At 69.7% G+C, this 57,671-nt stretch carries 45 protein-coding genes and 1 pseudogene (1 of these 46 only partly in view); 26 read left to right on the forward strand and 20 right to left on the reverse strand.

Annotated features, from left to right (window positions below):
• The first annotated feature begins 164 nt into the window (after positions 1-164).
• From TY25_RS19620 to TY25_RS19645, 6 genes are all read left to right on the forward strand, one after another.
• On the forward strand, positions 165-1,121 hold the full coding sequence (locus TY25_RS19620) for a zinc-dependent alcohol dehydrogenase (protein WP_201773683.1): 957 nt from the start codon (positions 165-167) through the stop codon (positions 1,119-1,121).
• A gap of 73 nt (positions 1,122-1,194) precedes the next feature.
• Positions 1,195-4,281 (forward strand): type I polyketide synthase, encoded by a 3,087-nt coding sequence (locus TY25_RS19625; RefSeq protein ID WP_042258234.1) that lies wholly within the window; start codon positions 1,195-1,197, stop codon positions 4,279-4,281.
• Positions 4,278-10,733 (forward strand): type I polyketide synthase, encoded by a 6,456-nt coding sequence (locus tag TY25_RS19630; protein ID WP_042258235.1) that lies wholly within the window; start codon positions 4,278-4,280, stop codon positions 10,731-10,733. Before TY25_RS19625 ends, TY25_RS19630 begins: the two co-directional genes overlap by 4 nt.
• The gene (locus TY25_RS19635; protein ID WP_042258236.1) at positions 10,730-11,173 is read left to right on the forward strand and encodes a DUF3291 domain-containing protein; all 444 of its coding nucleotides are present in this window, start codon (positions 10,730-10,732) and stop codon (positions 11,171-11,173) included. Before TY25_RS19630 ends, TY25_RS19635 begins: the two co-directional genes overlap by 4 nt.
• Positions 11,174-11,176: 3 nt before the next feature.
• Positions 11,177-12,364: an acyl-CoA dehydrogenase family protein gene (locus TY25_RS19640; RefSeq protein WP_081868968.1), complete on the forward strand. Its 1,188-nt coding sequence runs from the start codon at positions 11,177-11,179 to the stop codon at positions 12,362-12,364.
• A 10-nt stretch (positions 12,365-12,374) separates the two neighbouring features.
• The gene (locus TY25_RS19645) at positions 12,375-13,154 is read left to right on the forward strand and encodes a thioesterase II family protein (protein WP_042258238.1); all 780 of its coding nucleotides are present in this window, start codon (positions 12,375-12,377) and stop codon (positions 13,152-13,154) included.
• Positions 13,155-13,275: 121 nt separating this feature from the next.
• Here TY25_RS19645 and TY25_RS19650 read toward each other — a convergent pair whose 3' ends face one another.
• From TY25_RS19650 to TY25_RS19665, 4 genes are all read right to left on the reverse strand, one after another.
• Positions 13,276-14,517, reverse strand: coding sequence for an MFS transporter (locus TY25_RS19650; RefSeq protein ID WP_042258240.1), 1,242 nt, complete (start codon positions 14,515-14,517; stop codon positions 13,276-13,278).
• Positions 14,514-15,104, reverse strand: coding sequence for an ArsR/SmtB family transcription factor (locus TY25_RS19655; protein ID WP_042258241.1), 591 nt, complete (start codon positions 15,102-15,104; stop codon positions 14,514-14,516). Before TY25_RS19655 ends, TY25_RS19650 begins: the two co-directional genes overlap by 4 nt.
• 63 nt (positions 15,105-15,167) lie before the next feature.
• Positions 15,168-15,665 carry a hypothetical protein gene (locus TY25_RS19660; protein WP_042258242.1) on the reverse strand — a complete coding sequence of 166 codons (498 nt, stop codon included), beginning with the start codon at positions 15,663-15,665 and terminating at the stop codon, positions 15,168-15,170.
• A gap of 73 nt (positions 15,666-15,738) precedes the next feature.
• Complete coding sequence (locus TY25_RS19665; RefSeq protein ID WP_042258243.1) at positions 15,739-16,668, reverse strand: LysR family transcriptional regulator; 930 nt, start codon at positions 16,666-16,668, stop codon at positions 15,739-15,741.
• Positions 16,669-16,788: 120 nt separating this feature from the next.
• Between TY25_RS19665 and TY25_RS19670 the strand changes: the two genes are divergently transcribed.
• The gene (locus tag TY25_RS19670) at positions 16,789-18,069 is read left to right on the forward strand and encodes an MFS transporter (protein WP_042258244.1); all 1,281 of its coding nucleotides are present in this window, start codon (positions 16,789-16,791) and stop codon (positions 18,067-18,069) included.
• On the opposite strand, the gene TY25_RS19675 is transcribed toward TY25_RS19670, so the two are convergent.
• On the reverse strand, positions 17,985-19,490 hold the full coding sequence (locus tag TY25_RS19675) for a YfcC family protein (protein ID WP_081868969.1): 1,506 nt from the start codon (positions 19,488-19,490) through the stop codon (positions 17,985-17,987). The two genes, TY25_RS19670 and TY25_RS19675, sit on opposite strands and share 85 nt — an antisense overlap.
• Before the next feature lie 250 nt (positions 19,491-19,740).
• Between TY25_RS19675 and TY25_RS19680 the strand changes: the two genes are divergently transcribed.
• A complete protein-coding gene (locus TY25_RS19680) occupies positions 19,741-21,330 on the forward strand; it encodes an ABC-F family ATP-binding cassette domain-containing protein (protein ID WP_042258246.1) in 1,590 nt (529 codons plus the stop codon).
• 48 nt (positions 21,331-21,378) lie between these two features.
• Here TY25_RS19680 and TY25_RS19685 read toward each other — a convergent pair whose 3' ends face one another.
• Together TY25_RS19685 and TY25_RS19690 are read right to left on the reverse strand one after the other, a co-directional pair.
• On the reverse strand, positions 21,379-22,425 hold the full coding sequence (locus TY25_RS19685; protein WP_042258247.1) for an alpha/beta fold hydrolase: 1,047 nt from the start codon (positions 22,423-22,425) through the stop codon (positions 21,379-21,381).
• Between the two features lie 134 nt (positions 22,426-22,559).
• Positions 22,560-25,265: an AAA family ATPase gene (locus TY25_RS19690; protein ID WP_042258248.1), complete on the reverse strand. Its 2,706-nt coding sequence runs from the start codon at positions 25,263-25,265 to the stop codon at positions 22,560-22,562.
• A gap of 132 nt (positions 25,266-25,397) precedes the next feature.
• Here TY25_RS19690 and TY25_RS19695 point away from each other — a divergent pair, with 132 nt between their 5' ends.
• From TY25_RS19695 to TY25_RS19755, 15 genes and pseudogenes are all read left to right on the forward strand, one after another.
• Positions 25,398-25,829, forward strand: a complete 432-nt coding sequence (locus TY25_RS19695; RefSeq protein WP_042258249.1) for an SRPBCC family protein — start codon at positions 25,398-25,400, stop codon at positions 25,827-25,829.
• Between the two features lie 50 nt (positions 25,830-25,879).
• Positions 25,880-26,020 carry a hypothetical protein gene (locus TY25_RS44160; protein WP_193125447.1) on the forward strand — a complete coding sequence of 47 codons (141 nt, stop codon included), beginning with the start codon at positions 25,880-25,882 and terminating at the stop codon, positions 26,018-26,020.
• 55 nt (positions 26,021-26,075) lie between these two features.
• A complete protein-coding gene (locus TY25_RS19700) occupies positions 26,076-27,272 on the forward strand; it encodes a PucR family transcriptional regulator (protein ID WP_052383076.1) in 1,197 nt (398 codons plus the stop codon).
• A 156-nt stretch (positions 27,273-27,428) separates the two neighbouring features.
• A complete protein-coding gene (lpdA, locus tag TY25_RS19705) occupies positions 27,429-28,877 on the forward strand; it encodes a dihydrolipoyl dehydrogenase (RefSeq protein WP_042258250.1) in 1,449 nt (482 codons plus the stop codon).
• A 9-nt stretch (positions 28,878-28,886) separates the two neighbouring features.
• On the forward strand, positions 28,887-29,978 hold the full coding sequence (pdhA, locus tag TY25_RS19710; protein ID WP_081868970.1) for a pyruvate dehydrogenase (acetyl-transferring) E1 component subunit alpha: 1,092 nt from the start codon (positions 28,887-28,889) through the stop codon (positions 29,976-29,978).
• A gap of 69 nt (positions 29,979-30,047) precedes the next feature.
• Positions 30,048-31,031, forward strand: coding sequence for an alpha-ketoacid dehydrogenase subunit beta (locus TY25_RS19715; RefSeq protein ID WP_014984653.1), 984 nt, complete (start codon positions 30,048-30,050; stop codon positions 31,029-31,031).
• A 2-nt stretch (positions 31,032-31,033) separates the two neighbouring features.
• Positions 31,034-32,365: a dihydrolipoamide acetyltransferase family protein gene (locus TY25_RS19720; protein ID WP_172595836.1), complete on the forward strand. Its 1,332-nt coding sequence runs from the start codon at positions 31,034-31,036 to the stop codon at positions 32,363-32,365.
• 330 nt (positions 32,366-32,695) lie between these two features.
• On the forward strand, positions 32,696-34,036 hold the full coding sequence (locus TY25_RS19725; protein WP_088606855.1) for a DegT/DnrJ/EryC1/StrS family aminotransferase: 1,341 nt from the start codon (positions 32,696-32,698) through the stop codon (positions 34,034-34,036).
• The gene (locus tag TY25_RS19730; protein WP_042258251.1) at positions 34,033-35,193 is read left to right on the forward strand and encodes an MFS transporter; all 1,161 of its coding nucleotides are present in this window, start codon (positions 34,033-34,035) and stop codon (positions 35,191-35,193) included. Before TY25_RS19725 ends, TY25_RS19730 begins: the two co-directional genes overlap by 4 nt.
• Positions 35,190-36,125: a sulfotransferase gene (locus TY25_RS19735; protein ID WP_042258252.1), complete on the forward strand. Its 936-nt coding sequence runs from the start codon at positions 35,190-35,192 to the stop codon at positions 36,123-36,125. The genes TY25_RS19730 and TY25_RS19735 overlap by 4 nt, the downstream gene beginning before the upstream one ends.
• Positions 36,126-36,127: 2 nt before the next feature.
• A complete protein-coding gene (locus TY25_RS19740) occupies positions 36,128-36,934 on the forward strand; it encodes an SDR family NAD(P)-dependent oxidoreductase (RefSeq protein ID WP_042258253.1) in 807 nt (268 codons plus the stop codon).
• A 37-nt stretch (positions 36,935-36,971) separates the two neighbouring features.
• The gene (locus TY25_RS19745; protein ID WP_042258254.1) at positions 36,972-37,847 is read left to right on the forward strand and encodes a family 3 encapsulin nanocompartment shell protein; all 876 of its coding nucleotides are present in this window, start codon (positions 36,972-36,974) and stop codon (positions 37,845-37,847) included.
• A 54-nt stretch (positions 37,848-37,901) separates the two neighbouring features.
• Positions 37,902-38,267, forward strand: a pseudogene (locus tag TY25_RS44690) (FAD-dependent oxidoreductase); the annotation flags it as partial.
• Positions 38,268-38,367: 100 nt separating this feature from the next.
• On the forward strand, positions 38,368-39,159 hold the full coding sequence (locus TY25_RS44480; protein ID WP_269082732.1) for an NAD(P)/FAD-dependent oxidoreductase: 792 nt from the start codon (positions 38,368-38,370) through the stop codon (positions 39,157-39,159).
• Positions 39,156-39,881 carry an aspartate/glutamate racemase family protein gene (locus TY25_RS19755; RefSeq protein WP_042258255.1) on the forward strand — a complete coding sequence of 242 codons (726 nt, stop codon included), beginning with the start codon at positions 39,156-39,158 and terminating at the stop codon, positions 39,879-39,881. Before TY25_RS44480 ends, TY25_RS19755 begins: the two co-directional genes overlap by 4 nt.
• 28 nt (positions 39,882-39,909) lie before the next feature.
• Here the strand turns inward: TY25_RS19755 and TY25_RS19760 are convergent, their stop codons facing one another.
• Complete coding sequence (locus TY25_RS19760; RefSeq protein ID WP_042258256.1) at positions 39,910-40,905, reverse strand: alpha/beta hydrolase; 996 nt, start codon at positions 40,903-40,905, stop codon at positions 39,910-39,912.
• Between the two features lie 186 nt (positions 40,906-41,091).
• Complete coding sequence (locus TY25_RS19765; RefSeq protein ID WP_042258257.1) at positions 41,092-42,522, reverse strand: CYTH and CHAD domain-containing protein; 1,431 nt, start codon at positions 42,520-42,522, stop codon at positions 41,092-41,094.
• Between the two features lie 127 nt (positions 42,523-42,649).
• On the opposite strand from TY25_RS19765, the gene TY25_RS19770 reads away from it, so the two are divergent.
• Positions 42,650-43,660, forward strand: a complete 1,011-nt coding sequence (locus TY25_RS19770) for a DNA topoisomerase IB (RefSeq protein WP_042258258.1) — start codon at positions 42,650-42,652, stop codon at positions 43,658-43,660.
• Positions 43,661-43,669: 9 nt separating this feature from the next.
• On the forward strand, positions 43,670-44,776 hold the full coding sequence (locus tag TY25_RS19775; protein ID WP_042258259.1) for a glutamate--cysteine ligase 2: 1,107 nt from the start codon (positions 43,670-43,672) through the stop codon (positions 44,774-44,776).
• Between the two features lie 10 nt (positions 44,777-44,786).
• On the opposite strand, the gene TY25_RS19780 is transcribed toward TY25_RS19775, so the two are convergent.
• The 9 genes from TY25_RS19780 to TY25_RS19820 form a co-directional block, all read right to left on the reverse strand.
• A complete protein-coding gene (locus TY25_RS19780; RefSeq protein WP_042258260.1) occupies positions 44,787-45,431 on the reverse strand; it encodes an HhH-GDP family DNA glycosylase in 645 nt (214 codons plus the stop codon).
• Between the two features lie 11 nt (positions 45,432-45,442).
• Positions 45,443-46,786, reverse strand: a complete 1,344-nt coding sequence (locus TY25_RS19785) for an NAD(P)/FAD-dependent oxidoreductase (RefSeq protein ID WP_081868971.1) — start codon at positions 46,784-46,786, stop codon at positions 45,443-45,445.
• Positions 46,787-46,825: 39 nt separating this feature from the next.
• Entirely contained in the window at positions 46,826-47,287 is a 462-nt protein-coding gene (locus TY25_RS19790; RefSeq protein ID WP_029894903.1) for an SRPBCC family protein, read from the reverse strand.
• A gap of 78 nt (positions 47,288-47,365) precedes the next feature.
• The gene (locus TY25_RS19795; RefSeq protein WP_042258261.1) at positions 47,366-48,004 is read right to left on the reverse strand and encodes a UdgX family uracil-DNA binding protein; all 639 of its coding nucleotides are present in this window, start codon (positions 48,002-48,004) and stop codon (positions 47,366-47,368) included.
• Between the two features lie 12 nt (positions 48,005-48,016).
• On the reverse strand, positions 48,017-49,474 hold the full coding sequence (locus tag TY25_RS19800) for an aminotransferase class I/II-fold pyridoxal phosphate-dependent enzyme (protein WP_042258398.1): 1,458 nt from the start codon (positions 49,472-49,474) through the stop codon (positions 48,017-48,019).
• 66 nt (positions 49,475-49,540) lie between these two features.
• Positions 49,541-49,972, reverse strand: coding sequence for an STAS domain-containing protein (locus TY25_RS40645; protein ID WP_052383077.1), 432 nt, complete (start codon positions 49,970-49,972; stop codon positions 49,541-49,543).
• A gap of 203 nt (positions 49,973-50,175) precedes the next feature.
• Positions 50,176-51,768 (reverse strand): FMN-binding glutamate synthase family protein, encoded by a 1,593-nt coding sequence (locus tag TY25_RS19810; RefSeq protein WP_042258262.1) that lies wholly within the window; start codon positions 51,766-51,768, stop codon positions 50,176-50,178.
• Positions 51,769-51,792: 24 nt separating this feature from the next.
• Positions 51,793-52,983, reverse strand: a complete 1,191-nt coding sequence (locus TY25_RS19815; RefSeq protein ID WP_042258263.1) for an alcohol dehydrogenase catalytic domain-containing protein — start codon at positions 52,981-52,983, stop codon at positions 51,793-51,795.
• Positions 52,984-53,081: 98 nt separating this feature from the next.
• Complete coding sequence (locus TY25_RS19820) at positions 53,082-53,693, reverse strand: flavodoxin family protein (protein ID WP_042258264.1); 612 nt, start codon at positions 53,691-53,693, stop codon at positions 53,082-53,084.
• 176 nt (positions 53,694-53,869) lie between these two features.
• Here TY25_RS19820 and TY25_RS19825 point away from each other — a divergent pair, with 176 nt between their 5' ends.
• On the forward strand, positions 53,870-54,334 hold the full coding sequence (locus TY25_RS19825) for a CinA family protein (RefSeq protein WP_042258266.1): 465 nt from the start codon (positions 53,870-53,872) through the stop codon (positions 54,332-54,334).
• An 83-nt stretch (positions 54,335-54,417) separates the two neighbouring features.
• Here the strand turns inward: TY25_RS19825 and TY25_RS42775 are convergent, their stop codons facing one another.
• Positions 54,418-54,597, reverse strand: a complete 180-nt coding sequence (locus tag TY25_RS42775) for a hypothetical protein (protein WP_146153982.1) — start codon at positions 54,595-54,597, stop codon at positions 54,418-54,420.
• A gap of 361 nt (positions 54,598-54,958) precedes the next feature.
• Positions 54,959-57,671, reverse strand: the 3' portion of a protein-coding gene (gene car, locus TY25_RS19835; RefSeq protein WP_042258268.1) for a carboxylic acid reductase. It continues 785 nt past the right edge of the window; 2,713 of the gene's 3,498 nt are visible here — the last part of the coding sequence; its start codon lies off the right edge, out of view; it ends in the stop codon at positions 54,959-54,961.

Raw genomic sequence — 57,671 nt, forward strand, 5'->3', positions numbered from 1 at the left:
CTTCCGACAAACCGGAAGCAGCTCGAATATTGTTGCCTACCTGCTGTTTTCATCTCCTCTTTACCGTTCCGTCATTTCCCTCGCAGCGTGGACACCGCGCGGAATACCCCCCTATAGTCGGGAAAATGCGGACAGCGAGACTTCATGGAATCGCGGACCTGCGGGTGGGGAACGAACCACCGCCGGCGGCGGCTACGGGCGAGACCCTGGTTCGGGTCACCGCGGTCGGCATCTGCGGATCGGATCTGCACTGGTACGAAGACGGCGCGATCGGTGACGCGAAACTCGGGCAGCCGTTGATACCCGGTCACGAGGGCGCGGGTGAGATCGCCACCGGGCCGCGGCGCGGCGAACGGGTCGCGATCGATCCGGCGATCCCGTGCGAGACCTGCCGCGCCTGCCGGGACGGGTATCGAAATCTCTGCTACCACGTGCGATTCGCCGGTCACGGGGTAACCGACGGGATGCTCCGCGAGACCCTGCCGTGGCCGTCACATCGCTTACATCCGTTGCCGGACAACGTATCCGACGCAGCAGGCGCACTGCTCGAGCCGCTGGCGGTCGCCCTGTGGGCGCTGGATCTCGGCCGGGTACCGTTCGGCGGCACCGCGGCGGTCGTGGGCTGCGGACCGGTCGGACTGCTGCTGATCCAGGTGCTACGCGCCGCCGGGGTATCCCGCGTGCTCGCGGTCGAGCCGTTGCCGCACCGTCGAGACGCCGCCGCGAAATGGGGCGCCGACGAAATTCTCGATCCCTACCCTGCCGCCGACCCACCCGACTTCGCCGCGCACGGCGTCGATGTCGCCTTCGAAATGGCCGGAAACGACGACGCGGTGCACATCGCCATGGCCGCCACGCGACCGGGTGGACGGGTGGTGCTGGGCGGCATCCCCGGCTCGGACACCACGACCTTCCGGGCGTCGCTGGCCCGCGGCAAAGAGCTGACGATCGCAATGGTCCGGCGCAGCAACGAAACTCACCCGCGCGCGATCGATCTGGCGGCGCGCGGTGTCATAGCACTCGACCCGCTCGTCTCGTCGCGGGTCCCGCTCACCGAGGCACCCGCCGCGTTCGCCGACGCGCAGCGCCGCACCGGACTGAAAGTCATCATCACGCCGTAACGGCACCGACTCGACGAATTCGACACCGCGATCTTCACGGCCGCCGCCGCGGCCGCCTTTGGCGAGGGGGATTATGTCCGCGTTCACGACACACGAAACGGCAACGGAACCGATCGCCATCATCGGTATGGCCTGCCGGTATCCCGGCAATTCGAGTTCGCCGCAAGCATTCTGGGATTTCCTGTCCGCCGGTGCGACGGCCGTCACCGATTTCCCGGCCGACCGCGGCTGGGATCTCGACCGCCTCCGTGCCGACCCCGCGCGCGCCGGGGCCAGTGCGGTGCATCGCGGCGGCTTCCTCGATGCCGCCGCATTCGACGCGGCGTTCTTCGGCATCTCCCCCCGCGAGGCGACCGCGATGCATCCCGAGCAGCGGCTCCTGCTCGAAGTCGCTTGGGAGGCTTGCGAACACGCCATGCTCGACCCGCACTCGCTGCGCGACACCGATACCGGCGTGTACGCGGCGCAGCTGTCCACCGCGTACGGACCGCCGATGCACCTGGCGCCGGAGGGCGCGGCCGGGCTGATGCTGACCGGGAACATAGCCGCCGCGCTCAGCGGCCGGATCGCCTACACGCTCGGGGTCACCGGTCCCGCGATCACGATCGACACCGCTTCGTCGGGTTCACTGGTCGCGATTCACCTTGCGGTACAAGCACTTCGCGCCCGTGCGTGCGAACGCGCGCTGGCGGGCGGCGTCTCCGTCATGCCGACACCGGGGTTCTTCACCGAATTCACCAGGCAGCAGGGGCTCGCACCGGACGGCCGGGCGAAACCGTTCGCCGCCGACGCGGACGGCACGGTCTGGTCCGAAGGAGCGGGCATGATCATGCTGACGCGGCTGTCGGACGCCCGGGCGAACGGGCACCGGGTGCTGGCGGTGATCCGCGGCTCCGCGGTCAATTCCGACGGCGCGAGCACCGGTCTCACCGCCCCGAGCGCCACGGCCCAGCAACGGTTGATCACGCGGGCGCTGGCCGACGCCGGGCTGACGGCCGCCGACGTGGATGCCGTCGAGGCGCACGGCTCCGGCACCAGAGCCGGCGACCGGGCCGAGGCCACCGCCTTGGTCGAGACCTACGGTGTCGATCGGGCACGGGACCGGCCGTTGCGGGTCGGCAGCGTGAAATCCAATATCGGCCATGCCCAAGCCGCCGCGGGCGTGGCCGGGCTGATCAAGTCGGTCCTGGCACTGCAGCACGAAAAGCTGCCCGGCCTGGTGCATTTCGGCACACCGTCGCCGGAGGTGGACTGGGCGGCGGCCGCGGTGCTGCCGCTCGCCGAGACCGAGCCGTGGCTGCGCGGTGACCGCCCGCGACGCTGCGGGGTGTCCTCGTTCGGCGTGGCCGGCACCAACGCGCACGTGATCGTCGAGGAGGCACCGGAATTCGAGGCGGCCGACCCCGCCGAGGCCGTACCGGCGGACGTGCAGCCGTGGGTGATCTCGGCCCACAGCGAGACTGCCCTGCGCGCACAGGCGGCGCGACTGCTGGCGACCGCGGAACCCGAGCGGCCCGCGGACGTCGGGTACTCGCTGGCAGTCACGCGGTCCCGCTTCGATCATCGGGCAGTGATCGTCGGTACCGACCGAGCGGAGCTGGTGTCGGGCCTCGAAGCGGTGGTACGCGGCGTCCCCGCGTCGCAGGTGGTGCGGGGCACTGCGTGGTCCGAACCGCGACCGGTCTTCGTCTTTCCGGGACAGGGCGGACAGTGGCCGGGAATGGCGACCGCACTGGCGAAATCGTCAGCGGAGTTCGCGGGGCACTTGGCCGATTGCGCCGCGGCGCTGCGGCCCTATCTGCCGTGGTCGCTCTCGGATGTCCTCGACGGCGTCGCGGGCGCGCCGAGCATCGAGCGCGTCGACGTCGTACAGCCGGTGCTGTGGGCGGTGATGGTCGCCCTGGCGCGGGTGTGGCAGGGCTACGGTGTGCAGCCCGCTGCGGTGGTGGGACATTCGCAGGGCGAGATCGCCGCCGCCTGCGTCGCGGGTGCGCTCTCCCTCGACGACGGGGCCCGGGTGGTCGCGCGCCGCAGTCAGGTGGTGCTGGCGCTGTCCGGGACCGGCGCGATGCTCTCGCTCGGGCTCGGGGCCGAGGCGGCGCGAAAGCGGATGGCACGCTGGGGAACTCGGCTCGACATCGCCGCGATCAACGGTCCGGGAGCGGTGGCGGTGTGCGGTGAACCCGCGGCGATCGCGCAATTGCAAGCCGAATGCGAACGCGACGACATCCGCGCCCGGCCGATCAACGCGGACTACGCCTCGCACAGCAGCCACGTCGACCCCGTCGAGCGCGAACTGCGCGAAACACTCGCGCCGGTGCGGCCGCGCACGGGAGCGGTGCCCCTGTATTCGACGGTCACCGGCGCGCCGATCCGGCACGATGCGCTCGACGCCGGGTACTGGTGGCAAAACCTGCGCAGGCCGGTCCAGTTCGAGGCCGCCACCCGCAGTCTGCTCGACGCGGGGCACCACGTGTTCATCGAGATCAGCCCGCACCCGGTCCTGGCCTTCGGCCTCGAAGGCACCATCGAGGCCGCCGGAGCCGACGCCGCGGTGCTCGCGACGCTGCGCCGCGACGACGGCGGACTGGACCGTCTGACCATGTCCCTGGCCCAAGCCGAGGCCCACGGCGTCGCCGTCGACTGGCACACGTATTTCGCGCCGGTCCAACCGCGCCGAATCCCCTTGCCCACCTATGCGTTCCAGCGCCAACGCTATTGGCTCGACGCACCCGGAGCTCCGGCCGCCGACGCTGCGCCGGTAGCGGACACCGATCCGGAGCCCGCCGCGCCGTCCACCACCCCGCGCGATATCCGGGAGCTGGTGGCGCGCGAGATCGCCGCGGTGCTCGGCCTGGACACCGCCGCCGAGGTGAGCGCCGGCCTGTCGTTCAAGGCCCTCGGCTTCGAGTCCATGACCAGCGTGGAGTTGCGCAACCGGTTGAGCGTCGCGCTGGGGCGACGCCTGCCGACCACCCTCATCTACGACTACCCCTCCCCGCGTGCGCTCGCCGACCACCTCGCCGGACTCGGCGGCGACCCGAGCGACAACCCGGACCGCGACGCCGCCGAGGCGCCCACCGCCCGCGGTCCGCGCGGATTCGACGATATGGACGGCGCCGAGCTGGTGCGGCTGGCGCTCGGTAAGGAGGCACGGTGAACACATCGGTTGACGAACTGGTCGAGGCGCTGCGCGAGTCGCTGAAGGAGAACGAGCGGCTGAAAGCGCGGATCAGCGAGCCGATCGCGATCATCGGCATGGCGTGCCGCTTTCCCGGCGGCGTGAGCTCGCCCGAGGATCTCTGGGATCTGCTGGCCGCCGACGGTGACGCGATCGCGCCCTTCCCCACCGACCGCGGTTGGGACACCGACACCCTCTACCACCCCGATCCGGAGCACCCCGGCACAACCTACGTGCGCGAGGGCGGATTCCTGCGCGACGCGGCGCTTTTCGACGCCGGGTTCTTCGGAATCACGCCGCGCGAGGCCGCCGCGATCAATCCGCAGCAGCGCCTGCTGCTCGAATGCGCTTGGGAATCCCTCGAACGCGCCGCCATCGATCCGACCACCCTGGTCGGCAGTCGCACCGGAGTCTTCGCCGGGGTGATCTACCAGGACTACAGCGTGCCGCTACAGGCACCGCCGAACGACGCCGAAGGCTATCTGCTCACCGGCGAACTCGGCAGCGTCGCGTCCGGCCGGATCGCCTACACGCTGGGTTTACAGGGCCCCGCCGTCACTATCGACACGGCGTGCTCGTCGTCGCTGGTCGCGCTGCACGCGGCCGCCGCTTCGCTGCGCCGGGGCGAATGCTCGCTCGCGCTGGCCGGCGGTGCGACGGTGATGTGCCACCCGCGGGTGATCACCGAGATGTCCCGGCAGGGCGGGCTGGCCCCGGACGGACGCTCGAAGCCGTTCTCCGACAACGCCGACGGGGCCGGCTGGGGTGAAGGCGTCGGCATGCTCGTGCTGGAGCGACTATCCGACGCGCACGCCAACGGGCACGCGATACTGGCGGTGCTGCGCGGCTCGGCGATCAACTCCGACGGCGCCAGCAACGGCCTCACCGCACCGAACGGGCCCGCCCAGCAACGGGTCATCCGCGACGCGCTGCACGCCTGCGACCTCTCGCCTGCCGAGGTGGACGCGGTAGAGGCGCACGGGACGGGCACCTCGCTCGGCGACCCGATCGAAGCGGGGGCACTCATCGCCGCCTACGGTGCGGGCCGCCCGGCGCAGCGGCCGCTGTGGGTCGGCAGCGTGAAGTCGAACATCGGTCATCCGCAGGCGGCCGCCGGCGTGGCCGGAGTGATCAAGATGGTGCTGGCGCTGCGGCACGAAACATTGCCCGCGCTGGTGCATTTCACGACACCGTCCCGGCACGTGGACTGGGCGGAGGCGGGTGTGCGGCCACTCGCCGAAGCGGTGCCGTGGCCGCGCGGCGAGCGGGTACGGCGGTGCGGGGTGTCCTCGTTCGGCATCAGCGGCACGAACGCGCACGTGATCCTCGAGGAAGCGCCGGTGGCGACACCCGACACCGGGTCCAGTGGCCCACCGGCCGAAGTGACGCCGTGGGTGGTCACCGCCCGAAGTGCCGCGGCCCTGCCCGCGCAGGCCGCGGCTCTGCGCACCGCGGCGGCGACCGAACGTCCCGAGGACGTTGGATTCTCATTGGCGCTCAACCGCTCTCGGTTCGACCACCGAGCCGTGGTGGTCGGCACCGACCGCGACGAATTGCTGACCGGTCTCACGGCGCTGTCGCGCGACGAGGCCGCGCCGCAAGTGGTGCGCGGGACCGCCTGGCCGGACCCGCGTCCGGTCTTCGTGTTCCCCGGACAGGGCGGACAGTGGCCGGAAATGGCCGCGGCGCTGCTGAAGTCGTCGCCGGTGTTCGCACAGAGCTTGGCCGAGTGCGCTGACGCGCTCGCCCGGTACGTCCCGTGGTCGTTGCACGACGTCCTCGACAATGCCGCGGGCGCACCGAGTCTCGATCGGGTCGATGTCGTGCAGCCAGTGCTGTGGGCCGTGATGGTCGCACTGGCCCGGGTGTGGCAGGCCTACGGCGTCGAACCCGCTGCGGTGGTGGGACATTCTCAGGGCGAGATCGCCGCGGCCTGCGTGGCGGGCGCGCTGTCCCTGGACGACGGCGCGCTCATCGTGACGCGACGTAGCCGAGCGGTGTTGCCGCTGTCGGGAACGGGCGCGATGCTCTCGCTCGGCCTCGGTGCGGCCGCGGCACGGGAACGCATGGCGCGGTTCGGCACCCGGCTGTCCGTCGCCGCAGCGAACGGGCCCGAGTCCACGGTGGTCTGCGGCGAACCGGACGCGATCGCGGAACTACAGGCCGAATGCGCGGCCGCGGGCGTGCACACCCGGACCATCAACGCGGACTACGCCTCGCACAGCAGTCACGTGGACCCGATCGAGGCCGAGCTGCTCGACGCACTCGCCCGAGTGCGGCCGCGCGCCGGATCGGTGCCGATGATCTCCACGGTGACCGGCGCGCCGATCGAGCACACCGCACTCGACGCGAACTACTGGTGGCAGAACCTGCGCAGGCCGGTCGAATTCGAAAGCGCCACCCGTCATCTGCTGACTGCCGGACATCACGTCTTCGTCGAGATCAGCCCGCACCCCGTGCTCGCCTTCGGTATCGAAAGCACCATCGAGGCGACCCGGGCCGAGGCGGCCGTGGTCGCCACCCTGCGCCGCGACGACGGTGGTTTCGATCGCATGACCGCCGCCCTCGCCCAGGCGCACGCGTACGGCGTGCATGTCGACTGGGACGCCTATTTCGCACCGACTCGACCACGCCGAATCCCCCTGCCCACTTATGCTTTCCAGCGCCAGCGCTACTGGCTCACCGAAGCGCCGCACACCGGACCGGCCGACCTCACCGCGGCCGGGCTCGAACGCCCGGCGCACCCGTTGATCGGCGCGGGCGTGCAGCTCGCCGACACCGAGGGGCACCTGTTCACCGCGAGCCTGTCGCTGGACAGTCAACCCTGGCTCGCGGACCACACGGTCGGCGGCGAGGCGATCCTGCCCGGTACCGCGATGGTCGAACTCGCGTTGCGGGCGGGCGAACAGGTAGGCGCCGAATGGGTGGACGAGCTGGTGCTCGAGGCTCCGCTGGTGCTGCCCGGCGACGACACGGTCCAGGTCCAGCTCACCGTCGGCGCGGTGGACGACACGGGCGGACGGCGGGTCAGCCTGTACTCCCGGCGCGGCGGCCTCGGCGCGTGGACCCGGCACGCGCACGGCACGGTGTCCCCCACCTGGGAGCCGCCGGCCGACGGATTCGCCGAGTGGCCGCCCACCGACGCCGCACCGATGAACGTGGACGCCGTCTATGACCGTGCGGCACAGGCGGGTATGGCGTACGGGCCCGCCTTCCGCGGCTTGGACCGGTTGTGGCGGCGCGGCGACGAGTACTACCTCGAATCGCGCCTGCCGAACGAAATAGCTTCCGACGCCGGGCAATACGGTCTGCACCCCGCCTTGACCGACGCCGTGCTGCACGGCTGCCTCGCCGCCATGGCCGACCGGAACGCGCTCACACACGCGGCGGTCCTGCCGTTCACCTGGACGGGGGTCGGCCTGTACACGCTCGGCGCGGCAGCGGTCCGGGCTCGCATCACTGCCCTGGGCGACACGGAGTTCCGTGTCGACCTCGCCGACGACGCGGGTGCGGCCGTCGGCCAGATCGCGACGCTGAGCTTCCGGCCCGCCGGTTCCCTGCTACAGGGTGCGACCCAGGCGCTGTCCACCGTCCGCTGGACCTCGCTGGCCGCACCCGCCGATACCGGAACCAGCGACGAGCTGTGGGTGCTCGGCGACGACCTCGGCCACCGACTCGCCGACGCCGGAGTCGAATTCGGCCGCTGTACCGATGCCACCGCCGCGGGGACCTCGAGTCCAGTGCTGCTCGACGTCGCCCCCGCCACCACCGCCGACGGCGTGGCCCGCGCGGCGCTCGACGTCGTGCGGCGGGTGCTGTCCGATATCCGGGCGTGGCTCGCGGCCACCGGCGACCCGGCGGCACGGCTCGCGGTGGTCACCCATCGTGCGGTCGCAACCACGCCCGACGAGGACGTCACCGATCTCGCGAGCGCCGCGGTCTGGGGTTTGATCCGCACCGCGCAGGCCGAATACCCCGGCCGGTTCGTCCTGGTGGATCTCGATGACGAACCCGCCTCCGCGCGGGCGCTGCCGCCGGCGTTGCGCACCGCGGAGGAGCAGATCGCGATTCGCGACGGTCATCTGAGCACACCGCGGATCGGCCCGTTGCGCACCGAAGCCACCGCCCCACCCTTGGCGGATCCGGCCCAGACCGTGCTGATCACCGGCGGCACCGGCGGACTCGGCGGACTGCTCGCGCGCCACCTCGTGACCGTGCATCACGTCCGGCACCTGCTCCTGGTCAGTCGACGCGGCGAAACATCTCCCGGCGCAGCCGAACTCGTCGCCGAACTGAACGCACTCGGCGCCGAGGTCCGGGTGGCGGCATGCGATATCGCCGACTATGCGGCCACCGCCGACCTGCTGCGTTCGCTGCCCGCCGACCGGCCGCTCGGTGCGGTGATCCACGCGGCCGGGGTGCTCGACGACGGCACCGTCGAGACGCTCACCGATGCCCAGATCGAGCGCGTCATGCGCGCCAAGGTGGACGGCGCGGTGAACCTGCATCTGCTGACCGAGGATCTCGGGCTGTCCGGCTTCCTGACCTACTCCTCGGTGGCGGGTGTGCTCGGCACGCCGGGGCAGGCCAATTACGCGGCGGGCAACGCCTTCCTGGACGCGCTCGTGCAGCACCGCCGCGCGCACGGACTGCCGGGCATTTCGCTGGCGTGGGGACCGTGGGCGAGCGACGCGGGCATGACCGAGGGCCTGTCCGAGGTGGACCACGCCCGCCTGGGCCGGTGGGGACTGCTGCCGCTGGACGCCGCGGACGGCTGCGCGCTCTTCGACGCGGCCCGCGCCGCGGATCGGCCACTCGCCATTCCCTGCCGCATCCAGTTGACCAGATCCGGTGACGCACAGCTCATTCCGGCGATGCTGCGCGATATGGTCCGGGCCGCGCCCCGGCTCCGCCAGGCCACGAGCGCACCCAAGGCGGATGACACCGCACGCGAACGTGAGCGGCTGCGTGACCATCTGATCGGCTTGCCCGCGGCACAACGCCGAGCAGAACTGGTCCGGATCGTCACCCGGCACGCCGCCGAGGTCGCGAATCTGGCCTCGGCCGACGAGGTCGCCGCCGATCTGCCCCTGATGGCACTGGGTTTCGATTCGCTGGCCTCGCTCGAACTGCGAAATCGGCTGGTACATCAGCTCGGATTGACCGGGCACCTCTCCGCGAACGCGGTCTTCCAGACGCCGACGCCGACCGGCCTCGCCGCGCGGATCGCCACGATCCTGACCGGCGACGACGAGTCCGCCGCAGTCGACGAGCCGGCACCGGACCAGGTGCGGCTACCCGACGATATCGGGCCAGCCACCACCTCCGGCCCGGTCACCCTGGCCGCCGCCGCACACCTCTTCGTCACGGGCGCAACCGGTTTCGTCGGCAGCTTCCTGGTCCGTGAACTGCTCGACCGGACCTCGGCGACCGTGCACTGCCTCGTCGAGTCGCCGAGCGCGCCGGCGGGCCTGGCCCGGCTGCAGGACACAATGCGCGGCTACCGGTTGTGGGACGACGCGCTGGCCGAACGCCTGATCGCGGTGCCCGGCACGCTCACCGATCCCCATCTCGGCCTGACCGAGGCGGCGTTCGACGCGCTGGCCCGCACCGTGGACGGCGTATTCCATTGCGCCGCAGTCGTGGACGAATCCGAGTCCGCGGACGGGATGGCGGCCGCCCTGCGCCTGGCCGCCCGGCACCGGACGGTCCCGGTGCATCACCTGTCCACGTTCGCCGTCTTCGGACAGCAGGACACCGAAGCGCCCGCACTGACCGAGGACGCACCCACCGGCCCGTCGGACGCACTGACGGGCGAGCACGCGCGGTCCCGATGGATCGCGGAGGAAATGGTCTCGCGCGCACGCGACCGCGGGCTACCTGTCTCGGTCTACCGGTTGCCCAGGGTGTTCGGCCACCGGGAGACCGGGGCGTGCTCGCCGACGGACCTGCTCTGGCGCGTCGTGCAGGGTTGCGTCCAGGCGGGCGTCGCGCCCGCGACCGAACTTACCGCCGACCTCATCCCGGTCGACTACGCGGCGAAAGCCGTTGCCGCCCTGGCCTGCGACGGCGGAGCGGCCGGTGCGACCTTCCACCTGTCCAACCCGGAACCGGTGCCGTTCGCATCGATCGTCGCCGCTCTCGTCGCCCGTGGGTATCCGCTGGCCGAACTCCCCGCGGGTCTGTGGGCGGACATGATCGGCAGCGATCCCGACAATGCCGCCCATCCGGTGCTGCAAGCCTTCTCGGAGATCGCCTTCGAGCAGCCCGGCCACGGCCGGTCGTCGTTCGAGTCCACCGCGACCCGGGCGGCGCTCACGGCGGTCGGCGTATCCGGCCCGCCCGCGAGCGCCGCGGCGCTCGGCGCGACCATCGACTATTTCATCGAGACGGGCCACCTGCCCGCCGCACAGGAGGCCTCGACACGATGAGCGGTGAATACCATCTAGCGCAGGCGAACATCCTCTACGCCGTCGACTCGCTGAAGTCCGAGACGCTCGCCGACTTCCACGAGCTCGCGTTGAAGATCGACGCGATGGCCCGCGCCGCACCGGGTTTCGTCTTCCGGCTCGAGTCGCTGTTCGATCTCCCCGAAGACCCCTACATGCTGAACATTTCGGTGTGGGAGGACATGGCGACGCTGCGGGAGTTTACCTATCGGGGCGAGCATGCCGGTTCCCTGCGCATCCGCCGGAAATGGTTCAAGCCGCCGCGCGGTGCTCCGTCGGTGCTGTGGTGGCTGCCCGTCGGCAGCCTGCCCGATGTCGGCGAGAGCATGGCCAGGCTGGACCTGCTGAACGCGAAAGGCCCAACGCAGGAAGCGTTTACATTCCGTCGCGCGTTTCCGCCACCCGTATCCGGAAAGGATTGATCGGTGCATCCTGACGACCGGCCGCTGTCGCCGGCAGCGGCGTTGCAAGCCGTCCGCGAGTTCGCGCGGACCACGTTGCTCGGCCACGACGCCGAGTTCGATTCCGGCGCGGAACCGCCCCTGGCGCTGTACGAACCCCTGCACAAGATGGGTCTGCTGAACTGGTGGCTGCCCACCGAATACGGTGGCGCCGGCCTCGGCCTCACCGACAGCATCGACCTCGTCTCCGAGCTCGCCTACGCCGACGCGGGCTCGGCCTTCACCCTGCTGATCTCCATCCTCAGCAGCTCGATGGTTTCGCTGTACGGCGCACCGGAACTCAAAGAGCGGTTCCTCACGGCGATGACCCGCGAGGGCGGCTACTCGGCCGCGCTGGGCAGCGAGCAGGCGGCGGGCAGCGAGCTGATCAATCTCGCCACCACACTCACCCGGCGCGGCGACGACGTGGTCCTCAACGGCGAGAAGATGTTCTCCACCAATTCCGGCTTCGCCGACTACCTCGTCGTGTTCGCCAGGTCCGCCGGGGACAAGAAAGGGGCGACCTATCACGCGGTGCTCGTGCCTCGGGACACACCGGGAGCGCAGGTGGTCAAACGCTGGGACATGATCGGTCTCCGGTCGGCGGGCACCTACCAGGTGTCGTTCACTGACTGCGTCGTGCCGAGCGGCAATGTGCTGAACGGGCCGGGACTAAAGATCATCGAGGTCGGTTTGAACTCGAGCCGGATCCTGATCGGGACCATCGCGCTCGGCGTCGCCAGGCGGATCCGGGATATCTGCCTGGATTACGCGATGACCAAACCGCTGGGCGGTCGCACCCTCGTCGAGAACGCGGTGTTCGCAAGCAAACTCGGGCAGATGGAAATGCAGATCGACGTCATGCGCAACCAATGCCTGGCCGCGGCAACCGAATACGACGCCATCATGGCGACCGATGACCCGGCCGCTGAGTTCCTCCAGCGCGGCGCGCTGCGGTCGGCCCTGACCACCAAGATGTTCTGCGGCCAGACCGGCTGGCAGGTGGCCACGGTCGGCTCGGAGATGTTCGGCGGCCTCGGCTACACCACCGAACTGCCCATCGCCAAGTACCTGCGCGATATCCGGGCGGTGACCATCGTCGAAGCCGGCGACGACGTGCTTCGTGAACTCGTCTTCCGGCGGTTCGTGCTGCCGGCCAACCGCAGGATCTGAGGTAGCCCGAATGGGTCAGCGAACAATCAAGCAACCGTCGCCCTGGCTGCAGCATGTGGTGTCCGATGCCCAGCAGGGCACCGCCTGCCTGGTGTGCGTGCCGCCGGCCGGGGGCGCCGCCGGCGCGTATTGGACTTGGACACAATGGTTGCCACCGCAGATCGACTTGCTGCTGGTGCAGCCGCCGGGGCGGGAAGACCGCTACGCGGAGCCGCCCGAGTGGACGCTCGACGAGGTTCGCGAGCAGTTCACGCACGCGCTCGCCGCGCTGCCCGAGGTGCCGTACCACGTGCTCGGCCACAGCATGGGCAGCCTGATCGGCACGCATATCGCGACCTGGCTGGCCCCGCACCGCGAGGTGCGACGGTTGATCGTCAGCTCGTACCGGCCGGATCCCAGCGAGAGCCGCTTCTCCCGGGTGTTCCCGAGCGGCCGGATCGACGATATCGACCTCGCCCAGCTCGCCGCGCTCAGCGGTCTGGAAGTGGCCGATTGGCACGCGCTGCCCGCCGAGTTCCAGGAGGGCCTGACCCGGCGCTGGTATGCGGATCTGGCGTTGTCCGCGGAACTGCCCGTCCCCACCGAACCGGTGCTGGACTGCCCCATCACCGCGTGGCTCGGCGACCACGACCTCATGCCCGCGGGCGCGCTCACGGCCTGGTCGAAACTCACCACCCGCAGCTGCACGGTCGAAACCTGGCCCGGCGGCCACGATTACCTCTTCGCCCGGCCCACCCCGGTCCGGGAACGCCTGCTCGAACTCATGGAAACCGATCGGCCGCCGGCCTGATCGGCACAACCATGCGAGGTGGGACACGAGCGCCGACCCGCAATCGTGCAAGGCCACTCCGCGGCAGTGGAGCGAAGTCGTCACCGGCCGTTCCGCGCGTTTCCGCAGAACACGTTGCGGGTCACGGTAATTCGGCGCGGCGGAGGGCGGTGGCGCGGAAGCCGAGGAGTGCGCCGAGGGCGACTACGGCGGCGCTGACGACGAAGACCGGACGGGTGCCCCAGGCTGCGATGGCCGCGCCGACTATCGGATAGACGAGGGGTGCGAGGCCGAGGGTCACCAGGCTGGCCGCTGCGGTTACCCGGCCGAGATAGGCTGGCACAGCAGTGGTTTGAATGAGCGCCGCGCACAGCGCACCGCTGAGTCCCGCGGTGAGGCCGATGATGATGCCGATGCCCGCCGCGACCGGCAGGGCCGCGGCGTAGGCCAGCGCGCCGATCGCGATCGCACCGAGCATCAGGCACACCGGCTGCACGAGTCCGGCCCGAGGTACCCGGCCGCCGACCGCGAGCAACAGCGACGCGGCGGCCGCGCCCACACCGAATCCGCCGATGATCCAGCCGAGGCCTGTTGCGCCCCAGCCCCGTTCAGCGGCGAGCAGGGTGACGCCGATATTCAGCGGACCGGTGAAACCGAGCTCGCCCACGGCGAGGACGACGACCAGCGGTGCCAGCACCGGGTCGCGGCGAATGTAGCGCACGCCTTCGACCAGATCCGCCCACGCGGTGCTGCGCTGCTCGACCGCACCGTCGTCCGGCAGCGGCGCGATCCGGACGGCGATCAGCAGCGGTAGCGACACCGCGAACAACAGTGCGGCAGTGGTGAAAGCGAGCGACGGACCGCCGGTCGCCAGCGCCAGTCCGCCGAGCGGAGAGCCGCCGATCAGCGCGGCGCGGGACGCCAGCCCGCGCAGGCCCTGCACCCGAGCCAGCTGGTCCGGCTTCGTGATGCGCGGCGGCAGCGCGCCGACCGCGGGCAGGAACAGCGCATCGATCACGCCGAACACCAGCGCGACCAAGGCGAGCAGCCAGACGCCGGGAGTCGCCAACGCCAACACACCCGCCGCGCCCAGGATCACCAGGCAGCGCGTCAGATCGCTGCCGATCAACACCTTTCGCGGCCCGAACCGGTCGGCGAGCACTCCCCCGCCGAGCATCAGCAGCACCCTGGGCACCGCCGCCACCGCCAGGATCAGCCCGGCCTGCGCCGGCGTGCCGACCTGAATCGCCGCCCAGGACAGTGCGAGAAAGTACACGCTGTCCCCCAGCAGCGAACAGACGAACGCGCCGAGCCAGCGCAGCACATTCGCATCGCGATACGCCGGCGGCACCTGCGCGTCCGGCCGAACGGCTTCGGTACTCACGGCCGGGACGGAAATCCGTACAGCTGCACCGCGACGTGCTCGCGACCTTCGACCTCACCCGCCGCGACCGCCGCCTCGCCGCGCTGCTGCCAGCGGCGGACCACAGCGGTGAGCTCCGCCTCCAGCTCGGCCAGCTCGGCCGCGGTCAGCCGCGGCGTGTACTCGGCGCTGAACGCCGCGTCGGTCCAGGCCTTCGGCCACGCCGACTGCTGATCGAGGTAGGCGCGGTACCGTTCGCTGCGGTCGGCCAGCAGCTGCCGGGTGACCTGCCCGACGACCATCGCGCCCTCGGGATCGGCGAGAAAGTCCGAGCTGCGGAAGCTCCAGCCCTTGTCCGACACCGGTTTCCACCAGCGCTCGCGGCCGTCGGTCCCCAATTCCGGTGCCGCCACGACGAATCCGTGCGCCGCCAGCTTCCGCAGGTGGTAGCTGACGAGCGAGACCGCCTCGTCCACCTGCTCGGCCAGCTGCGACGCGGTCGCGGAGCCGGCGGTGTGCAGCGCGCGATACAGCGCGATCCGCAACGGATGCGTGAAGACCTTCAGCGTATCGAGATCGGTGATGGTCGGCGGCGCAGCGTCGGGCATGCCACTCAGGCTAGATACGAAAGGAAATTTGCGCAATTATTCTTTCGTATCTTGTTCTCCCGGTCAGTCGTCGATCCGGAAGTACGTGAGATCGAAGTCGTGCTCCCACGCGACACCGTCGGCCGATTTCTCCCAGGCACCGGTGATCTGTTTCCCGTCGACGCTGAAGGTGCCCGAATAGCGTTGGGAGAAGCCGGGTTCCATGCGCCACATGTGCAGGGCACCGGCCTCCAGGCGCATCTGATAGGTACGGCTGACACCGCGCGAATCGTAGTGGTGCCGGACGAACGACCCGTCCCGGTCGAGGCCGATGATCACGATCGCGTCGGGCGCCATCGGATTGTCGATGACCGAGCGCTCGACCAAAAACTGCTTGGTCTTCATCCATTCGAACGTCGTCGTACCGCTGCGGTCCTTGACGGCCGGGGTGCCCGGGCCGAAGAACCCCGCCGCGAACGATGCCTCCACCTGCCACCGGCCGACCAGCGGTTCGAGCCGGTCGAGCGCGGTATCCCGGCTGTCCGGGATGTCCGATGGTTGCGGATCCTGGGTCGTGGTCATTGCGCCTCCTGCTCGTGGTGTTACCCCGAGTAGACGCCGTGGCGCGCCGGAAATCATCGGTGCGGTTCGCGTGTCACCGCACCGCCCAGGTCGGGCGCCAGGCATCCGCGGGGACCGGGGGCAGACTGCCGACGTGGTCGATGACGCCGCGCAGTCCCGGATGCGGATTCGCAGCGGCGAAGATGAGCGACAGCGGGTAGGCGAGGGCCGGATTCGCGAGCGGGATGCGGCGCAGGTCGTAGTGCGCGGGCCAGAGGTAGCGGTCCCGCGCGCCGACGAGGGTCGCCACGTCCGCCGAATCCGCCAGAATGTCGAGCAGTACCTCGTTGCCGAAATTCGGCCCGGCGGCATCGATGCGCAGATCGAAATCCGTGGCGAGCTGATCGTAGAAGTCCGCCCATTCGCTGCGCGCCGCGATGCCCGGCACCCAGATACGGTGCTTACGCAACTGGGCCGGGGTCAGCGTGCGTGCGGCGGCCAGCGGATGCCGCGGTCCGGCAAGTAGTTCCAGCGGCGAATCGAAGGCGTGGATCATCCGCACGTCGTCCGGCAGGGCCGCGGGATCGGTGACCGAACGGAACGTGGCATCGATCTCGCCCGCCCGCACGGCGGCCACCGCGACCCGCGGGTCGTCCACCTTGAGCGTCACCACGTCCAAGGCGATTTCGGGATGTGCGCGCCAATAGTCGTGCAGGACAACGGCTTGCGCCGAGCGCAGGCCGAGCACGTCGATCCGCAGGGCGCGCGACCCCGGTTCGATCGCGGCCACCGCCCGGTCCACGCTCGTGACGATGGTGCGCGCGTGCGGGAGGAAGGCCTGACCGTCGAGGGTCAGCTCGACGCCGCGCGCGGTCCGGGTGAACAACCGGACCTCGAGTGCGCGCTCCAGCGCGGCGATGCGCTTGGACACGGCCTGCTGCGTCACGCCCAGTTCCGCTGCCGCCTGCTGCAGTTGGCCCAGTTCGGCCGCGCGGACGAACGATCGGACCGCCTCGGTGTCCATGGACCCACCCTATGCGTACACAACTGTCGGTTGTGGCTCGCCGAAGCGCCGGTTGTTTGATCTGCCGCTGCCCGGGCTGCTGTGATCCCAGATCCGAGGGCCGGTTGTCGAGGGAGTGAGATGCACGCACGATTGGGACGCGATTTCGGTTGGCTGTGGTCGTCCTACGCGGTCAGCACCTACGGCACCTGTCTGGCGTTCGGCGCTTTTCCGCTGCTCGCGATGCGGGTGCTGGACTCCTCGGCATTGGCCGTAGCGCTGCTGGAGGCGGCCGGACTCGCCGTCGCGGCGATCGTCGCGTTCGGGCTCGGGCCGTGGGTCGAGCACCGGAACAAGCGGCCGGTGCTGATCGCGATGGACCTGATCCGGTGCGGCGCGCTGGCCAGTGTGCCGGTCGCGTATGTCCTCGGCGCGCTGACCTACGGACAACTGCTGGTCGTATCGGTGGTCTCCGGCACCGCGGGCCTCGCCTTCGCCGCCGCCTCGGGGGCGTATCTGAAGCACCTGGTGCGCAGCGATGAATTGCTCGTCGCCAGTGGCAGATTCGAAGGGACGAGCTGGGTGGCGACCGCGGTCGGGCCGCCGCTGGGTGGTGCGCTGATCGGTCTGTTCGGCCCGGTCGTCACGATCACCGCCGACGCGGTCAGCTTTCTGCTGTCCGCGTGCGCCGTGCGCCGGATCCGCGGCGACGATATCGCCACGCCGCGCGCCGAGCCCGCCGCGCCACCCGGAGCCGGCCTGCTCGACGGTTGGCGGTGCATCCGCGGGGACCGGGTTCTTGTGCGCTTGTTCCTCAACTCGATTTCGGTCAGCGGCTTGATCATGGCGGGCGTCCCACTGCTGTCGGTCCTGTTGCTCGGCGAATACCATTTCCCGGCTTGGCAATACGGTCTCGCCTTCGGGGTTCCGGCGCTCGGGGGTTTCGTCGGCGCGCGCCTTTCGGCCCGCCTCGTGCTCCGCTACGGCGGACACCGGGTCATGCTCGTCTCCGGCTGGTCGCGGGCGGTGTTCCCGCTCGGCCTGGCCTTCGTCCAGCCGGGAATTCCCGGACTGCTCACCGTGATCGGCGTCGAGGCCTTCCTGATCGCGTGCATGGGTGTCTTCAATCCGGTCTACGCGACCGCCCGCCTGCGACGTACCTCCAGGGACCACGCGGCCCGCGTGCTCAGCACCTGGAATGCCTGCGCGAAATTGCTGCAGGCGACCCTGATGGTGCTCTGGGGCGTGCTCGCCACCTGCACCAGCCCGCGCACCGCGATCGCGATCTCCGGCGTGCTGCTGCTCGCCACCCCACTGCTGCTGCCCACGACCGCCGACTACCGGAGCACGGCGCCGAGCGCGAGGAACCCACAGATCAGCACGCCCAGGAGCCCGAGCAGCGGGGCCACGAACCGCACATAGCGGTCGTAACGCACCTTCGCCAGGGCGAGACCACCGGTCACCACCGCCGTCGTCGGGGTCACCAGATTGGCCCAGCCCGACGCCGACTGCCACGCCGTGACCACAAGGGAGCGTGGCACCTTCGCGAAATCGGCGAGCGGCGCCATGATCGGCATGACCAGCGTGGCATGCCCGGAGCTGGACGGGATCAGGAAGCCGAGCGGGACGTTCACCAGAAACACCGTGACCGCGAACGCCACCGAGGACGTACCGGTTACCAGCCCTTCCAGGGAATGCAGTGCGGTGCTGGTGATTTCGGTGTTGTTCATAATGACGGTCACCCCGCGCGCCAGCACGATCACCAGACCCGCGCCGACGAAATCACCGAAGCCCTTGCCGACGGCCTCGGACAACCTGTTCTCCCCCAGCCCGCCGACCAGTCCGACCACCACCGCACCCAGCAGGAACAGTGCGGTGAGTTCCGGGAAGTACCAACCCAATTGCCAGCGGTAGCGCGCGGCGCCGGGCCCGTCGATCACCTCCGCCCACGGGATGATCGCGAAGATCATGAACGCGAAGGTCGCCGCCACCAACCAGAGCACCACCTGCTGACGCCGGGTCATCGGGTCGGGGCGATGATCGTCGGCCGATATCTCGCGGTCGCCGGGTTGCCAACCGGACCAAGACTTTTCCGGGTCACGTTTCACCCGCTCCGCGTACCGGAGCACGTAACCGACGGTGACGGCGGTGAGCACCACCAGCATCGCGAGCCGGAGCCCGATCCCCTCGCCGAGGGGCACGCCGGCCGCCGCGGACGCCGTGCCGGTGGCGAACGGATTCACCGTCGAACACAGCATCCCGACGCCGGCCCCGCAGATGATCGTGCCCACCGCCGTCATCCGGTCGTAGCCGAGCGCCAGCAGCAACGGCACCAGCAGGGCGTAGCAGCCGAGCGTTTCCTCCGCGAAGCCCTCGACCGTGCCCGCGATCGCGAAGACCAGCATGATGCCGACGATCAGCAGTGCGGACCGGTCACGCAACCGATGGGCCAGTCGCCCGATCCCGCTGTCGAGGGCGCCGGTCGCGAAGGCGACGGTGATGAACGCGCCGACCGCCAGCACGAACAGGAAGACCGCCGCCGCGCCGTAGAGGTGACCGGTCAGGTCCGGACCCACCTGACCCGACCTGTCGTCCTGCACGCCGTAGAGACCGTTGACCGGCGCGAGGAACAGCTCCCGCAACCGTTCGCCGAACCCCTTGGCATCGTCGACGCGGTGATAGGTCCCCGCGATCGGACGGCCGAGCGCATCGGTGTCGTAGGCCCCCGGCGGAATCACGAACGCCGCGAGCCACACCAGCACCGCGACAGCGGCGAGGATCGTATAGGCCGAAGGAAAGAACCAGGTCTTCTGTGCCCGGTCGGCACGCACCGCTGGGTCCATGGCCGACATGCAACCATCCGCCACACCTCTACCTCCGCAGCCGCGCCGGAAGCATCGCTCGGGCGCCCGACCCGCGACTGATAGTCTGAGCACGTGCTCATCGAGGTCGACAGACGCTAGCCGCCCGGTCGAAGGCGGCGCCCTGATACACGTGCTCGTTCGGAGTACGGCCGCGCCCTTCGCCGGCAGCCACAGGAATCTGTTCTCACCTCGCTGCCGCTCGCTCGCGAGCAGGAAGAGCCACTGACGCATGTCCATCACCTCGGCAATCGCCCTGCACCAACTGACCTTCGAATGGCCGGACGGCTCCGTCGCCCTCGCCGACGTCGACGGCGCCTTCACCACCGGTCGCACCGGCTTGGTCGGCCGTAACGGCGCAGGCAAGTCGACCCTGCTGCGCCTGATCGCCGGAAAACTCACCCCGACGTCCGGGCGCATCGAAACCACCGGCGACGTCGGGTATTTACCGCAGACCCTCACCCTCGGACGCGACGCCACCATCGCCCAGCTGCTCGGCATCGCGGACAAGCTGGCCGCACTGCGCGCCATCGAGTCGGGCGCCAGCGACACCGCACATTTCGACATCATCGGCGACGACTGGGACATCGAGGCCCGGGCCGATCAGGCGCTACACGAAATAGGTTTCGGCGCAGCCGATCTCGACCGCACCGTCGGTGCGATCTCCGGCGGCCAGGCCGTCCTCGTCGCGATCACCGGCCTGCGCGTCCAGCGCAAGCCGATCACGCTGCTCGACGAGCCGACCAACAACCTCGATCGCGAAACTCGCGCCCAGCTCACCGCGTTCGTCGACACGTGGCCGGGCACCCTCGTGGTGGTCAGTCACGATCTCGAACTGCTCGAGCACATGGACGCCACCGCCGAATTGCACGGCGCGACACTGGAAGTGTTCGGCGGCCCCTACAGCGCGTGGCGCGAGCACGTCGAGCAGCAGCAGGCGGCCGCGACCCAGGCGGCCCGGACCGCCGAGCAGGCGCTGAAAGTCGAGAAACGCCAACGCATCGAGGCCGAGACCAAGCTGGCCCGGCGCGAACGCACCGGCCGCGCGACGCAGCAGCACGGCGGTATCCCGCGCATCCTGGCGGGTAACCGTGCCAGCAAGGCGCAGGCTTCCGCCGGCGCCATGCGCACCACGCTGGACGCCAAAGTTCGTACGGCCCAAGAGGTGCTGGACGCCGCGGCGGCGCGGGTCCGCTCCGACGAACACATCCACCTGGACCTGCCCGATCCCGACGTGCCACGCAGCAGGCGCATCGCGGAACTGCGCGACGGCGATCGCGGCGTCACGATCCAGGGGCCGGAACGGGTCGCCCTGATCGGCCCCAACGGCGCGGGCAAGTCCACGCTCATCGAGGATCTCGTGCACGGTCGCCGGCCCGAACGCGGCACCCTGTACACCGATCGCGTCGGATATCTCCCGCAGCGCCTCGACGGCTTGGACGAGCAGGCCGGCGCGGTCGAGAACGTGCACGCGGTGGCCGTCACCACTCCACCCGGCACCATTCGCAATCAGCTGGCCCGGCTGCTGCTGCGCGGCGCGGCGGCCGAACGCCCGGTGTCGAGCCTGTCCGGCGGTGAGCGTTTCCGAGTCTCGTTGGCGCGCTTGCTGCTCGCGGACCCGCCGGTGCAGTTGCTGATTCTCGACGAGCCGACCAACAACCTCGACATCGCCTCGGTCGACCAGCTCGTCGAGGCGCTCGCCGACTATCGCGGCGCACTCTTGGTGGTCAGCCACGACTATCCGTTCCTGCGGCGGCTCGGCATCGACACCGTCGTCGCCCTCGACGCCGACGGTCGTTTCCGGCCGCAGGCCGCGCTGTAGCACTCGGTGACCGGCGGTCTCGCGACCGAGGCCGCCGGTCCCACGGCCTCAGAGCCGGTCGGCGTCGATGATCGCCTGCGCGAAGGGCTGTGGCGCCTCCTGCGGGACGTTGTGCCCGATGCCGTCCAGCACCCGGTGTTCGTACCTGCCGAGGTACTTGTCGCGGTAGGGTTTTCCGTCCTTGGCGGCACCGTCGAAGTCGCTGCCGAGGGTGATGGCCGGGACCGTGATCGCCGGGCCGGTCGCGAGTTGTTGTTCATACTCGTCGTATCGGGCCTCGCCGGGGGCCAGGCTCAAACGCCAGCGGTAGTTGTGAATCACGATCTCGGCGTGGTCGGGATTGTCGAACGCGGCGGCGCTGCGGTCGAAGGTGGCGTCGTCGAAGTTCCACTGCGGGGAGGCCCGTCGCCAGATCAGCTTGTTGAACTCGTGGCGATTGCGGGTGTACCCGACGCGGCCGCGCTCGGTGGCGAAGTAGTACTGATACCACCAGCCCAGTTCGGCTTCGGGCGCCAGCGGCTGCTGCTGGGCCGCCTGCCGGGTGATGAGGTAACCGCTCACCGCGACGATCGCCTTGCACCGCTGCGGCCACAGCGCGGCGATGATGTCGACCGTCCTTGCGCCCCAGTCGAATCCACCCAGCACCGCCTGGTCGATCCGCAAAGCGTCCATGAAGTCGACGATGTCGCGCGCGATCGCCGACTGCTGCCCGTTGCGTACCGCCTGCGGCGACCGGAATGTCGTCGGGCCGTAGCCGCGCAGGAACGGGACCAGCACCCGATATCCGGCCGCGGCCAGCAGCGGTCCGACGTCGGCGAAACTGTAGGGGTCGTAGGGCCACCCGTGCAGCAGGATGACGGGCCGGCCGGTGCTCGGCCCGAACTCGGCGTAGCCGATGTTCAGGGCGCCTGCGTCGATCTGCTTGATCGGGCCGAGTGTGGTGTGGGCACCCGAGCCCGCCCGCAGCTCCGCGCCGGGCGGCGTCGGGGCCGGGCTCGTCGCCGGGTCGGTGGCGCAGGCACTCAGCGTCGCGACGGCCAGGCTCGTCGCGCCCGCGGCCAGCGCCCCACCGAAGAATCGTCTGCTGATTTCCATCTGAGCTCCTCGTCCCTGGTCCGGTACGCGGTCGGGACCGGGGCATCCGCCCGAGCACCGTCCGCATCGCCGACGTTAGGCAGCGCCTCGGTGCGGCGGCGAGCGTCAGATGACGTAATCGCTGTCGGTCACCGCTAGCGGGGCGACGGGTCGTTCAGGACCGGGAGCAGTGCGGCGAGGTCACCTCGTGCGCTGATGCCGAGCTTCGGGAAGATGCGATGCAGATGCGTGCTGACCGTGCGATGCGAGAGGAACAGCCGCTGCCCGATCTCCCGATTGGTCAACCCCTGCGCCGCCAGTTGGGCGATGCTCAGCTCGTGCGGCGTCAGCCGTTCCCGGGCCGCCGGGCTGCGATCCGGACTCGATTCACCGGCGCCGCGCAGTTCCACCCGCGCCCGTTCGCTCCACGCGGCGAAGCCCAGTGCATCGAAAATGTCACGGGCCGTCCGCAACTGGGTGCGTGACTCGACGATCCGGCGCTGCCGCCGCAACCATTCACCGAACGCCAGGTGCACCCGGCCACGCTCGGCCGGCCAGCCGGTGAGATCCGCCGACAGCGCCGCCGCGAATCGCTCCGCTACCGCTGCGGTGGCGAATACCGCTTGCGCGTAACGCATTCCGATCGCCAGCGCAGGCGAGGGCGTCACCGCCGCCACCGGTGCCAGCTCGCGTGTCAGTTCATGCACCGCCTCGGCCTGCCCCGCCCGCACCGCCGCCTCGGCCAGCTCGGCCAGGAAGTACGCGCGCAAGAACGGCGCGTGCGCGGGGTCGCGCGGGTCGTGCAGCCGGAGCAGGTCGGCACACGCGTCGTCGAACCGGCCCGTGCCGAGCGCGATGAGCCCGCGGGTGAGCTGCACGGTGGCCAGCACGGGACGCGCGCCCGCGGCGAGCCCGATCCGCTCCGCGTCCGCCACCAGTGCCGCCGCCTGCGGATAGTCCCCGCGCAGGGCGGCGATCTCGGCCTGCACCGCGGTGGCCAGGCCGTGCATGAACGGCTGGCCGGTTTCCCGGGCCAGATCCACGGCCTCCGCGGCGACCGGCGCCGCCGCCGCGAGATCACCCAGCCGGGTCAGGCTCCAGGACTGCACGGTCAGCGCGCGCGGGAGCAGACCCAATTGCCCCGCGTGCCGCAGGCCGGGTGCGGCGGCCGCGGAGAACCGGGCGGCCAAGTCGAACGCGCCCACCTGCAGCGCGGCACTACCGAGAAACCGATCCACCTCCGGATCCCGGCCCGTGTGCGCGGCCAACCGCCGCAGCCGCTCGAGGACGTGTGCGCCGCGATCGAACGGCGCCACATACGCGTTGATCGCGACCATGCGCGGATCTTCGTCCGGTATCGGCAGCGCATCGGCGACCGCGAGCAGTGCCCGGCGGGTCTCGGGGCCGGGCTCGATCCAGAAGCACCGCATGGCCGCGCCCCACAGGATCCGCAGGGCTGCGTCGGTGTACCCGTCCGCGGCGACAGCGGCGGCGAGTGCCGCCAATTCGCCGATACGCGCGGGACTTTCGCGTACCCCGTCGTCGAAACCGCTGAGCAGCCAGGTGGCCGTGGCCTGATGGCGCGGCGTCAGCGGCAGCGTGCGGGCGGCCGCGATCAGTCGTTCGGCGGTATCGCGGCGACCGGCATCGACCGCCGTTTCGGCGGCCCGCAACAGCCGGTCCGCCCGCCCTTCGGGGGTATCGCTCAGTGCCGCGGCACGTTCCAGCGCGGCGACCGCACCGGCGCGGTGCCGGGCCTGCTCGGCGGCGGTCTCCAGCTCGACGGCGAGGTGCTCGTCGGGGCCGAGCGTGCCCGCCGCTCGATGCCATATCCGCCGGTCCGGCGCAGCCTCGAGCACCTCGGCCAGGGCGAGGTGGGCACGGCGGCGTTCCTGCGCCGATGCCTCGGCGGCGACCGCCGACCGTTGCAGCGGATGCCGGAATGTCACCGTGCCGGAATCCATTTCGAGGAGTCCGGCCGTCCGCGCGGGCGTGAGGGTTTCGGGGTCGGCCGGGGATCCCGTCAGAATGCTTACGGCGGCCAATGTTTCGGCGATCGAGTCGCCCTCGTTGAGCGCCGCGACGAGCAACGCGGACCTGCTCTCGGGCGGCAGCGCGGCACTTCGTGCCGAGAACGTCCGCTCGAGGCGTTCCGTCAAGGGCATAGGTCCCGTGAGATCCACTGTCGCCGTGGCCAGTTCGCTCAGCGCGAGCGGATTGCCCTGTGCCGCGGCCAGCACCCGGCGGCGGACCGGCGCGATCAGGTCCGGTGCGGCACTGTCCAGCAGTGCCGCGGCGTCGTCGTCGGCCAAACCGCCGAGCCGCAACGGAGTCAGCCCCGCGTCGGCGAGCGGGGTGCCGCTCTCGCGCGACGTCGCGATCAACGCGAGCGGCTCGGCCTCGATCCGGCGCGCGAGGAACGCGAGCACCTCGGCGCTGGCCGCATCGAGCCAGTGCACGTCCTCGGCGATGATCAGCAGTGGACGCTCGGCGGCCGCGTCCGACAGCAGCGTCAACGCGGCCAGCCCGACCAGATAGCCGTTCGGCGCACCCGCGGCATCCGACATCCCGAGCGCGCTCGCCAGCGCCGCGGACTGCGGTGCCGGTAGTTCGCCGAAGCTCCGACGCAGGGGGTACAGCAGACGTTGCAGCCCCGCGTACGCCGAGTTCAGTTCGGCTTCAGCCCCTGCGGTACGCAACACCCGCAGCCCCGCCACGGCCGCGGCGGCGACCGTCTCCTCGACCAGGGCCGACTTCCCGATACCGGGCTCCCCCTCGACCAGGATGCCGGACTGCTCACCGGGCCCGTCCACGAGTGCGCGCAGCGCCTTCAGCTCGGTGTCTCGGCCGAACATCGGCATGCCGCGGTACCCCTTTCGCCAGGTCCGCGTCGATCTACGGGCCCGTCCGCGACCCTACCGAATCGGGATTACGTCATCGGCAGCGTCACCTGACCGATTCGGCGCCACCGCCGCGACAGCCATCGTCAGAGCATGGCTATCGTCCGTTTCCACCTCCTGTCCACCCTCACGCCGGCACAGGTCCGGCACGTGCTCACCGATTTCGGGCCGACCCGCCCGCAGGTGTGGCCGAGCATCGACGCCGGCCATTTCGTCGTCCACGAGCGCGGCGACAGCTGGGCCGAGGTGACCGAGGGCACCGCCGCGGCCTGGGAACGCGCCCGCTACGAGTGGGATCCGGCGGGCGACACCGTCACGGTCACCACGCGCGACTCGAAGCTCTTCGGCCCCGGCGGCGGCTGGGTCTTCCGGCTCACGCCCGACGAGCACGGCACGCGCGTCGACATCGAGCTGACCCGCACGCCGCAGGCGTTCAAAGCCAAGGTCCTCGCGGCACTCCTCCCGCTGGTGGCCCCGGCTTCGCTGCGCAAGTCGTTCGCCCGCCCTCTGCATGCCCGGCCATAACCACGTGCTTAAAGCCATGCGATCCGAACGATCGCGGTAAGACAACGGAGTTGATCGACATGCGCGCCGCGCTTTCCGCTTTGATACCCGACCTGTCCACCATCTCGACCGTTTTCGCGGGACCGGTCGCCGCGTGGCTCTGGGCCGAGGCCGCCCTCTTCCACGGCGTGCCGCATCAAAGCACCTGGTGACTCGCTTCTGCAGGCCCGGAAAAGGCGCCTGCCGGGCGGCGTAGCGTCTAGGCCTATGGCAGCACCCAAGCACACCGGTCCGACGCCGGGCATCCGGCGACTGGCCGCGGTGTGCCGGACCGAGGTTCCGGTGCTGACCCGGCGGCTGATGGCGGCCATCTTCACCGATATCCCCGAGTGGACGGATTACTCACCCGTCAGCCGCGAGGATCTGCGCAACGGCTGCCGCAGCTACCTGACCCGGGTGCTGGACCTGCTCGCCGGGGATGTCACCGTGCCGGACCGCGACGATGTCGCCGCCGCCATCGGCCGCAACCGTGCGGCGCAAGGCGTGCCGCTGGAGGTGATGCTGCGGACGTTCCGGCTCGGCGGCCAGATCGTCTGGGAGGCGCTGCTCGACCGCGCCGACGACCTGGCGCCGGGCGAGTTCCGCGAGATCGGCGCGGCGACCTGGTCGGTCATCGACGGCATGTCCTCGGCGCTGGTCACCTCCTACCGCAATACCGAACTCGAGCAGGTACGCCGGGACGAGCGCCGCAGACACGGACTGATCGAGGACCTGCTGGCCGGGCGCGCGCACGACGCGACCTTCGCCGCGCGCGCCGCCCGCGAACTGAACCTGCCCGCGCACGGCGCCTACCTCGTGGTCGCGGTGCGCGGCGCCCGGCCGGCCGTGCAGCTCGGCACCGAGACGGCCTTGGCGGCGCTGGGCATTCGCTCGGTGTGGCACGATCGGGTGGACACCACGGTCGGCTTGGTTTCACTCGAGCGGCACGACAGTTCCACTGTGCTGCAACAGATCCGGCCGCGCGTCCGGGGCGGGGCCGCGGCCTCGCCACCAGTGCCGGGGCTAGCCCAGATCGATGCCGCTCACTCGCTGGCCATGCTCGCCTTGGAAACATTGCCTACGGACGCACAGGGTTTGGTGTTGCTCGACGAGCGCTACCCCGAGGCGATGCTGCTGCGGTCCCCGGACCTCACCGAACTGCTGGTGACGCGCACGCTCGGGCCGGTGCTCGCACTCCCCGAGCGGGAACGCGACATCCTGCTGGAGACGCTGACCACCTGGCTGGCCGAGAACTGTTCGGCCGCCAACGCCGCGCCGCTGCTGCACTGCCATCGCAACACCGTCATCAACCGGCTGCACCGCATCGCCACGCTGCTCGGCCGCCCGCTCGAGGGCCGACGCGCTTACGTCGAGCTGTCGCTCGCGCTGGCGGCAGTCGAGCTGGGTGTGGCCGGATCGGACTGAGCCGCCCGCAGCGATTGTGCGCTGCGCCCATTTTCATGCCCCGATTTCTGGGCTTCCGGCAAATTGCTTGGGCAATCACGGCCCACAAGACTCGAGAGAACGACCCACGCCACAACCCGGCCGGGTCGCTAATCGTCGAGATGAGGAGCACCACGAGTGCCGGAATTCGATCTACTGGTGATCGGCGGCGGACCGGGCGGCTACGTGGCCGCCATCCGGGGCGCGCAGCGCGGACTCCGGGTCGGCTTGGTGGAAAAGGAGCGCCCGGGCGGCGTCTGCCTGAACTGGGGTTGTATCCCGACCAAGGCGATGCTGCGTTCCGCCGAGGTCTTCCACACGCTCACCGCCGCAGCGGAATTCGGCGTCTACGCCGACAATGTGCGCTTCGACTTCGCGGCCGTGCGGCAGCGCAAGGACGGGGTCGTCAAGGAACTCACCGACGGCGTCGCCGGCCTGCTGAAGGCCAACGGCGTCACGGTCATCGAGGGTCACGCCCGGTTCGTCGGCCCGACCACGGTCGAGGTGCACGAGACCGGCGCGTCGCCCATTTTCGAGGGCGGTCCCCGCTACGCCGCCGCGCCGGGCGCGCCGGTGCGGCAGGTCAGCGCCCAGGACGTGATCGTCGCGACCGGTTCGGTGCCCGCGCTGTTGCCGATTCCCGGGGCCGACCTGCCCGGTGTCGTCACCTCCGACGGCGCGTTCGGGCTCACCGAGGTGCCGCGGCGCCTGGTGGTGATCGGCGGCAGTGCGGTCGGCGCGGAATGGGCCAGCCTGTTCGCCACGTTCGGCAGCCAGGTCACCGTGGTGGAAATGCAGGATCGCCTGGTTCCGCTGGAGGACAAGGAGATCGGCGACGCGCTCGGCCGCTCCTTCCGCAAACGCGGCATCACCGTGCTGACCGGGGCCACCGTCACCGCCATCGCCCAGGACGACGGCTTGCTGGTCTCGGTCGCCGGACCCAAGCCCCAGGACATCCCCGCCGACGTCGTGCTGGTCGGGGTCGGCCGCCGGCCCAACACCGCGCACCTGGGTCTGGACGTCGCCGGAATCGGCACGGACGCACGGGGTTTCATCGAGGTCGATGATCAGCTCCGGACCGGGGTCGAGCACGTCTACGCCATCGGCGACGTCACCGGAAGGGCACTGCTCGCCCATGTCGCCTCGCATCAGGGCCTCACCGCAGCCGACGTGATCGCCGGACACGACGCGCACATCGACTACACGGTGATCCCGGCCGCCACCTTCACTCATCCGGAGATCGCGAGCGTCGGGCTCACCGAGGCGGCCGCGCGTGCGGCCGGTCACGAGGTGATCACCGCCAAGTTCCCGTTCGCGGCGCTGGGCCGGGCGAAGACCTTCGGCGAGACCGAGGGCATCATGAAGATCGTTGCCGGGCAACGACATCGAGAGGTGCTCGGCGTGCACATCATCGGCCCGTCGGCCAGCGACCTGATCACCGAGGGCGCGCTGGCCATCTACTTGGAGGCGACGCTCGATGAGCTGGCCGACACCATTCACGCCCACCCCACCCTCGGCGAGATCGGCATGGAGACGGCGCTGGCCGGGCTCGGACTGCCGGTGCACATCGCGCCGCGTAAGCGTTAGGAGCCGCAGATGACCACCACGAGCGCTCCGCGCAAGACCACCCGTCGGGCCACCAAGGCCGCGCCTGTGCCCGCCGAATCACCTTTCGCCACCGAGGATCCCGCGGTCCTGCGTGGCCTGTTCCGCGACATGCTGTTCGTGCGGCGCTTCGAAGAGCGCACCGCGCAGAGCTACCAGCAGGCCAAGATCGGCGGCTACTGCCACCTGAACCTCGGCGAGGAAGCCACCGTGGTCGGCCTCGGCGCCGCGATGCGGCCCACCGACTACCTGTTCACCAACTACCGCGAGCACGGGTACGCGCTGGCCAAAGGCATCGAGCCGGGCCGGGTGATGGCCGAGCTGTACGGCCGCGCCACCGGCACCTCCAAGGGCTGGGGCGGCTCGATGCACATGTACGACACCGCGACCCGCCTGCTGGGCGGCTACGCCATCGTGGGCGGCCAGGTTCCGCTCGCCATCGGCGCGGCGCTGGCCATCGACTACCGCGGCGGGGACGACGTGGTGGTGTGCCAGATGGGTGAGGGCACCACCAATATCGGCGCGTTCCACGAATCGCTCAACATCGCCGCCCTGTGGCGGCTCCCGGTGGTCTTCCTGGTGATCAACAACCAGACCGGCATGGGCACCACGGTCGAGAACTCCTCGGCCGAGCCAGATCTGTGGAAGCGGGCCGCCGCCTACCGCATGCGCGGCGAGCGGGTGGACGGCACCGACGTGCTCGCCGTGCGCGATATGGCGAGCGAACTCATCGAAGCCGCACGGCGCGAAGGGAAACCGGCGCTGCTGGAGGCGGTCAGCTACCGGCTCAAAGGCCACTCGGTGGTCGACCCGGCCAAATACCGCAGCACCGAAGCGGTGGCCACGGCGCGCGAACACGATCCGATCGCGCTGTGGCAGCACCGATTGCTCGCCGCCGAGGTGCTCACGGATCAGTCGCTGGCCGAGATCGAACGAGAGGTGACCGAAAGCGTGGTCGCCGCCGTGGAATTCGCCGACGCCAGCCCGCACCCGGACCCGTCGAGTCTGTTCGACTACAACTACGCCACGCCGGTCCCGAGCGACTCCCGCCGTCTGCCCGCCGACCCGCTCTTCACCGCCTGAGGACCAACTGTGTCTACCAACCCCGCCGGCTCCGCAAGCGCCGCCGGCTACCAACCCCCAGCGCCTGTCATGACCTATCGCGAAGCGCTGCGCGAAACCCTGCGCGAGGAGATGCGCCGCGACGACGACGTCTTCCTGATCGGGGAAGAGATCGGCGTCTTCGAAGGCTCCTACAAGATCACCGCCGGACTGCTCGCCGAATTCGGCGAGAAGCGGGTACGCGACACTCCGATCGCGGAGGAAGGTTTCGTCGGCGCCGCGATCGGCGCCGCCATGCTGGGCCTGCGCCCGGTGGTGGAGATCATGACGATCAACTTCTCGCTGCTCGCGCTGGACCAGATCGTCAACCACGCCGCCAAGATCTACGGCATGTTCGGCGGGCAGACCAGCGTGCCGATGGTCATCCGCACGCCGGGCGGCGGCGGCCAGCAGCTCGGCGCGACGCATTCGCAGAACATCGAGCTGTACTACGCCTTCGTGCCCGGTTTGAAAGTGGTGGCGCCCAGCACGCCCGCCGACGCCCGCGCACTGCTCAAGGCCGCGATCGAGGACGACGATCCGGTTCTGTTCCTGGAGAACCTGTCCCTCTACAACACCAAGGGCGAAGTGCCGGTGGACCTTCCGGCCGCGCAGATCGGCAAGGCCGCAGTCACCAGGGCAGGCACCGACATCACGCTCATCGGCTACTCCCGGATGGCCACCGTCGCCACCCAGGTCGCCGAACGCCTTGCCGCCGAGGGTGTTTCTGCCGAGGTGATCGACCTGCGCAGCCTGCGCCCACTGGACCGCGAGACGCTCATCGCGTCCGTGCGCAAGACCGGCTGCGCGGTCGTCGGCGAGGACGACTGGCTCACCTACGGTATCGGCGCGGAGATCGCGGCCTCGATCTCCGATGGCGCGTTCGACTACCTCGATGCCCCGGTCCGTCGCGTCGCGATGGCCGAGGTTCCGCTCCCCTACGCGAAACCGCTGGAGAAGCTCGCCCTGCCGTCCGCGGATTCGCTCTACACCGCCGCGGTGGAAACCCTTGCGGCCGTTGGCCGGAGGTCCTGACCATGCCCGAAATCACCATGCCCCGGCTCTCCGACACCATGGAGGACGGCGTCGTCTCCGCCTGGCTCAAGCAGGTCGGCGAGCAGATCACCCGCGGCGAGGTCGTCGCGGAGATCGAAACCGACAAGGCGCTCATGGAGCTCGAGGCGTACGAGGACGGCGTGCTCGAGCAGATCCTCGCCGCGCCGGGGGTACGCGTGCCGATCGGTGAGCCCATCGCGATCGTCGGCGACGGGAGCGGCACTTCGGCGGCCGCTGCGCCGCCGGCGGATTCGGCGGCCGCGACACAACCGGCCGAGACCACTCCGGCGCAAGCTCGTCCGGCCGACCCGGCCCCGGAAACGCCTGCGGTGCACAGTGTTCCCGCCGCCGGCGCGGACGAGCGCAAGAAGTCGTCTCCCCTGGCTCGTAAGATTGCGCGGGAACTGGGGGTCGATCTCGCCGCCGTCGCCGGCACCGGCCCCGGCGGCCGGGTCACCCGTCAGGATGTGGAAGCCGCGCACCGCCAGGCCGCCGCATCCGGCACCACCGCCGCGCCCGGCCAGGCCGCCGAGCCCAGCCCAGTGGCCGAGGCGCCCTCCGGACCCGTTTCTCCCGCGTCCGCACCGAGTGTCGTTGCCGCACAGCCTGTCCCGGCGACAACAGACTACGAAGAGATCCCGCTCACCAACATCCAGCGGGTTTCCGCGGTCCGGCTCACCGAGAGCAAGCAGCAGGCGCCGCACATCTACCTGACCAGCGCGATCGACGTGACCGACCTGTTCGCCTTCCGCGCGCAGCTCAACACGACGCTGGTGGCCGCGGGCGAGGGCAAGGTCAGCGTCAACGACCTGCTGGTCAAGGCGGTCGCCACGACGCTGCGCAAGGACCCCGCGGTCAATGTCAGCTTCGCGGGCGACAAGCTGCTGCGCCACCGGGGTATTCATCTCGGCGTCGCGGTGGCCACCCCGGCGGGTCTGCTCGTACCGGTGCTGCGCGACGCGGACCGCAAGAGCGTCTCCGAGCTGGCGGCCGAGAGCCGGGACAAGGCGGTCCGGGCACGCGAGCGCAAGCTCCGCGCGGACGAAATGTCCGGCGGCACGTTCACCATCTCCAATCTCGGCATGTTCGGGATCGAGCAGTTCACCGCCGTCATCAACCCGCCGGAGTCCGCGATCCTCGCGGTCGGCGCGGCGGCCGACGAACTGCGCCTCGCGGACGGGGCCGTGGTGACCCGCAAGATCCTGCGCGTCACCCTGTCCGCCGATCATCGCGCCGTCGACGGCGCGGTCGCCGCCCAGTTCCTCGCCCACCTGAAGGACCTGCTCGAGCAGCCGCTCCGCATCATCGCCTGACCCCCGAACCGCCCGCATCCTGCGCGCCGCCCAGTCGGCCACCGCAGGATGCGGGCGGCTTCATGTCCGGAAGCCGTTCCGCCGTGACCGCTTTCGCGCTCTGGCGCATCGGCGTCATATCCGCGCGCTCTCATTTCGCCTGCCAGGGCAAGGCGATTTCGGTGACGTCTCAACAGTAGACCGCATTGCCGGGCAATCGATTTCGGGTATCCGGACGGAAACTTCGGTGTACCGTTCCACGGACGTCCTACCATTTCCCCGGGGGAAACTCGACGGACGATACGGTGGCGGCTCGCCGATGTTTTACTGTTTGTTTGGCAAGGAATTCCGATGGCGGATAATGAGATAGACCATTCGGCATCGACCCGGCAACTGCCGGGCGCACGGATAGCTACCGATTCGCGGCTGGCGCTGGACGGCGGTGTCCCCGTCCGATCGGCGCCCTGGCCGACTTATGACCGAGGCGCCGTGTGCGTCTATCCCGAAGACGAGGCGGCGGCGCTGCGCGCCATTCGCAGCCACCTCTACTTCCGCTACGACTACCGGCCCGCGCACGAAACCGAGTGCGCCGGATTCGAAGCCGAACTCTGCCGCTATTTCGGCTGTAAGCACGCGCTGGCCACCGCCAGCGGCACCACCGCGCTGGCCTTGGCGATCATGGCCGCGGGCATTCCGCCCGGCAGTCTGATCGCCTGTCCCGGTTTCACTTTTGCGGCGACGCCCAGCGCCATCCTGCTCGCCGGATGCACGCCGTTCCTCGTCGACGTCGACGAGAATCTGCACTTGGACGTGGCCGATCTGCGGCGCCGGTGGACCCCGCAGGTACGCGCGATCATGGTGGTGCACATGCGCGGTTTCGCCGGCGACATGGCGGCCCTGCTCGAATTCGCCGACGAAATGGGTGTGCCCGTGTTCGAGGACGCCGTGCCGGCGCTCGGCGCGGAATTGGCCGGCCGTAAACTCGGCACCTTCGGCCTGGCGGGCGCTTTCAGCACTCAATCGGACAAGTCGCTCAACAGCGGCGAGGGTGGCTTTCTCGTCACCGACGACAGCGCGCTGTTCGCCCGCGCCACTGTGCTTTCCGGCGCGTACGAGGGACGATTACGCCGGCATTTCCCGGACGGCGAACCACCGATCAGCACCGATCTGGATCTGCCGCTGCTCAGTTTCCGCATGGACGAGATCCGCGCCGCGCTGCTGCGGGCCGAGCTGGCGCGATTGCCGGTACGGCTGGCCGCGTTCCGGCGCAATTACGATCACGTCGCCGCGGCGCTGGCCGACGTCGACGGAATTCGGATCCGGCAACCGGTCGCGCCGGGCGCGTATCTCGGCGAGGCCTTCATCTTTCAGGTGCCGAGCGGGCGCGCCCAATGGTTTGCGCGGGCGCTGTGCCACGAGGGCATCGAGGCGCGCAATCTCGGTTCCGACGCCGACCACAACATCCGGGCGTTCTGGAATTGGCGATTCCTGTTCCGCGGCATGACGACCACCGCCATCCAAGCACTGCTGCCCGCGGCGACCCGCTATCTCCAAGGGGCCGTTGATGTTCCGCTCTCCTCGACGCTGACGCCCGCGGATTGCGACGAACTCGTCACGGCGGTACGCAAAGTCGCCGCCGCCGAACTCGGCACCGAAGAGGGCGCGGGCTCCGCAGCGGCCGGGCAGCGATGAGCACCGAAGCCGGCGCGCTACCGCGGCTCGCCCTGGCCGGTGTGTTCGGCGGTCTGTTCTGCGGCTATCTCGGCCTGTCCGCGGCGATCCCGGTGCTGCCCGCGCACGTCCGGGATCAGTTCGGGGCGGGCGATCTCGCGGTGGGGCTCGCGGTCACCGCGACCGCGCTCACCGCGCTGCTCACCCGTCCGATCTTCGGTGGGCTCGCGGATCGATACGGGCATCGCTGCGTCATGCGCTTCGGCGCGCTGGCGATCGCCGCGGGCGGCCTGCTGTACTTCCTCCCGGTCGGTCTCGCGGGCCTGATCGTGGTCCGGCTGCTGCTCGGCATCGGCGAGGCCGCCCTGTTCACCGCGGGCGCGGTCTGGACCGTGGCGCTCGCCCCGCACCACCGTCGCGGCCAGGTGATCGGCTTGTACGGCATCGCCATGTGGGGCGGCATCTCGCTGGGCACCGCGCTCGGTGCGGTCTTGCGGCACTTCGGCATCGATGCGGTGTGGGCGTTCTGTGCCGCCGCGCCGTTGCTCGGCGCGGTCCTGATCAACATCGTCGTGCCGCAACCGCACGTCGCGGCGGCCAGCGGCCGCGGGCTGCTGCTGCGGCCCGCGGTGCTGCCCGGGCTGGGCCTGGCGTTGGGCGCCGCGGGTTATGTCGGCCTGGCCGCGTTCGTGATCAGCGGTCTGCAGGAACGCGGCATCGACGCGGGCGTCGTCGTGCTGAGCACCTTCAGCGCGGTGTACGCGGGCACCCGGTTGTTCATCGGGCATCTGCCGGATCAGCTGGGCCCGCGCCGGGTCGCATCCTGGTGTGGCGCAGGCGAAGCCGCGGGGCTGCTGATCATCGCATGGGCGCCGAACCTGCCGGTCGCGGTGCTCGGCGCCGTGGTCATGGGCGTCGGATTCTCGCTCCTGCATCCCTCTTTGGCGCTGATGGTCATGAACAACACCGAAAACACCAAGCAGGGCGCGGCAATCGGCGCCTACACCTCGTTCTGGGATCTGGGCCTGTTCGTCTGGGGTCCGGCGACCGGGGCCATCGCGACCGGGTTCGGCTACCCCGCCGTCTTCGTGGTCGGCGCGGCCTGCGCGCTCGCGGCCTCGGTCCTGGCCATGACGATCCGGCAAGCAGTCACCACGGAGAAGGCAGTCGGCCGATGACGAACCCCACCCCGCTGAAAGTCCTGTGCATCACCGGTTGGTGTCGCAACGGCAGCACCATCATCGGCAACATCCTGAACGAGATTCCCGGCTTCTTTCACGTCGGCGAGCTGGCCTTCCTCTGGAAGAACGCGGCCGGGCGCGGCGTGAACCAGGAGTGCGGCTGCGGGCTCGAGCTCGTCGACTGCCCGATCTGGTCCACCGTCCTGCCGATCGGTCAGCCCGCCGATACGCCGTTCGCCGCGCATGCCGACACGGTCATCCGGCGTCAGCTCGGCAGCGTCCGGACCCGCCACACCTGGCAGGTCCTGGGCCGCGGCCTGCGTAGCGCGCAGGTGCGCGCCCACGCCACGCTGATGACCGAGGTCTATCACGCCGTCGCGGCCCGCTCGAACGCCCGAGTGATCGTCGATACCAGCAAGATTCCCGGCGAGGCCGCGCTGCTGCCGTATCTCGACGGCATCACCCCGTACTACGTCCATCTGGTGCGCGACCCGCGTGCGGTGGCCCAATCCTGGAGCAAGCCGAAGGAATACGTGTACGCGATGTCGCCGGGCAAGAGCACCGGCTACTGGACCGGATTCAATCTCGCCACGCACGCGATCACCCGGCGCCATCCGCAACGCTCCCTGTTCCTGCGCTACGAGGACTTCATCGCCGCGCCCGAACAGACCATCGCCGCGATGCTGGCGCACTGTGCGTGTGATCCCGCGGCGAACCCGGTCACCGATCGCACGGTCGAGTTGCACACCAATCACACGGTGACCGGGAACCCGGACCGCTTCCACACCGGGGCCACCGTCATCCGTCCGTCCGACGATTCCTGGCGGTCCGGGTTGCCGAAGTCGGCCCAGCGCACCGTCGCCGCACTGTCCTGGCCGCTCGCACGCCGCTATGGCTACGCGCTCGGCACCACGAAAGCGAAGGGGTAGTCATGGATCTCGGGCTCGAGCACAAGGTAGCGCTGGTCGCGGGCGGGTCGAGCGGGATCGGGCTGGCCATCGCGCGGGAACTGGCAGCCGAGGGCGCGCACGTCGCGATCGGCGCGCGCGACGCCGCCCGGCTGGCCGCGGCGGAGCGGGCGGTCAAAGAGGTCGCGCGGGCCCGGGTGCACGCCACCAGTGTGGACATCACCGACAGTGCGGCCGCCCACCGCTGGATCGAGGAGGTCGCCGCCGAATTCGGTGCGGTGCACGTCATGGTGGTCAGCGGCGGCAGCCCGCCCACCGGGAACGCGGCCTGCTTCGCGCCGGCGGACTACCGGGCGGCGATCGATGGCGTGCTGATGCCCGCGGTCGACGTGGCCCTCGCCGCGCTGCCGTATCTGCGCAAAGCCCGTTGGGGCCGGGTAATTTTCGTGACCTCGGAGACCGCGAGCGTGCCCATCGGCGATCTGGCGCTGTCCGGTGTGACCAGGACGGCCATCACCCGTTTCGCCCAGTCCCTGGCCGTCGAGGTGGGCCGCGACGGCGTGACGGTCAACGTGCTGGCGCCCAGCGCGACCCGCACGCCCCTGCTGGAACGCGTGGTGGCGCAACGCACCGACCGGATCGAAGCCGAGTTCGACACGCTGGGCAGGCACACCGCGATCGGGCGTATCGCCCACCCGGCCGAAATGGCCGCCGTCGCCGCCTTTCTGGCGAGCGCGCGGTCCTCCTATCTGACCGGGACGGTCCAACTGGTCGACGGCGGCGCGAGCCTGCTCGGCCCGAGCTGGTCACACCCCGCCGAACCAGCGTGACCGGCACTGTCGCCGGCGACACGGAAGGAAGTAAAACATGCTGCACACCGATGGCGTGAAACCGACTCTGGCGCAGGTCGTCCGGGACCGCGCGCAGGAACTCTCCCCGGGACGGATGTTCGTGGAGTGCTGCGCCGAGCGGGGTCTGGACGCCGCGGTCGAGTACGACGTGACGATCACCGACTCGCTGACCAGTTCGCGGCGCAAGCCGCGCCACCCCGCGCGCAATATGCTCAAAGCCATTGACCTGTCCCGTGATCCGCGTCAGTACTACTGGCACGAAAGCCCGCCCGGCGCCGACGACGCCCCGATCGACGGCGCCGACGTCCGCCGGGAACTGGCCAGCAGGTTCCACAGGTCACCGATCCCGGAACTGCTGCCCACCACCGCCTGGGTCCAGGTGCCGCCGCAGCTGTGGGAGGACCCCGGCACGTTCGAATCCTTCATCGACTATCGCCTGATCGTGCGGCTGTGCACGGCGGAGAACTACACGATCATCGCGAGCGCGGGTGGCCTGCTCAACATTCCGGGCATCGAGCGGATGACCTCGGCCGGGCCGTTCAGCTCGACTATCCTGCGCGCCTGCAACGAGATCGAGCAGATGGGCGGCACCGCGGACGGCATGATCATCAACCCGGTCGACTACTACCGCGCCATGGGCACCGGGACCCTGATGACCGATCTGGAGCGCAACGGCGTGTTCATCGTGCGCACCCGCCTGGTCGAGCCGGGCAGTGCCATCGTCGGCGACTTCGGCCACGGCGCACAGCTTTTCGACGCCGGACGCTCGGTGATCCGGTTCGCCGAGCCACCGCCGGGCACGTTCACCGAGCCCGGCGCGGCGGTGATGGCGCAGATCTACGAGCGGGTCGTGGTTAACCTGCCGACCAACTTCTTCGTCGTCACCGTGTAGGGGGCGTCGGTGTCCGAAGAGACGGCGCCACCCGTGCGCGACGACCCGGACGTCGTGGTCGTCGGGGGCGGGGCCGCCGGATTGTTCTGTGCCTATCACCTGCGCCGCGCCGGTGCGGCGGTCACCGTGCTGGAACGCGGCGCGCTCGGCGGCCCGCAGTCGTGTTCCAGCGGGAACACAGGCTTCGTCGGCACGCACGGCGCCGCGCCCTTGGCGGAGCCGGGAATGCGCTCGTGGCGTTCGCTCGCCATGCTGCATCCGGACGCCCCGTTCCATGTGCGTCCGCGGGCGGACCGCGAATTGCTGCGCTGGCTCGGTCATTTCGGGCGGGCCTGCACACCGTCGGCCGCGGCGACGGGGTTTCGGACCCTGGCCGAGATGAAGCGGCGCAGCCTCGAGATCCTGCACGAACTCTGCGTATCCGAAAGGATCGCGGACACTTTCGCAGCGCCCGGCATCGTCCTGACTTACCGGACCGCCCAAGGCTTTTTCCGCCGCGCGCGCGGCCCTCGCCCGCACCGTGGCCAACGGGATCCCGTTGCGCGTCCTCGCACCGGGCGAGCTGGACGAACTGGAGCCCAGGACCCGGTTCGCCGTCCACGGCGCGCTGTACAACCCGGAGGGCGCGTACCTGCGGGTGCCGGAGTTCGTGCTCGAGTTCGGCCGCCTGCTGCGGGCACTCGGCGTCGAGATCCGCGAATACACCGAGCTGACCGGCTTCGCGATCACCGCGGGAAAGATCGGTCGGCTCAGCACAACCCGCGGTGAGCTCCGTCCCGGTGCGGTGGTCCTCACTGCAGGCGCCTGGTCGACCGAATGCGCGCGGATGGCCGGGGTCGAGCTACCGCTGCAACCGATCAAGGGCTACAGCGTCACCATGGACCAGCCGCCGAACGGGCCGAGCCGTCCTGTCCTGTTGAGCGAAGGCCGGGTGGCGCTGGTCCCCCTGGGCGATCGCTTGCGCATCGGCGGCACCCTGGAGCTGACCGGCATGCGTAACACCATCTCCGACCGCCGGGTGCGGAGCATGTTGCGCACCGTCGGTGACTACCTGCCCGACCTCGAACAGACGCACACCCGCGAGACCTGGAGTGGTCTGCGCCCCAGCACACCCGACGGCGTGCCGGTCATCGGCCGGGCCGGGCCGGGCAACCTGATCGTCGCCGCGGGATACGGCCATATCGGCATGGGGCTCGCGCCGGCCGGTGGTGAGCTCGTCGGGCACCTGCTCGCGGGTGAGACACCGGTCACCGATCCGGATCCCTTGCGCCCGAATCGTTTCGGTGGGTCGCGTGACCGGCAGCCGACATGACCGCGCACCCGGACACCAAGCGCGGCAGCACGATCGGCGTGTTGTGCCTCGACACCGCGTTCACCAAGCTCCCCGGCCATATCCGGAATCCGTCGACCTTCGACTTCCCCGTCGTCTACCAGGTGGTGCGCGGCGCGACACCGCAGCGGGTGGTGGCCGAGGCGGATCCGACATTGCTCGCGCCGTTCGTCGCCGCCGCAAAGGAACTCGAAGCCCGCGGGGTGGCCGCGATCACCAGCGGCTGCGGGTTCCTCGTCCTGTTCCAGCAGCAGTTGGCCGACGCCGTGCACGTCCCCCTGTACAGCTCGAGCCTCATCCAATTGCCGATGGTGCGCCGCATGATCGCTGCAGACCGCGAGATCGGCGTCCTCGTCGCCAAGCGGGACGCGCTGACCTGGCGGCACCTGCGCGCGATCGGCGCCGAGACGCTGCCGATCCGCGTCGCCGGAATGGACGCGCACCCCGAGTTCCGCGAGGTCGTCCTCGAGGGCCGCCGGACCGCGCTCGACGCCGACCGGCTCGGGCGTGAGGTGCTCGCCGAGGTCGACCGCCTGGCCGCGGCGCAGCCGGCGCTCGGCGCGCTGGTGATCGAATGCACCGACCTGGTGCCCTACGGGCACGCGATCCAGCGCCGTCTCGGCATCCCGGTGTTCGACATCGTCACGCTCACCGAAATGGTGCATCGCAGCCTGTGCCACCGCCCTTTTCGCAGCGGCCGGTAGTGGCCGGCGCGGGTCGTCGGCAGCGGGCTCAGCCGAGGGTACCCAGCCAGTCGAGCACGGCTTGCTGATGGGCGCGGGCCGCACGCGCGATCACCAGCGCATGTCCCGCATCCGGCAGCACGTAGGTCCGAAGTCGCGCCGCGGGTGCGAAATACGGCGCCTCGGCCGCGTACAGCGCCGCCGTGTCGGCGCACACCGAACACAGCTTGTCCTCGCTGCCGTTGGCGATCATCACCGGCACGCCGATCCGGCGGGTCATCGGCCCGACGGTGGTGACGAGGCCGGTGACCATCTCGGCGAGGGTGAACGTGTCCTTCACCTGCGCCTCGTCTACGGCGAGGACGGCCGGGTCGGTGCCGGGAACCCCGAAACTCGCCGGACGGGTGCCCGGGGCGGTGGTCAGATAGCCGGGATCGTGGCCGGCGAAACGCGGGTCCGGGTCGGTGGCCACCGATCGGAACGTGAGCGCGGCGGCCATGGTGCCCAACGGATTCACCGAGTGTGAGTAGCCGGTCAGCAGCAGGCCGTCCAGCTGTGCCCCGCCGACCGCCGCGAGCACCCCGATCCCGGAACTCAACGAGACGCCGCCGAACACCACCTTCCGGAACGGCGGGTGGCCCGCCATTCCGTCGCGGCGCAGACCGGCGATGATCCCGGTCACCGCGTCGGCCTCCCGGGGCGAGGTGACGCTGTGGCTCGGCGGACGCGAACTCCGGCCGGTGCCGAACCGGTCCACCGAGACGACCGCGTAGCCCGCGGCGTTCAGAGCACGCCGGAAGCTGTATTTCTCCCCGGCCGCGGGCCAATCCCAGTATCGGGCATTGGTCGCCGCGCCGGGCATCAGGACCAGCACGGTATCGGTGGCCTGCGCCGGCAGGCACATCCGGGCGCCCAGTTCGCCGTCGGGCACCGCTAGCAACAGATCTCGGCACCGGCCCGGATCGGCCGGTGCGGCGTGTGCGATACCGGTCGAGGCCAGCACGGCGGCCACCGCTATCGCGACGGTTCCTCGCACGAAATTCATACTCGCGCACGCTATCCCACCCCTCGGTCGCGGGAAAGCGGAAAAGTCGTCGATATGACGCGAATGTCCTTGTCACGCCACAACTTTCCGTACTGGAACCGGGGACTGGTCAACTTTGGAACCCGGAACAAGTTCCGAATTCTATTGTCCGATAGAGCAACTCGCAGGGTTCCAGCGCGACCACAACTAGCGGGCGATCTCGGCCACCAGTCGGCGCGCCCGCTCGGCCGCGTGCTGCTCGTTCGCGTAGAGCAGGCCGTAGGTGAAGCCGTTCTCACCAGCGGTCGTGCCCGCCGTCGTCGCGAGCCGCCACAGCAGTCCGGCCGAGACCACGCCGTCGTTGTGGTCGCCGAGCACGCGTTGAAGCTTCTTGTAGTACTTGATATTCGACTCAGCGGTAGCGCGCCGATGCACCGGTTCGTGCACCTCGGCGGCATATCGCGCGCGCTTGGCGGCCTTGCGCGCCCGGTGCAGCGATTCGTCGCGCCGGTCGGCCAGCGCCACCGCGAGCCGCTGGTCGGCTTTGCGTGCCGCCCGCCCCGCGCGCCGCACCAGTTCGCTCTTGCGCACCCGAACCGCGAACGGCGGCTGCGACTTCCACGCCTGCAGCGCCGCGAGCAGCGCCAGGTAGCGCGGCGAATCCAACGCCGCCGCGAGGGCGGCCCGGCTGGTCAGCTGCCGTTCGAGCAGGGTGGCGTCGATTCGGCCCGCCACCGGACCGAGGACGAGTTCCGGGGGCAGCTCCTCGATCTCGGCGGCCAGGCGCGCCCGCTGTACCTGACAGTCCCGCACCTCGCCGAGCAGTCCGGCGTACCACTTCAATTCGTCCGCGATGCCCTCGATCGCCGGGCGGTCCAGCAGCTTCCCGAAGACGCGCAGCGTGCTGCGCAGGCGCCGGGTCGCGACACGGGTGTCGTGGATCGGATCCTCGCCACGGCGCAGCGCGAGGTCTCCGGCGAACACGACATCGATCTGAGCGTTCAGGTATTCGTGGATCGCGCGCTCCGCTTTCGACCGTGCCACCGCGGGTTCGTCCCGAGGTGGCACCACACGCGCGAGCTTGGACGGATACCTCGACCGCGACGCACCCGCCGCGGCCAGCCGGTCCAGCAGTTCGGCGGGCGCGGCCGCGGTACGCGGGCCGAGCTCGACTTCGATTTCCCGCCAGGCCAGGGCGGCCGCGGACCCGTCGCCCGGCGTGGTTCGCACGGTGTCGTCATCGACCTCGACCACGAGTTCGCCGTCCGGCCCGAACACCCGGTGCCGGTTGCGCAGGGTGTGAATCGTCGTGACCTCGTGCAGTCGCCTGCCGAGGGCGGCGCCGGTGACCACGTCGGCGAGTTCGTCCGGTAGTTCGTCGGACCACGCGGTGACCAGCTCCAGCCTGCCGTCGTCCTGCGGGATCTTCAGCTGCCAACCGGACTCGTCGGTGCCGGCCCGGCGCCGCAGCACCAGATCGTGGGAGAGCAGATCGCGGGCGGTGGTGTCGAAATAGGTGCTGGTGAGCTCCACCGCCGTCGCCTCGACCCGCCCGCCGGGCACCAGATCGTCGAGCGGTGGGAGGGCGAAAGCCCGGTCGACCTCCCATTTCGTTTCACGTTCGAGAGAGTCCTTCATCCTTGTGGCGTTCCCGGCGCACATCGCACCAAACGGACATACCGTGCGTGGCAGCCTGTTTGTCTCCCTCCTCCCGGGGAACGTCCAGCTAGCCACCCATGACGGACAACCCAGGAGGTTCGCGGATATGCGGCTGCGACGCAGCACGCCATACGGCCCCGGCATGCGCCGAGTGGCGCGCGGCCGTGGGTTCTCCTACGTGAGCACCGAGGGTGCCCGGGTTTCGGACGAGGCGACCCTCGAACGCATTCGTGGCCTGGTCATACCGCCCGCGTGGCGCAAGGTGTGGATCTGTCCGCACGACAACGGGCACATCCAAGCAGTGGGGGTCGACGCCGCGGGCCGGCGCCAGTACCTCTATCACGAACAGTGGCGCAAGGAGCGTGACGAGGAGAAGTTCGATCGCGTCCTCGACCTGGCCGCCGGACTACCGGAACTCCGCAGGCGCATCCACGCCGAACTCACCGAACCGGGCCTGGGGCTGCGACGGGTGGCCGCGCTCGCGGTGACGCTGGTGGATCGGGGCGTATTCCGAGTCGGCGGTGAGGAATACGCGCAGGAGCATGGGACCCGCGGGGTCGCGACCCTGCTGCGCGAGCAGGTCCGGCTGTCCGGTGCCGAGATGTCGTTCGACTATCCGGCGAAGGGCGGTATCCAACGCCGGGTGCGGATCCGCGACGCCGACTCCGCCCGCGTCGTGCGGTCGCTACGCCGCTGCCGGCACGACTCGCCACGGCTGCTCGTCTACCGGAAAGGGTCGCGATACTGCGAACTGCATGCCGACGATATCAACGACCTGTTCCGGGAGTGGTCCGAAAGCGAGTGCAGTGTAAAGGATCTGCGCACCTGGCACGGCACGGTACTGGCCGCGGCGGGTTTCGGCTCGGTCGAGCGGCCGGACTCACAGCGCCGACGCAAAGCGGTGGAGCGCACGGTGATCACGGATGTCGCTGCGGCGCTGGGCAATACCCCGGCCGTCGCCCGGGCGTCCTATGTCGATCCCCGCGTCCTGACCGCCTTCGAGCACGGGGCGACGATTTCGGCCGCCTTGCGCCGCGCGGCCCGGGGCGGATCGGACGAGCAACGCCAGAACACGGTCGAGCGCGCGGTGATCCGCCTGCTGCGCACCACGAACTGAGGAGCCGGAATGCTGGACGCAACCACGATCACCGTCGGTGTCGAGGAGGAGTTCCTGCTCGTCGACCCGGTTACCGGCGCCCCCGTCGCGAAGAACACCGAGGTGGCCGCCGCGGCCGAGCAACGCGGCGTCGAACTGCAACTCGAACTGACCTCGTGCCAGGTCGAGACCAGCACCGGCGTGCACCGCGAAACACCAGCGCTACTGGGCGAACTCGCCGAGTTGCGGCGCAGTGTCGCCGAATGCGCCGAACAGGTGGGCACCCGCCTGCTGGCCGTCGCGGTGCCGCCGACCGTGCCCGAGCGGTTCCCGGTCACCGACACCGAGCGCTATCAGCGCATCGCCGACACGTTCGGGATGATCGCGCACGAGCAGGGTCTGTGCGGTTGTCACGTGCACGTCGCCGTGCCCGATCGCGAGACGGCGATCCAGGTGAGCAATTATCTGCGGCCGTGGCTGCCGGTGTACCTGGCGCTCACCGCGAACTCGTCGATCTATCGCGCGGCCGAGACCGGCTACGCGAGCTGGCGCAGCATCCTGTGGCGGCGCTGGCCGAGCGCCGGGCCGCCGCCTTACTTCGAATCCGCCGCCGATTACGCGGCCATGGTCGACATGATGATCGAGGGCGGCAACATCCTCGATACCAAGATGGTCTATTGGGATGTCCGGCCTTCCGAATCGTTCCCCACCGTCGAGGTCCGGGTCAGCGACGTGCCCGCCACCGTCACCGAGACCGCCCTGCTGGCCACGCTGGTGCGCGCCACCGCGATGATGGCGCGGGCGGCGCTGGAACGCGGCGAACGCGCGCCGGAGGTCCCCGGTGAGGTGCTGCGCGCGGCCTATTGGAACGCCGCGCGCTTCGGACTCGACGGCAACGGTCTCGATCCGGTGTCCCGGCGCGTTGTGCCCGCCCCGGCACGACTGTCCGCGTTGCTGGAGCATGTCGCGCCGGCTCTCGACGAGCTGGGTGATCGCACCTTCGTGACAGACGCGGTGGCGACGGTGCTGGAGCGCGGCAACGGCGCCCGCCGTCAGATCGTGGCCTTCCGAAACAACGGTCGAGTGAGCGACGTGGTGACAGAACTCGCCGACGCCACATTGGAGAAGTGCCGTTAGCCGGAGGTGCTCAGCGCGCGTCCGCGCGGATCTGCTCGGCGAATTCGTCGTCCAGCGCGGCGCGGACGAGTGCCGCCGCCAACGCGCCGGCTCGGCCGTCCGGCGCGAGCGCGGCGAGTTCGTCGGTGCCGGTCGGCAGGTCGACCCGTCGCGCGCCCTGCTTGGCGCGCTCGTCGAAGTACGGTCTCGCCCAGGTCCATACGTCCTGGACCTCGCGCAAGAAGATATCGCTGCCGGTGGGTCCGATCCCCTGGAATTCCTGGAGCAGCTGCGCCGCGCGGGCCCGGTCCTCTTCGGCGGCCTCGCCCAGTCTGCGTAGATCACCGCCGTATTTGTCGAGCACCAGGTTCGCGTTCGCGCCGAGCCTGGTCGCGGTGCTCTCGTCGTAGCGCTTGTAGCGCGCGCGGCCCAGCGCGTCCACGAGTTCTTGCCACTGCGCGTCCGCGATCCGTTGCGGGGTGCGGTATCCCGTGGCGATCAGCTCTTTCGCCGCGGCGACCGCGATATCCGCCGAAATCCGGGTGCTCAGCAGCTCGGCGAGCACGAGAAGCTGGAACAGCGGCGCGGGCTTGTCGGCCAGGTCGATACCGGCCTGCGCCGCATAGCCCTCGCCCGCCCGCTCGAGCAACGCGTGCACAACATTTCGTTCACTCATTGCGCGACTCCCTATTTCGACGCCGGATGCTTGCTCGGAATCCCTTCGCTGCCACTGAAACTGGCTTCCTCCGGGCTGACGAGACCGAGCAGCGCGAGCGCCCGCGGGGTTACCGCGTTGGTGGCGTACGCCAACGAGATCGCCCACCGGTTCACCGCTCTGGGCACCGCATAGATGTGGTAGACCCGGGTCACGACCTTGGCGAGTCGGCCCGACAGATGGATGCCCATCGGGTTGGCGACGGCGAAGCCCGGACCCAGATCTACGACCAAGCCCATGTCGCGGTGCTTGTACGGTCCGGCGGTGCCGATGCCCAGGCTCGCGGCCACATTGCGCGCCAAGGTTTTTCCCTGGCGCGTCGCGTGCTGTGCGGTCGGCGGGGTGATCTTGCCGGGCTTGGTCAGATCCGGGACCGCCGCCGCGTCGCCGCCCGCGAACACGTCGGGATGGCCGGGCACGCCCAGCTGCGCGTCGACCGCCAGGCGGCCGCGTTCCAGGGGCAGATCCAGGGTGCTCAACAGCGGTGCACCGGTCACGCCGGTCACCCAGGCCACCGTGTGGGTGGGGATCACGCTGTCGTCGGTGAGCACGACGTGGCCGTCGCTCAGCTCGCGCAGCGAGGTCTGCAATCGAATGTCGATTCCCCTCCCCCGCAACACCGACAAGACCTTGTCGCCGAGCCGCTCGCCCACCTCGGGCATCACCCGGTCGGCCATGTCCAGCAGCACGAAACGCACCTCGGCGGGGTCGACACCGCGGCGGTGGGCGTAGGCGTCGGCGAGCGCGCGCAACTGCGCGATCAGTTCGGTGCCCGCGTACGAAGCGCCGACGACCACCACCGTGCGGCGCGCCCGGCGCAGCTCGGGATCGTCTTCGTGGTCGGCCAATTCGAGTTGCCTGAGCAGCTGCTCACGCAGATACAGCGCCTCGGCAATGGTTTTCAGGCCACGCCCGTGCTCGGCCAGGCCCGGCACATCGAAGAGCCGGGTCGCCGAGCCGGGTGTGAGCACCAGCCGATCCCACGAGAGTTCCCGCGCCGGATAGTACTCGCTCCGCACGGTGATCGACTTACGTTGCAGATCAACAGATTCGGCCTTGCCGACGACGAGTCGCACCCGGGGCAGGGCGTCGGCGAGCGAGATCACCACGAATCGGGGATCGATCAGTCCGCCTGCCACATCCGGTAGCAACGGCGTGTAGAGCATGTAGTCGTCGGGCGTGACGAGCACGACCTCGATGTCGCGGCCCGCCTTCGCCAGACGGCGGCACAGTTTCGCGGCGCAGGTGAAGCCGGCGAAGCCGCTGCCGACGATCACCACCCGCTGCGGGGTCTCGGTCTCGGCTACCGGCACCACCGGCTCCTCCTCTGTCTCTGGTCGGGCCTCGAACTGTGATCAGGCGTCAGGACGCTCGATATCCCCGCGCCACGCGCCGGTCTCGTGCTGCCTGCTCTCGATGAACTTCTTGAACCGCTGCATATCGCCGTTCACTCGGTGCTTCAGCACGCCGAGACGGTCGGCGGCGGTCTCCACGAAGCCGTCCGGGTCGACGTCCATCTGCGCGGTGATCCTGGTGTGCGTGTCGTCGAGCCGGTGAAAGGTGATCACCCCCGCGTGCTGGGGGCCGGAATCGGACTTCCACGCCACCCGCTCGTCCGGGTGCTGCTCGGTGATGGTGGCATCGAACTCGCGGGTCGAGGGCCCGACGTGGATGCGCCAGTGGGTGTGCCGGTCGTCGAGCTGCTGCACCGCTTCCACACCCTCCATGAACTCGGGGAACGACTCGAATTGCGTCCACTGGTTGTAGGCGGTGCGGACCGGTACCTCGACATCCACGGTGGCGGCCAACGTACTCATGTGTACCCCTTTCGTTGCTGTCGCGTTGCGCGACTCGGTCAGGGGCGGCATACCCGGGCAACCGGAGCAGAAACAGACTCAGCCGGGCCGGAAACCGGCTTCCCTGGCGATGATTCCGAGATCGTCGACGAACGCCTGGTAGGCCGCGGTCCGGTCCGGCGCGCGCAGCACCGCGGCGGGATGCACGGTGGTGATCACGTCGTAGTCGCCGTGCGCGATCACCTCACCGCGGCGCTCGCTGACCTTGAAAGTGTTGCCCAGCAACGCTTTGGCGGCGATCGCGCCCAGACCCACCACCAGCTTCGGGTGCACGACCGACAACTCCGCACTCAGCCATGCCGAGCAGGCGACGATCTCGGTGCGGCCGGGCTGCTTGTGAATTCGCCGCTTGCCGCGCTCGGTGAACTTGAAATGCTTCACCGCGTTCGTGAGATAGACCTGATCGCGCGGGATGCCTGCCTCGGCCAGCGCGCGGTCCAGGAGACCGCCCGCGGGGCCGACGAAGGGATGGCCCTGTACGTCCTCCTGGTCGCCGGGCTGCTCCCCCACCATCACGATGGCGGCCGCGGCCGGTCCCTCGCCGAACACCGTCTGGGTGGCGTCCCGGTACAGATCGCAACCGTGACACCCTTGCGCGGCCGCCCGCAGGGTGCGCAACGACGGCCGTCCGCTCGGGACGAACTCGGCGGCCCCTGGCGCTGTATCACGAGCGGGCACAACGACTTCCGTTCACTCGGCGACCACGCGGATGGTGTGCAGTGCGGGATCGGCGGGATCGGGCACATTCATGCCGGAATCCAGCCCCGTGCGCAGGTATGCCACGACCGCCTCGTCGATCCGCTCACCGGGGACGATGACCGGGATACCCGGCGGGTACGGCGTGACCTGTTCGGCTGCGATCCGTCCCGGCGCCGCCGCCAGCGGCACCGCCTGCACCCGGCCGAAGAAGGCATCGCGCGGCAGCATGACGGTCTCCAGTTCCAGCTCGTCCGGGGACGGCAGCCGGATGTGATGTGGCGCAGGCTCTTTCCACTGCTCTCGCCAGGCGGTGAGCGCCGCGACGAGCCGGTCCGCGGTATCGTCGTCGTCGGCGAAGGACAGCGTGGCCAAGATGCGCCGATGGTCGCTGAGCCCGACGTCGACGTGCCGTTCCTCGCGCAGCCAGTCGGCGACCTCGTAACCCGTTGCCCCGGTGGCGGATACGTCCATCAGCACCTGCATGCGGTCCAGGTCGTGCGAGGCTTCGACACCGAGCAGCTCCTTCTCCATCACCTGGATGCCCGGTATCCGCGCCAGTTCCGAGCGCAGACGATCCGACACACGCAACGCCTCGCCCAGCAACCGGTGACCGTCCTGCACCATCTGGCGGCGCCAACCGTCGATCGCGGCGTACATCAAGACGTTCGGGCTCGTGGTCGTCAGCAGGTCCGCGCACGCGCTCAGGCGCGCCCGATCGATCAGATCGCCTTGGACGTGGAAGACCGAGCCCTGCTCGAATCCGGCGCCCATCTTGTGCACGCTCACCACGCAGACGTCCGCGCCCGCGTCCATCGCCCAGGTCGGCAACTCCTCGTGGAACGGCAGATGCGCGCCCCACGCCTCGTCGACGATCAACGGCTTGCCGCGGCGGTGGCACACTTCGGCGATACCCGCGATATCCGCGCAGGTTCCGTACGGGCTCGGACTCACGATCAGCGCACCGGAGGCGTCCGGGTGACGCTGCCATGCGTCCTCGATCTGCTGGACCGAGGGCGGATGGGAGAAATGCCGTTCGGCGTCCCAGCGCGGCGTCACCCAGCGGGGCAGCAGGCCGGCGAAGATCAATCCGGCGACAATGGATTTGTGACTGTCCCGCCCGAGGATCAGCCCACCGTCGCCACCACCCGCCACGGCGAGCATCGCGGCCTTCACCGACAGCGAGCTGCCGCAGGTGGAGAAGAACGCCATCTCGGCGCCGACGGCGTCGGCCATGAGCTCTTCGGCGTCCGACAGGTACTCGCCCCGGGCGCGACGATCGTCCAGCCCGCCGGAGGCGAGCACATCGCTGCGAAAAGCGTCGCCCAGTACCTGCAGTACCCGGTCGTCGACGCCGCGCCCCTGCCGATGGCCGGGCGGCGTGAAGCCGTACCGACCACGCCGCCGGTAGTCGTCCAGTGCGTCCAGAATAGGTGCTCGTAGTTGGTCCATCCCTTGCTGGCTACCCACCAGCACGCGGATCATGCACCAGCACGTCGTCCCAGGTCTGCGGCTTGCTCAGCTTTCGGAGACCGCGTCCAGCGCGCTGCCCAGGCGCGGATAGCACCTGATCCAGGCGGCCGCGCCGGACAGGTCGAACGCCCGCTGCGTCGGCCGCGACGACACCACCGCGGCGAACTTCCGATCGTCGTCCTCGGCCCGTTCGGCGGCGAGGATCAGCACGTCCACCCCGGCGAAGCCCAGGAAGGCGATCCGGCTGGTGTCCACCACCGTCGCGGGGAAGTGCTCACCGGCGCGCACGACCTGGTGCAGAAAGGGCGCGGTGGCGAGGTCGAGGTCGCCGCTGACGGCCAGCACCCGGACGCCGGGTAGCACGTCGACCCGGATGCGGAGCTGCCCACGCGCGTAGTCGCGCGTCCTCGAATGGTGCGGGTGCGACAACAGCCGACGAGACATGCGAGGCTGGCGCGGACTCAGCTGATTGCTCATGCTCAACGCTCCGGTTCACCGCCGAACGGACATATCGCCCAGCATAATTCGGTGATAGACCAGGCCGAGTTGGGCGACGCCGAAGGGAGCCGTCTCGAGGCGGGGACTACCGTCGGCTCCTGTCTGAACCTCCTTGAAACCTACTCCACCCCGGCGGGCAGCGCCATTCCCCCTGCTCATTACGGCGCGGCGACCGATTCGCGCTAGCGCACGCGCGCACGGAACGAGTCCGGGTCGGCGGCGGCCCAGTCCGCGGCCCAGGCAGGCGGCGCTTCGCTGATCAATTGGCCCGGAGCGAGCCAATCGTAGAGTTCGGCGTAGGACAGCTGCTCGGTGGCCGAGATGCGCTTGCGCAGCAGGTGGGGCGTGAGCTGGGCCGGGTGATCCACGCCGAGCGACGCCATGATCTGCACGGCCTGCGCGACCGTGGCCTCCTGATAGCGCCGGACCCGCTCGGTCTTGTCCGCCACGTCGAGCGCGCGAGCGCGGCGCGGATCCTGGGTAGCCACGCCGACCGGGCAGTGGTTGGTGTGGCAGCGCTGCGCCTGGATGCAGCCGATGGCCATCATCATGGCGCGCGCCGCGTTGGTGTAGTCGGCCCCTTGGATCAGCCGTTTGACGATGTCGTTGCCCACGGCCACCTTGCCGCTGGCCCCGATCTTGATCCGGTCGCGCAGTCCGGTGCCGACGAGCGCGTTGTGCACGGTGATCAGCCCATCGGTCAGCGGCAGCCCGACGTGGTCCTCGTACTCCAAAGGCGCTGCGGCCGTGCCGCCTTCGGCCCCGTCGACCAGGATGAAATCGGGCGTGACGCGCTCGTCCAGCATCGCTTTGCAGATCGCGAGAAACTCGCTGCGCGAACCGAGACACAGCTTGAATCCGATCGGTTTACCGTCCGACAGTTCGCGCAGCCGGGCGATGAACGCCACCAGTTCGCGCGGGGTCCGGAACGCGGAATGCGCTGCCGGGCTGACACATTTCTCGTGCGCGGGCACGCCACGGAACTCGGCGATCTCCGCGCTCACCTTCGCGGCAGGCAGCACCCCACCCAGGCCGGGCTTGGCGCCCTGGCTGAGTTTGATCGAGATCGCTTTGATCTGCTCGTGCGCGGCCTGCTCGGCGAACCGGGCCGGGTCGAACGCGCCGTCGCGCGTGCGGGTGCCGAAGTAGCCCGAGCCGATTTCCCACACCAGGTCGCCGCCGCCGTCGAGGTGGTACGGCGTGAGCCCGCCTTCACCGGTGTCGTGCGCGAAACCGCCCAGCGCCGCACCGCGATTCAGCGCCCGCAGCGCGTTCGCCGACAGTGCGCCGAAGCTCATCGAGGACACGTTGAACAGCGACATCGAGTACGGCCGGGTGCAGTCCGGGCCGCCGATCAGCACCCGTGGCGCTCGCGCGGGCTCGGGCACCGGCGCGTTCGAGTGGACCAGGTACTCGTAACCCACGCTCTCGACGTCGCGCTCGGTACCGAACGACAGTTCGCCGTGGATACCTTTGGCGCGCTCGTAGATCATCGTCCGGATGTCGCGGTCGTACGGGCGGCCGTCGACGTTGCGTTCGATGAAGTACTGCTGCAGCTCCGGCCGCAGGCTTTCCAGCAGGTAGCGCATGTGCCCGAGGATCGGATAGTTGCGCAGCACGGCGTGCCGCCGCTGCGCCAAGTCGTAGAGACCGACCCCGAGCAGCGCGGCCAGCGCCACGGCCAGCACCCACCACGCCCACGAGCCGATCGAGGCGGCGACGCCGACCGCGATCGTCGCGGCGAGCAGGAACCCGACGACGAAGAATCGGAGCATAGGCCGCTTGCCCTCCTCGTACGCTCACTCTCGGCCGGGTGTCAATACCACCTTCACCATACCGTCGGACTTCTGCTGGAACTGCGCGTAGGCCTCCGGCGCGTCGGACAGCGGGAGGTGGTGCGTCGCAAAGGAATCCACGCCCAGCGGGTCGGCGTCGTGCAGCAGCGGGATGATGTCGTCCACCCATCGCTTCACGTTGGCCTGGCCCATGCGCAGCTGGATCTGCTTGTCGAACAGCACCCGCATGGGCAGCGGATCCACCATGCCGCCGTACACGCCGACCAGTGAGATGGTCCCGCCGCGGCGCACGATGTCGATCGCGCTGTACAGCGCCGCCAGCCGATCGACGCCCGCGGTGTCGTTGACCTTCTCGGCGACCACGTCCGGCAGCAGCGCGGCCGCCTTCTGCGCCATCGAGGTGACCGGCGAGCCGTGCGCTTCCATGCCGACGGCATCGATCACCGAATCGGTGCCGCGTCCCGCGGTCTTCTCTCGCACCATATCGGCGAGGTGTCGCCCGGCCACCTGGAGATCGATGGTTTCGATGCCGCGCCGGGCGACCCGAGCCAAGCGCTCCGGCACCAGGTCGACGCCGATCACCCGGAATCCGCGCTGCGCCGCGATCCGGCAGGCCATGTCGCCGATCGGCCCGAGGCCGAGCACGGTCACCGACCCGCCCGCCGGGATCGCGGCATACTCGACCGCCTGCCACGCGGTCGGCAGCACATCCGACAGGTACAGGAAGCGATCGTCGGGCGGGCCGATCGGGACCTTGACGTGGGTGAAGTCTGCGTGCGGCACCCGCAGGTACTCGGCCTGCCCGCCGGGCACCTGACCGTACAGTTTCGAATAGCCGAAAAGCGCCGCGCCGCTGCCGCGTTCACGGACCTGCGTGGTCTCGCACTGGGTCGTCAAGCCTTGGTCGCACATGAAGCAGTGGCCGCAGCTGATCTGGAATGGCACCACCACCCGGTCGCCCTTCGCCAAATTCGTGACCCCGGCCCCGGTCTCCTCTACGATGCCGATCGGCTCGTGCCCCAGCACATCTCCCTCACTCATGTACGCGCCGAGGACTTCGTAGAGATGCAGGTCCGAGCCGCAGATCCCGGACGACGTCACCCGGATGATCGCGTCGGTCGGTTGCTCGATCCGCGGGTCGGGCACCTCTTCCACGCCGACCTTGCGCTTGCCCTGCCACGTCACTGCTTTCATCACTGCTCCTTCATCGAATTCTCGCCCGCACCGGCGCTTATCCGGAGCCGCCGTCGAAACGTCGTCTGTCGCAGCGCCTTCGGGGCACGATCACGGGCCTATTCGTAGGCCGGGTAACTCTCGGTGTTCAGCACCCGCGCGAGGTGGGCGGCGTTGCGCGCCATGGCTTTCGTGGCCGAGGCGGTCGAGTCCGGAACTTCGTCGAGATCCTGATAGTCGGTGCCGCCCATGGCTTCGCCGTTCCAGTACGTGCAACCCTGCGCGGGGATGGAGAAGCCGATGTCGTTGAGCCCCTGGAACAGGTCGGCCACGATCTTGTGTGCGCCGTCCTCGTTGCCGACCACCGCGGCGATGGCGACCTTGCCCACCATGGACGGCCGTCCGGCGTCATCGGTTTCGGACAGTTCCGCGTCCAGGCGCTCGAGCACGCGCTGCGCGACCGAGGACATGTGGCCCACCCACGTCGGCGTCGAGATCAGCAGAATGTCCGCCGCCGCGATGCGGGCGCGGATCGTCGGCCACTGGTCGCCGGAGCCCTCGTCGGCACGCACACCGGGATGCACGTCGTAATCGACCACCCGCAGGATCTCGCCTTTGACGTCGTGCTCCGCCAGCGCGTCGAGCGCGTGCCGGGCGATGAGTTCGCTACTGGACTCGGCGGGCGATTTCTGCAACGTACAGACCAACGCGACGGCGGTGGGTGCGGTCATGATCTTCGTCCTCCTGTGCGGGTCGGGGAATCGAACTGCCGGGACTGCGTGCGGCGGCGCACGTACGCCTGTCCACCGCATACCCGAGGACCACGGCGCAAACATCGCCGAACTCCCCGGCCCTGCCGCGCCCCTCGTACGACGGCTACCGCGCAGGCGACTGGTATGAAGAAACGATGGGTATCAGCAACCTCGCCGAGCAGATCGCCGCGGCGGCGCAGCGGACGGGCCGCACCGTAGCGGTCGCGGAATCGCTGACCGCCGGTCGCCTGGCCGCCGCCTTGGGCGCGGCCCCCGACGCGGGCAGCTGGTTCCACGGCGGTGTGGTCGCGTACTCACGCTTCGTCAAGCACAGCGTGCTCGATGTGCCCGAGGGACCGGTGGTGTCGCAGGTCGCGGCCGAGTCGATGGCGCGTACGGTGCGCGCGATGACCGGCGCGACGATCGCCTGCGCGGTCACCGGCGCGGGCGGACCCGACCCGCAGGACGGCCAACCCCCGGGCACGGTCTGGTTCGCCGTCGCGACCGAGCATTCGACCGCGACCGAGCGCCGGCATTTTCCGGGCGATCCCGCCGCGGTGCTCGATCAAACGATCTCGCACGCCCTCGAATTAGTACTCGACGCCCTACCCGCGCAGTAACCGTCCTACTTCCGCAGCTGAGCCAGATAGTCACCGTGAGCCCGCAGCTCGGTGCCCGCGCTGCGGTTCGGCGCGTTCAGGAATCACGAGCGGTCGGCCTCGCGGGCCGGAAGTGGCTTCAGGACCGAGAGCTTCGAGTCCGGGATATCGAGTTCGGCCAACGAAACGAAATAGGCGTCGAATTCGCGCGCATAGTCCCCGGCACCGTCCTGACCGCCACAGAAAAAGCCGCCGCCTGGCGTCAGTGATCCGTCGGCGGCCAATCGGCTTATCCGAATTCGTATCTCGTGCAGCAGGGCCGCGGCGTCCGGACCGATTTCGCGCGCGAACAGGGAATGCTCGACGCGGGGCGGGGGCCGGTCGAACCGGTCCAGGAATCTGCGCAGGCCAGAGGTAAGATCCGACCGAAACGGCCGTCGTCGTGCATCCATCGGTACCTCACGTCCCGGCGCCGAGCCGGCTGCGGAACTTTCGCCGAGTCGGGCTGGAACTCACCGTAACCGCACGGACACCGCCCGGAATATCGGTTGAACGATGGACGCGGATCAACCAAATTAGTTCGGCGAGCGAAGAATACGAGTGGGGCGCGGCAGCCCACCGCACCCCACTCGCGTTCCTTATCGGTCAGAGCAGTCCGAGGTGCTCCAGGTTGGTGACGTATTTCAGAATGGTCGACTCGGTGAGGTGCGGGATGTCTTTGTCCGGGCCGATATTCGCGTCCTGCACCGCGGCGCGGAAGCGGTCGGCCGGGGCGACGCTGCCCTCGACCGGCGGCTGCGGATGCGCGTAGCTGTGCAGCAGCGGCAGCAAGGAATGCCTGCGCTGCTGCTCGGGCAGCGCACGCAGTTTCGTGCCGAACTGCTCGAGCCAGGCCTGATAGTCCGCGACCCGGGCGATCGGATAGCCGGCCGCGACGAGCCAGTCGACGAACTCGTCCAGCCCGATGCCGTCGTGGTGCGGGTTCATCACGTGGTAGGTCGAGAAGCCCTCGTGCACACCGAGTTCGGTGACCGCCTCGGCGATGAAGTCGACCGGTAGCCCGTCGTAGTGCGCGCGCTGCCGCTGCCCGGCCGCATCGGTCTGATAGAACGAGCCGGGCGCGACGCCGGTGGCCACCAGGCTGAGCATCAATCGGGTGAACATGTCGGGCACGTTCAACTGACCGACATAGCGGCCGTCCACCATGATCATGTCGCATCGGAACACGCTGACCGGCAACCCATATCGCTCGTGGGCCGCGCGCAGCAGCACCTCACCCGCCCACTTGCTGTTGCCGTAGCCGTTGGCATAGCGCTCGTCGACCGACCGGGTCGCGCTGATCGTGCGGATATCGGCGTCCTCGACGAACTGCCCGGCCGCGATCTGATCGCCGACGCCGACGGTGGAGATGTAGTCGAAGATCTTCTGTTTTCCGGTGAGCGCCAACCGGATCAGCTCGGCCGTGCCCACCACGTTCGGCCCGAACAGCTGGCGGTAGGGCAGCACATGGTTGACCAGCGCGGCGCAGTCCACGATCAGGTCCACGCGCTCGGCCAGCTGCTGCCAGGTGGCGCGGTCCAGCCCGAGGTCGAGGTCACCCTTGTCACCCGCCACCACTTCCAGGTGCCGCTCGGCCAGTCGCCGGTAATGCGTGAGCAACTGCGGGTCGCCGCTGTCGAACACCGCGTCCAGGCGCTGACGGGCGGCCGCGTCGTCGGTCGCGCGGACCAGGCAGATCAGCGTGCCGTCCACTGGACCGAGCCGTTCCAGCAGCGCCAGCGCGAGGAACCGGCCGAGGAAGCCGGTGGCGCCGGTGAGCAGCACGGTGCGCACCGCATAGTTCGGCGCGGGCAGGGCGGCGGCGCCGTCGAGCGTGGCAGCGTCCAGGAACTTCTCCAGGGTGAGATCGGCGGCGCGCACCTCGGTCGCCTCCGGTCCGTGCACGCTCTCGAACGTCGGCCGCGTCGCCTGCGCGCCGGACTCCAGGAAGGTGGCCAGGGCGCGCAGATCGGTCGCCGGACTGACGATCACGCCGACCGGCACCTCGACGCCGAGGATGTCGTGCAGCGCGTTGCCGAAGGTCAACGCGGACAACGAGTCTCCGCCGAGCTCGGTGAAATGCGCCGCCGGGTGCACGTCGGCGGCGGGGATACCGAGCAACGCGGCGGCCACCCGGGTGACGGTCTCGAGCACCGGCCGGTCGGCGGCACCCGTCCGCAGCGCGCGCAACTCCTCGGCCTGCCCGTCGGACAACCGCTGATACAGCTGCTCGAGCAGCTCGCCGTAGCGTTGCCGCAGCTTCGGCCGCGCGAGCTTGCGGATGCCGGTGAGCAGGCCGTTCTCCACCGTGAACGGCGTTGTCTCGACCAAGAAGTCGCGCGGGATCTCATAGGACTGCAACCCGGCGTCGGCGGCGACTGCCCGCAATGCCTCGGTGAGCAGCGGACCGATCGCACCGACGTCACCGGAAACCCGTTCCAGCACTGCGTCGTCCGGGACGATCACCGCCAAGAGGTAAGGGCGCGAGCTGTTGCCGTAGATGTAGATCTGCTGGATCAGCGGACTGGCACCGTAGGCCGCCTCCAGCTTCGACACCGTGACGAACTCGCCCTGCGACAGTTTGAGCACATTGTTGCGGCGGTCGAGATAGCGCAACTCGTCGGGCTGCACCTCGGCGACGATATCGCCGGTCCGGTAGTAGCCGTCCGGGTCGAACACCTCCGCCGTCACCTCGGGCCTGCGGTAGTAGCCGGGAAAGATGTTCTGTGTCTTCACGAGCAGCTCACCGCGCGGGTACGGACGGTCGGTGCGGTAATAGCCGAGCTCGGGCACGTCGGCCAGCTTGTAGTCCAGCACCGGCGGCCGCGCCACCTTGCCGTCGACCGTGATGCCGCCGGCCTCGGTGGAGCCGTACCCGTCCGGTAGGTGGAAACCCAGTAGGGCATCGACGAATTCGCGCACCTCGACCGAGATCGGCGCGGACCCGGTGACCGCGCCGAGCGCGCGCCCGCCGAGCAGGTCGCGGCGCAGTTCCGCGAGCAGTTCCGGTGCCCGATCGGACCGCTCGGCGGGACCGACGCCGTCGAGGGCCCGCTGGTACTCCTGGTAGAGCAGATCCCACACCCGCGGCACGAATTGCAGCTGCGTCGGCCGGACCAGCGAGAGATCCTCCAGGAAGGTCGAAAGATCGCTGCTGGCAGCGAAATACGCGATACCGCCGCGGGCCAGGGTGCCGTACAACGTGTAGCGGCCCATGAGATGGCTCATCGGCATGAAGTTCAGCGTGATCCACGGCCCGGCCGCGTGCGGGCCCTCGCCCAACCCGAATTTGCCCTGCCACAGGTTGGCGACCAACCGC

Source organism: Nocardia brasiliensis NBRC 14402, from assembly GCF_000308475.2.
GTDB lineage: Bacteria > Actinomycetota > Actinomycetes > Mycobacteriales > Mycobacteriaceae > Nocardia > Nocardia brasiliensis.

Excerpts from the sequence above, each read along its gene's own strand:
- TY25_RS19810 (WP_042258262.1), bottom strand. The coding sequence starts at position 51,768 with ATGCTCCGATTCTTCGTCGTCGGGTTCCTGCTCGCCGCGACGATCGCG.
- TY25_RS19770 (WP_042258258.1), top strand. The coding sequence starts at position 42,650 with ATGCGGCTGCGACGCAGCACGCCATACGGCCCCGGCATGCGCCGAGTG.
- TY25_RS19725 (WP_088606855.1), top strand. The coding sequence starts at position 32,696 with ATGGCGGATAATGAGATAGACCATTCGGCATCGACCCGGCAACTGCCG.
- TY25_RS40645 (WP_052383077.1), bottom strand. The coding sequence starts at position 49,972 with ATGAGCAATCAGCTGAGTCCGCGCCAGCCTCGCATGTCTCGTCGGCTG.
- TY25_RS19740 (WP_042258253.1), top strand. The coding sequence starts at position 36,128 with ATGGATCTCGGGCTCGAGCACAAGGTAGCGCTGGTCGCGGGCGGGTCG.
- TY25_RS19700 (WP_052383076.1), top strand. The coding sequence starts at position 26,076 with ATGGCAGCACCCAAGCACACCGGTCCGACGCCGGGCATCCGGCGACTG.
- pdhA (WP_081868970.1), top strand. The coding sequence starts at position 28,887 with ATGACCACCACGAGCGCTCCGCGCAAGACCACCCGTCGGGCCACCAAG.
- TY25_RS19690 (WP_042258248.1), bottom strand. The coding sequence starts at position 25,265 with ATGCCGATGTTCGGCCGAGACACCGAGCTGAAGGCGCTGCGCGCACTC.
- TY25_RS19670 (WP_042258244.1), top strand. The coding sequence starts at position 16,789 with ATGCACGCACGATTGGGACGCGATTTCGGTTGGCTGTGGTCGTCCTAC.
- TY25_RS19800 (WP_042258398.1), bottom strand. The coding sequence starts at position 49,474 with ATGGACCAACTACGAGCACCTATTCTGGACGCACTGGACGACTACCGG.
- TY25_RS19760 (WP_042258256.1), bottom strand. The coding sequence starts at position 40,905 with ATGAATTTCGTGCGAGGAACCGTCGCGATAGCGGTGGCCGCCGTGCTG.
- TY25_RS19765 (WP_042258257.1), bottom strand. The coding sequence starts at position 42,522 with ATGAAGGACTCTCTCGAACGTGAAACGAAATGGGAGGTCGACCGGGCT.
- TY25_RS19780 (WP_042258260.1), bottom strand. The coding sequence starts at position 45,431 with ATGAGTGAACGAAATGTTGTGCACGCGTTGCTCGAGCGGGCGGGCGAG.
- TY25_RS19815 (WP_042258263.1), bottom strand. The coding sequence starts at position 52,983 with ATGAAAGCAGTGACGTGGCAGGGCAAGCGCAAGGTCGGCGTGGAAGAG.
- TY25_RS19645 (WP_042258238.1), top strand. The coding sequence starts at position 12,375 with ATGGGTCAGCGAACAATCAAGCAACCGTCGCCCTGGCTGCAGCATGTG.
- TY25_RS19790 (WP_029894903.1), bottom strand. The coding sequence starts at position 47,287 with ATGAGTACGTTGGCCGCCACCGTGGATGTCGAGGTACCGGTCCGCACC.
- TY25_RS19730 (WP_042258251.1), top strand. The coding sequence starts at position 34,033 with ATGAGCACCGAAGCCGGCGCGCTACCGCGGCTCGCCCTGGCCGGTGTG.
- TY25_RS19695 (WP_042258249.1), top strand. The coding sequence starts at position 25,398 with ATGGCTATCGTCCGTTTCCACCTCCTGTCCACCCTCACGCCGGCACAG.
- TY25_RS19680 (WP_042258246.1), top strand. The coding sequence starts at position 19,741 with ATGTCCATCACCTCGGCAATCGCCCTGCACCAACTGACCTTCGAATGG.
- TY25_RS19665 (WP_042258243.1), bottom strand. The coding sequence starts at position 16,668 with ATGGACACCGAGGCGGTCCGATCGTTCGTCCGCGCGGCCGAACTGGGC.
- TY25_RS19825 (WP_042258266.1), top strand. The coding sequence starts at position 53,870 with ATGGGTATCAGCAACCTCGCCGAGCAGATCGCCGCGGCGGCGCAGCGG.
- TY25_RS19745 (WP_042258254.1), top strand. The coding sequence starts at position 36,972 with ATGCTGCACACCGATGGCGTGAAACCGACTCTGGCGCAGGTCGTCCGG.
- TY25_RS19775 (WP_042258259.1), top strand. The coding sequence starts at position 43,670 with ATGCTGGACGCAACCACGATCACCGTCGGTGTCGAGGAGGAGTTCCTG.
- TY25_RS19660 (WP_042258242.1), bottom strand. The coding sequence starts at position 15,665 with ATGACCACGACCCAGGATCCGCAACCATCGGACATCCCGGACAGCCGG.
- TY25_RS19655 (WP_042258241.1), bottom strand. The coding sequence starts at position 15,104 with ATGCCCGACGCTGCGCCGCCGACCATCACCGATCTCGATACGCTGAAG.
- TY25_RS19625 (WP_042258234.1), top strand. The coding sequence starts at position 1,195 with ATGTCCGCGTTCACGACACACGAAACGGCAACGGAACCGATCGCCATC.
- TY25_RS19675 (WP_081868969.1), bottom strand. The coding sequence starts at position 19,490 with ATGGACCCAGCGGTGCGTGCCGACCGGGCACAGAAGACCTGGTTCTTT.
- TY25_RS19735 (WP_042258252.1), top strand. The coding sequence starts at position 35,190 with ATGACGAACCCCACCCCGCTGAAAGTCCTGTGCATCACCGGTTGGTGT.
- TY25_RS19755 (WP_042258255.1), top strand. The coding sequence starts at position 39,156 with ATGACCGCGCACCCGGACACCAAGCGCGGCAGCACGATCGGCGTGTTG.
- TY25_RS19715 (WP_014984653.1), top strand. The coding sequence starts at position 30,048 with ATGACCTATCGCGAAGCGCTGCGCGAAACCCTGCGCGAGGAGATGCGC.
- TY25_RS19685 (WP_042258247.1), bottom strand. The coding sequence starts at position 22,425 with ATGGAAATCAGCAGACGATTCTTCGGTGGGGCGCTGGCCGCGGGCGCG.
- TY25_RS19635 (WP_042258236.1), top strand. The coding sequence starts at position 10,730 with ATGAGCGGTGAATACCATCTAGCGCAGGCGAACATCCTCTACGCCGTC.
- TY25_RS19720 (WP_172595836.1), top strand. The coding sequence starts at position 31,034 with ATGCCCGAAATCACCATGCCCCGGCTCTCCGACACCATGGAGGACGGC.
- TY25_RS19820 (WP_042258264.1), bottom strand. The coding sequence starts at position 53,693 with ATGACCGCACCCACCGCCGTCGCGTTGGTCTGTACGTTGCAGAAATCG.